Annotated in this window: 41 protein-coding genes and 1 tRNA gene (2 of these 42 cut by a window edge); 21 read left to right on the top strand and 21 right to left on the bottom strand. The window is 51.9% G+C overall.

Annotated elements, in window-relative coordinates; genetic code table 11:
* On the top strand, nucleotides 1–1,226 hold the 3' portion of the coding sequence (gene ggt / locus IMY23_RS08035; RefSeq protein WP_192821582.1) for a gamma-glutamyltransferase. 484 nt of this gene lie to the left of the window's left edge; the window shows 1,226 of its 1,710 coding nt (coding positions 485–1,710); its start codon lies beyond the left edge, outside the window; it ends in the stop codon at nucleotides 1,224–1,226.
* A gap of 130 nt (nucleotides 1,227–1,356) precedes the next feature.
* Entirely contained in the window at nucleotides 1,357–2,271 is a 915-nt protein-coding gene (locus IMY23_RS08030; protein WP_192821581.1) for a PorP/SprF family type IX secretion system membrane protein, read from the top strand.
* 426 nt (nucleotides 2,272–2,697) lie between these two features.
* On the opposite strand, the gene IMY23_RS08025 is transcribed toward IMY23_RS08030, so the two are convergent.
* Nucleotides 2,698–4,800, bottom strand: coding sequence for a carboxy terminal-processing peptidase (locus IMY23_RS08025; protein ID WP_192821580.1), 2,103 nt, complete (start codon nucleotides 4,798–4,800; stop codon nucleotides 2,698–2,700).
* A 339-nt stretch (nucleotides 4,801–5,139) separates the two neighbouring features.
* Between IMY23_RS08025 and IMY23_RS08020 the strand changes: the two genes are divergently transcribed.
* Nucleotides 5,140–5,985: an energy transducer TonB gene (locus IMY23_RS08020; RefSeq protein WP_192821579.1), complete on the top strand. Its 846-nt coding sequence runs from the start codon at nucleotides 5,140–5,142 to the stop codon at nucleotides 5,983–5,985.
* A gap of 154 nt (nucleotides 5,986–6,139) precedes the next feature.
* On the opposite strand, the gene IMY23_RS08015 is transcribed toward IMY23_RS08020, so the two are convergent.
* From IMY23_RS08015 to IMY23_RS08005, 3 genes are all read right to left on the bottom strand, one after another.
* Nucleotides 6,140–6,682 carry a hypothetical protein gene (locus IMY23_RS08015; RefSeq protein ID WP_192821578.1) on the bottom strand — a complete coding sequence of 181 codons (543 nt, stop codon included), beginning with the start codon at nucleotides 6,680–6,682 and terminating at the stop codon, nucleotides 6,140–6,142.
* A gap of 196 nt (nucleotides 6,683–6,878) precedes the next feature.
* Nucleotides 6,879–7,982: a serine protease gene (locus IMY23_RS08010; RefSeq protein ID WP_192821577.1), complete on the bottom strand. Its 1,104-nt coding sequence runs from the start codon at nucleotides 7,980–7,982 to the stop codon at nucleotides 6,879–6,881.
* A gap of 33 nt (nucleotides 7,983–8,015) precedes the next feature.
* Entirely contained in the window at nucleotides 8,016–8,594 is a 579-nt protein-coding gene (locus IMY23_RS08005) for an RNA polymerase sigma factor (RefSeq protein ID WP_192821576.1), read from the bottom strand.
* Nucleotides 8,595–8,769: 175 nt separating this feature from the next.
* Here IMY23_RS08005 and IMY23_RS08000 point away from each other — a divergent pair, with 175 nt between their 5' ends.
* Nucleotides 8,770–8,964, top strand: coding sequence for a hypothetical protein (locus IMY23_RS08000; protein WP_192821575.1), 195 nt, complete (start codon nucleotides 8,770–8,772; stop codon nucleotides 8,962–8,964).
* Between the two features lie 163 nt (nucleotides 8,965–9,127).
* On the opposite strand, the gene IMY23_RS07995 is transcribed toward IMY23_RS08000, so the two are convergent.
* The gene (locus tag IMY23_RS07995; protein WP_192821574.1) at nucleotides 9,128–10,309 is read right to left on the bottom strand and encodes a proline dehydrogenase family protein; all 1,182 of its coding nucleotides are present in this window, start codon (nucleotides 10,307–10,309) and stop codon (nucleotides 9,128–9,130) included.
* Nucleotides 10,310–10,431: 122 nt separating this feature from the next.
* Between IMY23_RS07995 and IMY23_RS07990 the strand changes: the two genes are divergently transcribed.
* Nucleotides 10,432–11,550 (top strand): bifunctional 3-deoxy-7-phosphoheptulonate synthase/chorismate mutase type II, encoded by a 1,119-nt coding sequence (locus tag IMY23_RS07990; RefSeq protein ID WP_192821573.1) that lies wholly within the window; start codon nucleotides 10,432–10,434, stop codon nucleotides 11,548–11,550.
* Nucleotides 11,551–11,684: 134 nt separating this feature from the next.
* On the opposite strand, the gene IMY23_RS07985 is transcribed toward IMY23_RS07990, so the two are convergent.
* Nucleotides 11,685–13,667, bottom strand: a complete 1,983-nt coding sequence (locus IMY23_RS07985) for a cellulase family glycosylhydrolase (protein WP_192821572.1) — start codon at nucleotides 13,665–13,667, stop codon at nucleotides 11,685–11,687.
* 417 nt (nucleotides 13,668–14,084) lie between these two features.
* On the opposite strand from IMY23_RS07985, the gene aroB reads away from it, so the two are divergent.
* The 3 genes from aroB (at nucleotide 14,085) to IMY23_RS07970 (ending at nucleotide 17,289) form a co-directional block, all read left to right on the top strand.
* Nucleotides 14,085–15,125, top strand: coding sequence for a 3-dehydroquinate synthase (gene aroB / locus IMY23_RS07980; RefSeq protein WP_192821571.1), 1,041 nt, complete (start codon nucleotides 14,085–14,087; stop codon nucleotides 15,123–15,125).
* A complete protein-coding gene (locus IMY23_RS07975; RefSeq protein ID WP_192821570.1) occupies nucleotides 15,122–16,354 on the top strand; it encodes a 3-phosphoshikimate 1-carboxyvinyltransferase in 1,233 nt (410 codons plus the stop codon). Before aroB ends, IMY23_RS07975 begins: the two co-directional genes overlap by 4 nt.
* A gap of 392 nt (nucleotides 16,355–16,746) precedes the next feature.
* Complete coding sequence (locus IMY23_RS07970) at nucleotides 16,747–17,289, top strand: DUF4142 domain-containing protein (protein ID WP_192821569.1); 543 nt, start codon at nucleotides 16,747–16,749, stop codon at nucleotides 17,287–17,289.
* Nucleotides 17,290–17,357: 68 nt separating this feature from the next.
* On the opposite strand, the gene IMY23_RS07965 is transcribed toward IMY23_RS07970, so the two are convergent.
* The 7 genes from IMY23_RS07965 to IMY23_RS07935 form a co-directional block, all read right to left on the bottom strand.
* Nucleotides 17,358–18,143 carry an ABC transporter substrate-binding protein gene (locus IMY23_RS07965; protein WP_370589837.1) on the bottom strand — a complete coding sequence of 262 codons (786 nt, stop codon included), beginning with the start codon at nucleotides 18,141–18,143 and terminating at the stop codon, nucleotides 17,358–17,360.
* Nucleotides 18,144–18,164: 21 nt separating this feature from the next.
* Nucleotides 18,165–18,557, bottom strand: coding sequence for a hypothetical protein (locus IMY23_RS07960; protein WP_192821568.1), 393 nt, complete (start codon nucleotides 18,555–18,557; stop codon nucleotides 18,165–18,167).
* 117 nt (nucleotides 18,558–18,674) lie between these two features.
* Complete coding sequence (locus IMY23_RS07955; protein ID WP_192821567.1) at nucleotides 18,675–19,229, bottom strand: GNAT family N-acetyltransferase; 555 nt, start codon at nucleotides 19,227–19,229, stop codon at nucleotides 18,675–18,677.
* Nucleotides 19,230–19,347: 118 nt separating this feature from the next.
* The gene (locus IMY23_RS07950) at nucleotides 19,348–20,418 is read right to left on the bottom strand and encodes a M42 family metallopeptidase (protein ID WP_192821566.1); all 1,071 of its coding nucleotides are present in this window, start codon (nucleotides 20,416–20,418) and stop codon (nucleotides 19,348–19,350) included.
* A gap of 108 nt (nucleotides 20,419–20,526) precedes the next feature.
* Nucleotides 20,527–22,089, bottom strand: coding sequence for an acyl-CoA carboxylase subunit beta (locus IMY23_RS07945; protein ID WP_192821565.1), 1,563 nt, complete (start codon nucleotides 22,087–22,089; stop codon nucleotides 20,527–20,529).
* Nucleotides 22,090–22,486: 397 nt separating this feature from the next.
* Nucleotides 22,487–25,099, bottom strand: a complete 2,613-nt coding sequence (locus IMY23_RS07940) for an ATP-dependent Clp protease ATP-binding subunit (RefSeq protein ID WP_192821564.1) — start codon at nucleotides 25,097–25,099, stop codon at nucleotides 22,487–22,489.
* Between the two features lie 95 nt (nucleotides 25,100–25,194).
* Complete coding sequence (locus IMY23_RS07935; protein ID WP_192821563.1) at nucleotides 25,195–25,812, bottom strand: WbqC family protein; 618 nt, start codon at nucleotides 25,810–25,812, stop codon at nucleotides 25,195–25,197.
* A 1,057-nt stretch (nucleotides 25,813–26,869) separates the two neighbouring features.
* Here IMY23_RS07935 and IMY23_RS07930 point away from each other — a divergent pair.
* Together IMY23_RS07930 and IMY23_RS07925 are read left to right on the top strand one after the other, a co-directional pair.
* Complete coding sequence (locus IMY23_RS07930; RefSeq protein ID WP_192821562.1) at nucleotides 26,870–27,931, top strand: LLM class flavin-dependent oxidoreductase; 1,062 nt, start codon at nucleotides 26,870–26,872, stop codon at nucleotides 27,929–27,931.
* Between the two features lie 36 nt (nucleotides 27,932–27,967).
* Entirely contained in the window at nucleotides 27,968–28,933 is a 966-nt protein-coding gene (locus IMY23_RS07925; protein ID WP_192821561.1) for a lysophospholipid acyltransferase family protein, read from the top strand.
* Nucleotides 28,934–28,998: 65 nt separating this feature from the next.
* On the opposite strand, the gene IMY23_RS07920 is transcribed toward IMY23_RS07925, so the two are convergent.
* On the bottom strand, nucleotides 28,999–29,628 hold the full coding sequence (locus IMY23_RS07920; RefSeq protein ID WP_192821560.1) for an L-threonylcarbamoyladenylate synthase: 630 nt from the start codon (nucleotides 29,626–29,628) through the stop codon (nucleotides 28,999–29,001).
* Nucleotides 29,629–29,954: 326 nt separating this feature from the next.
* Between IMY23_RS07920 and mltG the strand changes: the two genes are divergently transcribed.
* From mltG to IMY23_RS07895, 5 genes are all read left to right on the top strand, one after another.
* Nucleotides 29,955–31,043 carry an endolytic transglycosylase MltG gene (gene mltG / locus IMY23_RS07915; protein WP_225986451.1) on the top strand — a complete coding sequence of 363 codons (1,089 nt, stop codon included), beginning with the start codon at nucleotides 29,955–29,957 and terminating at the stop codon, nucleotides 31,041–31,043.
* Nucleotides 31,044–31,119: 76 nt separating this feature from the next.
* A complete protein-coding gene (locus tag IMY23_RS07910) occupies nucleotides 31,120–31,533 on the top strand; it encodes a thioesterase family protein (protein ID WP_192821559.1) in 414 nt (137 codons plus the stop codon).
* The gene (locus IMY23_RS07905) at nucleotides 31,530–32,459 is read left to right on the top strand and encodes a YihY/virulence factor BrkB family protein (protein ID WP_192821558.1); all 930 of its coding nucleotides are present in this window, start codon (nucleotides 31,530–31,532) and stop codon (nucleotides 32,457–32,459) included. The genes IMY23_RS07910 and IMY23_RS07905 overlap by 4 nt, the downstream gene beginning before the upstream one ends.
* 202 nt (nucleotides 32,460–32,661) lie before the next feature.
* Nucleotides 32,662–32,746, top strand: a tRNA-Ser gene (locus IMY23_RS07900).
* A gap of 296 nt (nucleotides 32,747–33,042) precedes the next feature.
* Nucleotides 33,043–34,908 (top strand): PAS domain-containing sensor histidine kinase, encoded by a 1,866-nt coding sequence (locus tag IMY23_RS07895; protein WP_192821557.1) that lies wholly within the window; start codon nucleotides 33,043–33,045, stop codon nucleotides 34,906–34,908.
* A gap of 301 nt (nucleotides 34,909–35,209) precedes the next feature.
* On the opposite strand, the gene IMY23_RS07890 is transcribed toward IMY23_RS07895, so the two are convergent.
* From IMY23_RS07890 to IMY23_RS07880, 3 genes are all read right to left on the bottom strand, one after another.
* On the bottom strand, nucleotides 35,210–37,669 hold the full coding sequence (locus IMY23_RS07890) for a TonB-dependent receptor domain-containing protein (protein ID WP_192821556.1): 2,460 nt from the start codon (nucleotides 37,667–37,669) through the stop codon (nucleotides 35,210–35,212).
* A 138-nt stretch (nucleotides 37,670–37,807) separates the two neighbouring features.
* Nucleotides 37,808–39,676, bottom strand: a complete 1,869-nt coding sequence (locus tag IMY23_RS07885) for a M56 family metallopeptidase (RefSeq protein WP_192821555.1) — start codon at nucleotides 39,674–39,676, stop codon at nucleotides 37,808–37,810.
* 16 nt (nucleotides 39,677–39,692) lie between these two features.
* Complete coding sequence (locus IMY23_RS07880; protein WP_225986450.1) at nucleotides 39,693–40,073, bottom strand: BlaI/MecI/CopY family transcriptional regulator; 381 nt, start codon at nucleotides 40,071–40,073, stop codon at nucleotides 39,693–39,695.
* A gap of 220 nt (nucleotides 40,074–40,293) precedes the next feature.
* Between IMY23_RS07880 and IMY23_RS07875 the strand changes: the two genes are divergently transcribed.
* Both IMY23_RS07875 and chrA read left to right on the top strand, forming a co-directional pair.
* Nucleotides 40,294–41,526 (top strand): hypothetical protein, encoded by a 1,233-nt coding sequence (locus IMY23_RS07875; RefSeq protein ID WP_192821553.1) that lies wholly within the window; start codon nucleotides 40,294–40,296, stop codon nucleotides 41,524–41,526.
* Between the two features lie 129 nt (nucleotides 41,527–41,655).
* Nucleotides 41,656–42,993, top strand: coding sequence for a chromate efflux transporter (gene chrA, locus IMY23_RS07870; RefSeq protein WP_192821552.1), 1,338 nt, complete (start codon nucleotides 41,656–41,658; stop codon nucleotides 42,991–42,993).
* An 87-nt stretch (nucleotides 42,994–43,080) separates the two neighbouring features.
* Here chrA and IMY23_RS07865 read toward each other — a convergent pair whose 3' ends face one another.
* The 3 genes from IMY23_RS07865 to IMY23_RS07855 all read right to left on the bottom strand — a co-directional run bounded on the left by IMY23_RS07865 (nucleotide 43,081) and on the right by IMY23_RS07855 (nucleotide 46,288).
* Nucleotides 43,081–43,479: a cytochrome c gene (locus IMY23_RS07865; protein ID WP_192821551.1), complete on the bottom strand. Its 399-nt coding sequence runs from the start codon at nucleotides 43,477–43,479 to the stop codon at nucleotides 43,081–43,083.
* Nucleotides 43,480–43,604: 125 nt separating this feature from the next.
* Nucleotides 43,605–45,821, bottom strand: coding sequence for a xanthine dehydrogenase family protein molybdopterin-binding subunit (locus IMY23_RS07860; protein ID WP_192821550.1), 2,217 nt, complete (start codon nucleotides 45,819–45,821; stop codon nucleotides 43,605–43,607).
* Entirely contained in the window at nucleotides 45,818–46,288 is a 471-nt protein-coding gene (locus IMY23_RS07855; protein ID WP_225986449.1) for a (2Fe-2S)-binding protein, read from the bottom strand. Before IMY23_RS07855 ends, IMY23_RS07860 begins: the two co-directional genes overlap by 4 nt.
* A gap of 151 nt (nucleotides 46,289–46,439) precedes the next feature.
* Between IMY23_RS07855 and IMY23_RS07850 the strand changes: the two genes are divergently transcribed.
* The 4 genes from IMY23_RS07850 (at nucleotide 46,440) to IMY23_RS07835 (ending at nucleotide 51,432) form a co-directional block, all read left to right on the top strand.
* Nucleotides 46,440–47,474, top strand: coding sequence for a sensor histidine kinase (locus IMY23_RS07850; RefSeq protein ID WP_192821549.1), 1,035 nt, complete (start codon nucleotides 46,440–46,442; stop codon nucleotides 47,472–47,474).
* Nucleotides 47,471–48,169: a LytTR family DNA-binding domain-containing protein gene (locus IMY23_RS07845; RefSeq protein ID WP_192821548.1), complete on the top strand. Its 699-nt coding sequence runs from the start codon at nucleotides 47,471–47,473 to the stop codon at nucleotides 48,167–48,169. Before IMY23_RS07850 ends, IMY23_RS07845 begins: the two co-directional genes overlap by 4 nt.
* Nucleotides 48,170–48,306: 137 nt before the next feature.
* Nucleotides 48,307–48,819, top strand: a complete 513-nt coding sequence (locus tag IMY23_RS07840; protein WP_192821547.1) for a thioesterase family protein — start codon at nucleotides 48,307–48,309, stop codon at nucleotides 48,817–48,819.
* A gap of 162 nt (nucleotides 48,820–48,981) precedes the next feature.
* Nucleotides 48,982–51,432 (top strand): DUF5686 and carboxypeptidase-like regulatory domain-containing protein, encoded by a 2,451-nt coding sequence (locus tag IMY23_RS07835; protein ID WP_192821546.1) that lies wholly within the window; start codon nucleotides 48,982–48,984, stop codon nucleotides 51,430–51,432.
* Nucleotides 51,433–51,743: 311 nt separating this feature from the next.
* Here the strand turns inward: IMY23_RS07835 and IMY23_RS07830 are convergent, their stop codons facing one another.
* Nucleotides 51,744–57,671 carry the 3' portion of an alpha-2-macroglobulin gene (locus IMY23_RS07830; protein ID WP_192821545.1) on the bottom strand. It continues 486 nt past the right edge of the window, so the window shows 5,928 of its 6,414 coding nt (coding positions 487–6,414); its start codon lies beyond the right edge, outside the window; the stop codon is at nucleotides 51,744–51,746.

The raw sequence follows: 57,671 nt of genomic DNA, 5'->3' as shown, positions 1-57,671 counted from the left end.
AACCCGCCATTGACCTGGCGCGCAACGGTGTAATCCTCACAGAACGCGAAGCCCGCGGACTCAACGGCACCAAAGCAGAACTACAGAAAGCAAACAAGCATAAAACGGTGCTGGAAAGAGACATTCCCTGGAAAAAAGGGGACACGCTGTTTCTGCCAGAATTGGCCAGGGTGCTGGAAAGAATCAGAGACAAAGGCCGCGCAGGTTTCTATGAAGGAGAGACTGCTGATTTATTAGTGAAAGAAATGAAGCGCGGCGGCGGCATCATTACGCACCAAGACCTGAAAGACTATCAAGCTGTGTGGCGCGCGCCCATAACCGGCACGTACCGCGGCTACAAAGTGATTTCCATGCCTCCGCCCTCCAGCGGCGGTATTGCCTTAATACAGTTACTTAAAATGGTGGAACCCTATGACCTCAAAACCTGGGGCTGGCAAACCACCAACACCGCGCACCTGATAGTAGAGGCAGAGCGAAGAGTGTACGCCGACCGTTCCACGTATTTGGGTGACCCAGATTTCTTCAAGGTGCCTGTGGGCAGCTTGCTGGACGCCAACTATCTCAAAAATCGCATGACCACGGTGTCCATGGAAAAAGCCACGCCATCTGCCCAGGTCTTGGCCGGAGGATTAGCCAGAAAAGAGAGCGACCAAACCACCCATTATTCCATAGTGGACCAGTGGGGAAATGCGGCTTCGGTGACTACTACTTTGAACGGTGATTATGGCTCCAATGTAGTGGTGGAGGGCGCGGGATTTCTCCTCAACAATGAGATGGATGATTTCAGTGCGAAGCCCGGCGTGCCCAACATGTTTGGCCTGATTGGCGGTGAGGCCAACGCTATTGCCCCCGGCAAGCGCATGCTCAGTTCCATGACGCCCACCATTCTGGAAAAGGACGGAAAGCTGTTCATGGTGGTAGGCACGCCCGGCGGCGCCACTATTATCACTTCGGTGTTTCAGGCGGTGATGAATGTGGTGGACCATGGCATGACCATGCAGGCGGCCGTGAGCGCCCCGCGGTTCCACCACCAGTGGTTGCCAGACTTAATTCAGCCAGAGGCGAAAGCCTTATCTGCGCAGGTGCGCGAGGCACTGCAGCAGAAAGGGCACCAACTCCGTAACCGAGGCTCAATTGGCAAGGTAGACGGCATTCTGCGCTTGCCAGACGGCCGGCTGGAAGGGGGCGCTGACCCACGCGGCGATGATACGGCCATGGGCTATTAACTTTGGTTTGGTGCTGTTTAACCTGTTTACCGCTGCTACGTTATAAGATAGCCAAAACTACTAGCGCAGCGGGCGTATCCACAGCACAAAAATGCCGTATATTCACCGAATTTATTTTTGATCAGGCACCATGAATTTCAAACAGATAGCCATTGCCGCTGCTCTTTTATTCGTAGCGGGGGTTTCCCAGGGGCAAAGTATCATTGAGCAACGGGGCGTGAGCATTCCCAGGTTGTACCACCAGAATTATTTCTTTTTGAACCCAGCCTTTGCCGGGGCAGAAGGGCGCCGTGAGTTTGGGATTAACGGCCACTTAAATGCCTTGCCGGGTGGTACCACCTCCACGGCGCCCTTGGCGTTTATTGCCTATTACCACGGCCACGTGGGTGACACCACCCGCAACGGAATTGGCGTGCACATGCTCTATGACCAATTTGACCAGTTCTGGCTGGGGCAGTTGGGCTTAACCTACACCAAACGGTTCAAGTTTGGCAACAGGAGCAGCCTGGCCATTGGCACGCGGCTGTCTGCCAAATACATGAACGTTGACTTAAGCGAAATGCCCCACCCGGAAGATGAACTGGGGTTGGTAGGCCATGACAGCGATTTAAGGCCTGATGTGGATGTAGGGCTTTGGCTGAACGTGCGGAATTTCTACGCTGGTGCCACCTTCGCCAGTTTGCTGGAACCAAACTTCAATCTGCTGGAGAATGCTGAGCGCGAAAATCCCCGGGAATTATTTTTAACGGCGGGCTATCGGTTTGAGATCACCAGCCAAGCCAGCATCACGCCTTCGGTTTTCTATGACAAACCTTTCAAAGACGGCAAAAGTAAACTCCAGTACGGGGCGCAGGCCAACTTCGGGTTTCTCACGGCCGGCGCTATTTACAGAGGGCAGTTTGATGATGTCTCTGTCTGGAACCTGAACGCGGGCGTAAACATTAGCAACAACTTCCAGCTGCTGGGCGCCTTTGACCTCAACAAGCAAGTGAACGGTGAAAGACCCGATTCTCAAATTGAAGCCAGCATGCGGGTAAGGTTCTAAAAACTACTACCGTTTCAACTAAAAAAGGCCTGCAAACTGCAGGCCTTTTTTAGTTGAATAGAATTCTTGCCATGAAAAAATCAAGCTAGGGAAGCCTTTGCGCCAATTCTGTTTTCGGGCTCATTTCCAGAAATGAGCCCGAAAACAGGAATCTGGTTTTATCAGAAATGTAGCATCGTTATAGTATAACTACGCTACCTAAGAGACAGTTAATGCAAAAGACCTCACTTGTTTTTGAACCCTTTGAGGTCTTCCCCGATTTCGGTTTTCGGGCTCGTTTCTGCAAATGAGCCCGAAAACAGATGTCAGCCAATCTTTCCTACCTAACAGGTTCTTATTCCAAGAAAAGGCCAACTACTATTCACCTAAAAAGAGAAGGGCCACTACATGGTAGCGGCCCTTCTCTTTTTTACAAATCAGCAAGGTTTATAAACCGTCTTTGATGATGGCAACGGCTTCTTGCAGGTACAGGTCTTTCTTGGCATTACGGGTGAAGGCCTGGAAGCGGGCAGAGGCAGCGGTGTCGGCGGATAGTTTGCTCACGTCAGATTTCAGCGTAGCCATATCCAGCAATGGCACCATCTTGCGGGCGTCTTCCAGTTTCTTAGACTGCGCCTGGGCTTTGCGTTCCTCCTCCTGGTACGTGCTTAACTTCAAAGACCGAAGCGTGTTGTCTGTTCTGGTCTTCAGGTTAAGGGCGGTTTGGTTGATCAAGGAGAACGTTGGGCTTTTCTGGATTCTGGTAGAAGCAGAGGCTTTCAGTTTCTCAATGGGCATGGTGTTCACCGCAGAGAATTTGGCGGCCTGAATCTCATCAAAAGGCAACGCGTAATCCTGCTCTTTCTCGCCGTATTTCAGGTACGTGTAAGTGTCTGGCAGAATAATGTCTGGCGTTACGCCGCGCAGCTGCACCGTTTTGCCGCTGATTCTATAGTACTTCTGAGTCGTCAATTTCAAATGGCCCAATGGTTTCACGGCGTCAAAGGTGGCAGGCAATACCTGGTCCAGGTCAAAGAACTGTTGCACGGTTCCTTTTCCGTAGGTAGACGAGCCCACAATCACGCCGCGCTTGTAGTCTTGAATAGCCGCAGCCATAATTTCAGACGCCGAGGCGCTGTTCTCGTTCACCAACACCACCAAAGGACCGGTAAACTGCACCTGCGGATCACGGTCTTCCAGCACAGCCGCCGGGCCGTTCGCTGATTTTACCTGCACCACCGGACCAGATTTAATGAACAAGCCCACCATTTCCACCACATCTTGCAGCGAACCACCACCGTTGTTGCGAAGGTCAAGAATGATGCCCTGAGCGTTTTCCTGTTTCAGTTTGGCCACTTCATCAGCTACGTCTTTGCCACTGTTGCGGCCACCGGCGTTTTTAAAGTCGGCGTAAAAAGCGGGCAGGTGAATGTAACCAATAGGTTTTGGTCCTTTGATCAGCAAAGATTTGGCATACCCTTCCTCGCGCACCACCACGTCTCTAATGATGGAGATAACTTTTTGCGTGCCGTCAATTTTCTTCACGTGCAGGCGTACTTCGGTGCCTTTTTTGCCTCTTACCAAGGTCACGGCTTTGTCCAGGCGCATGCCTTGAATGTCCACGGGTTCCTGGTCGCCTTGGGCCACTTTCAAGATAGCGTCGCCGGCTTTCAGTTCACCTTGCATGTACGAAGGGCTTCCCGGGGTGATTTCAGAAACTTTAATTACACCGTCTTTCTCAGTTAGCACAGCGCCAATTCCTTCTAAGCGGCCAGAGAACTCAAAATCAAAATCTTCTTTCTCTTTGGGCGCGAAGTATTCTGTGTGCGGGTCATAGATATTGGCGAAGGAGTTCAGGTACGTGGAGCGCCAGTCTTCTTTCTCCAGCTGGCCCATGCGCTTGAACAGCTCATCATAGCTTTCCTGAATTTTCTTGCGGGCATCGGCTTCCATCACCGACTGGGTTTTCTTCGGCTCTTTATTGCCGGCGGTGTCAGCTTTCTGCTGGGTGTCCAGGGCGTCTGCCACCCTTATCAAAGTCTGGTACTTGAGGTATTTGCGCCATTCCTCTTTCAAGGCGGCCTGCGACGTGGCGAATTTGAGTTTCTCAGACTTCACCTCAATGGTTTCGTCTTTGTCAAACTCAAACGGCTTGGCCAGCACTTCTTTGTAATAGCTTTCGGCCTCTTTCAGGCGTTTCTGGAACAAGGTCATAGACAAGTCAAAGAACTTGAAAGAACCGTTCTTGAACTCATCGTCCAGCTGGGTTTGGTAGGCCTTTAGTTGGTCCACGTCAGACTGCAGCAGGAATTTTTTATTGGAATCCAGGCGCTCCAGGTACAGCGCGAAGGCTTTCTTTGAAAAGTCATCATCCAACTTCTCCGGGGAGTAGTGCGCCGAGCTCAGGCCCTGCATGAGCACCTTGGTGAGCACTTCGTTTTTCTGGTCACGGGGCACGCCGTCCTTCTCCAGGAGCTTGTAAGACGCAACGCCAAATACCACAGATGCCGCGGTACCGTAAGCCACTAGTTTAGTTTTGAATGAGAACATATGGGAGTGAAGATAAAGTCAATGGGTAAAGATGCAAAAGTAATGCCTGATTTCTGCGGGGCTTATTGCTTCTAACGAAAACAAGCCAATCTAAGGTGTACCGCGTGCCAATTTATTTATAAAAGCCAGATAATGCGGCACGCAGCCCGGCGCTAGATAATTTTTCTTGCCAAACAAAGGTATAACAGCCGGTAAGTGTCTTTTGTTCTGATTTTTACCAGAAGCCCTGACTTTTCATAAGTAGCCCGGCGCCTAAAATTATTACAAAGGTTTATGGAAAAAATGTGGCGCGCGCATCATAGGGGAAAGCAACCTTCTCTACCTCTAACCAACACTGCCATGAAACCAACTACCGCTACCGCCATTGCTCTTCAGCCTACCTTAAATGACATTGTGTTTGAGCACCGCAACAAAGCCTACGGCGCCTACCAACTCAGACTGCTGTACAAAAAACACTTGGGGCAAGCCATCTTGTTGGCAGTGGGGTTCTTTGTGCTGCTGTTCAGTGTGCCCACCGCCATTGGCAAGATTTTCAAAGGCGATGCTAAAATCTCTACCGTGGCTTCAAAAGACACCACGCTCATGGTGACGGTGGTCATGGAAAAACTAAAGGAAGTGAAACCAGCCACTACCCAGCCGGAGGCCGCGCCCGAGCCTAAAGTGAGTACCATAAAAAATACAGTGCCCAAAGTGGTGGAGGAATCAAAAGTAGTCACAGATGAGATCCCCACCCAGGAACAACTGCAGACCGCCCACTCTGGGCACACCACTTTTACTGGAGAAGAGCCGGGCCAGGGCGGAAATCCCATGCCCAATGATGGCACCGGCTCAGGCACTGGAGGTGGGGAGGGAACCGCAGAACCTGCGCCTTCAATTTTCACTGTAGTAGAACAGATGCCAGAATATGAGGGTGGCTTACAGAAATTGATGAGTTACATCAGCAAAAACATTAAATACCCCAGAGCGGCCTTAAGCCAAGGCATTGAAGGAACGGTGGTACTGAGTTTTGTGGTAATGCCTTCCGGCGATATAGCCCAGATAGAAGTGTTGAAAGGCCTGGGCTTCGGTACTGAAGAGGAGGCTATACGCGTGGTGAGTAAAATGCCCCGCTGGAAGCCCGGCATCCAGAACGGCCGCGCCGTGCCCGTGAAGATGACCTTGCCCATTAGGCTGGAGTTGAATTAAGCCAGATTGATTTTCCGTTTTCGGGCTCATTTCTGGAAATGAGCCCGAAAACGGAAATCTAAATACTGACTCTAAAAATTTACAGAAAGCAGAACGCAAAAAAGCCCGGCCTCTAATGTAGAGACCGGGCTTTTCTATTTATTGGGAGTTTCTACTATCTGTAGATATGCTCACCACGGTTGGTGCGCCACTCGTTTTCAAAATAGGTAGCATCATCTTCAGAACGTGGGGTCACGCCCATTACAATGTTACCTTCTTTGATTCCAGACTCATATACCTGGGCACGCTCTTCAGGAATACCGGAACCTACCAGGGCTCCAAGCAAACCACCTGTCAAGCCACCTGCACCGGCACCAGCTAAACCAGCAGCCAACGGACCGGCAATGATCAAGCCTAAACCTGGCAAGGCAACAGAAGTACCAATAGCAGCAATGGCTCCTACAATAGCACCTAACGTACCACCAATGGCAGAACCAGCGCCAGCACCTTCAAGGGCTTTGCTTCCTAGTTCGGTGTCATTGTCTACGTTGTCTGCGAAGTGGCGCTTACGAGCATCATCGCTCATGATCACGTTCACATCATCTTTGCTGTAGCCACGGCTGTGGAGAGCGTTGTAAGCGCGTTCTGCACTTTCTCTGTCTCTGAACATACCTGTCATCATGCGTGAATTGCCGGTGTTACCAGTTTGATTTTCCATAGTTCGTTGTTTAATGTTGAGTAAGTGTAACATAATAGTAAATGCAAATACAGAACCTGACGATGCTCTGCCAGTTTTGAGATTAGATAAACGCAAACAATCTGTATTAGTTACAGCGCCCTCCAAAGTGAATCTAAAAGAAAAGCCCACGATGCAGATCGTGGGCTTTTCTTGATTAAGTTGGAAAAAGGGCCTATCAATTATACACTTTCACCATGTAAACAAAGTCCTGGAGTTTCTTTAATTGCTGGGGGCGGGTGGTGCCGGTTAAGGTATTCACCTTGGGCAATTCAATAGGCTGCGGCAGGCGGTGGTCAGGCAATTGGTCCAGCAGGTTCAGCAGATAGGCCGTCTTCACCGCGAAGGCCGCCCCGTCTACGCCCAGCAGTTTGCCGCTGATCACGCCAATCATGTTGCCTTTGTCATCTAGCAGCGGGCCGCCGCTGTTGCCCGGGTTCAACGGAATGGAAATCTGGTAAGAGGCGGTGTCACCGTACACCCCAGACTTGGAGCTCAAGGTACCTTCGCCAAACACCACGTCTTCTCTGGGGTAACCCAAGGTAAACACGCGTTCGCCTAAGTCTGTCTCTTTGGCTTTAAAGGAATAAGGCAGTTTACCGAAACCGGAGAACGAGGTGTCTGTCACGCGCAGCAAGGCCAGGTCTCTGATTTGGTCTGAGTAGATTTCCTCTACCTTGTACTTGGTGCCGTTCTTGTTTTCAATCATCAAAGAATCTGCGCCTTCAATCACGTGGTAGCTGGTCACAAAATAACCGTCTGCGGTGAGTACAAAGCCGGTGCCGCTGAACTGACCCGGATTCACCTGATTTTTAGGCGAGGTGTTGGGTGTCTGTAACAAGGCGTTCTGCTTGCGCTTTAGGGCGTCTACTTCGCGTCTGAGTTCCACGTAACGGGCTGTCTGCTGTTTGGTAGCCGAACGCCACATCTCCATGCCTAGCAAGCTGCTGAATACCGTGACAATGGCTACCGTGGCGGCCACGCCCATGGTGGCGGCGTACCGCTTCATGAACACCTGCACGGGGGTGCGGCGCCTTACTGGCGCGGGGGCCACTGCCGGGGCAGAGGCTTTCCATTCCTGGTGGAAGGCGTTGAGTTTCGCCCGCAGGGCTTTCTGCTTGCCAAAACCGTGCAGCGTGGACGTGAGCATCTGAAACTCCTGCACCCGCTGCGCGAACATAGGATCCTCGGCCATGCGGGCCTCCAGGGCTTGCCGCTCTGCAGACGTCACCTGGCGTTGGTGGTAGCGCTCTAGTAATTCAAATAATTCCCTGTCACTCATATAGGTTCACCCTCCCGGGTGTGGGTAATGGCTTTATGACAAGCCGTTGTAATCTGAGAAAAATAGTTTCTTCAGACGCATGAGGCATTTGTACTTCTGGTTTTTGGCCGAGTCTGCATTGGTGTAGCCAAACTTCTCGGTGATCTCGGGCATGCCCATGCTCCTTATATAGAAGTCCTCCAACAAAGTTTTGCAGGGCTCGCCCAGTTTCTCCAGGGCAGAGCCCATGGCGGAGAACTTGAGTTCGTTTTCCTCGGCCTGGTCGGTTTCCTCTTCCACGGGCGTCAGTTCAGCCTCTGTGTCTTCTACCAGGCCGCTGCTGAACCGGCTGCTGCGCGACAAACGCTTGAGCCAGAGCCTGCGGCAGATGGAGTAGAGGTACGTCTTGATCTGGCAGTTGAGTTCCAGCTGTCCCGCCTTGAGTTTTTCATAGAAGACAATCACGGCCTCCTGAAAAATGTCCTTGGCGTCGTCCTCGGTGCCGCTGTTGCTTTGCACAAAGAACAGCACCGTGGGGAAGTGGAGCTTGTACAACCTACCCAAGGCTGCCTCGTCGTCCCGCAAAATCCCTTCTATAATGTCGGCATCGGCCTCTTGCGCCTTCCTAATCATGCTTGTCAATTAATACAGTTTCAAGGGATTAGTAACCCAATTAAAAAAATAAAATTTTTTTCTGTTTTGGTGGGTTACCTCCCGGGGGGTAGTGGTATTAAGGGTGAAATTAACGCTAAAACCCTTAAAAAATCTTAAAATGAAAAAGGTATTTTCTCTTGCCCTAGTTGCTGGTATGTTCGTATTCGCTTCTTGCGAAACTAAAACTGCTGAAACTACTGAAACCACTACTGAAACTACAACTGAAGCAACTGACGCTACTGAAGCTGATGCTACTGTAACTGGTGATTCTACTGCCACCACTACTACTACTTCTGGTGACACTACTACCACTACCACTACTACCACTACTGGCACAACTGCTCAGTAATTAGCCGCGTGTGGCAGCACACGCAACTAGGTAAAAGAAAAAAAACGTCTCCTGCGGTTTGCGCGGGAGACGTTTTTTTTGTGCCCTGCCCAAACGATTTCCGTTTTAGGGCTCATTTCTGAAAATGAAGCCGAAAACGGAAAACGAGGGACAAATGTAGTGTTTATTTGTGTTTGCGGCGGTCCAGTTCTTTTTTTACCAACCCAAACTCGCGGCTGGTCTGGCCGGCAATGGCGGTGTTCTCGTCGGCGCGGCGCAGTAAATATGGCATTACGGCTTCTACGGGGCCATAGGGCACGTATTTGGCCACTTTGTACCCGGCGTGCGCCAGGTTGTAAGAAAGGTTGTCACTCATGCCCAGCAGCTGCGCGAAATAAATGCGTTCATCACTGGGGGCCAGGCCGCGCTGTGCCATCAGGTCCATGAGTAAATAACAGCTCTGTTCATTGTGTGTGCCGGCGCAGATGGCAATGCGGTCCACGTGGGCCACGCAGAATTTCAGGGCTTGGTTGTACAGGTCATCGGTGGCCTGTTTGCTGGGGTTGATGGGGTTGGGGTAGCCTTTCTGCTGGGCCACGCGCGCCTCTTTTTCCATGTAAGCGCCGCGCACCAGTTTTCCGCCTAAAAAATACCCGTGTTTCTGGGCCCGTTCAAAATCGCGCTTGATTACGTCCAGGCGGTCATGGCGGTAGAGTTGGTAGGTGTTGTAGACAATGGGGCGCTCCTGGTTGTAGAGTTCCATCATGTCATAGCAGAGTTGGTCAATGGTTTCCTGCAGCCAGCTTTCTTCGGCGTCAATGAACACGCGCACGCCTTTGTCATACGCCCGCTGGCAGATGGCTTTCACCCGCGCCCGCGCCCGGCTGTAGGCGGCTTTGTCTTGGGCGTCCATTTCCTGGTCCAGCTGCGCCTTGGCCAACACGTCTGAGTCTGCCAGGCCGGTCACTTTGAACACCGAGAACGGGATGTGGCCCGAGTTGGCGGCCATGTCAATGGTGGCTATGATCTCATGCATGGTGTGGTCAAAACTGGCTTCGTTGCTTTCGCCCTCTACGGAGTAGTCTAAGATGGTGCCAATGCCCGAGGCCGCCAGTTTGTGGATGGTGGGCGTGCACTCCTGTATGGTTTCGCCGCCGCAGAACTGCTCAAAGATGCTTTTCTTGATCAGGAACTTGACCGGCAAATTCCAGCTCAGGGCTTTTTTCATCATGCCGCCGCCCATCTTCACCAGGGAGTTGTTGTTCATGGCCGCAAACAAAAGATACGTCTTATACAGCTCAGCGTCAGATTTGTCTGCGAACGCAATGGCGGTGTCTTCAAAAGAAACGGTTGGGGCAGGATTCATATACAAGTATTTGCTATTTTTAAGAGCGCTACAAAGATAACGTAAAAACGGTTGTTAGTTGTTTTTGGCTTCGTTTACGGAAATGAGCCCGAAAACGGATTGTACCCTTTACTTTTTTAGGCATGGAACGAAGAAAAGAAGACAACTACTTTTACCAACTGGGCAAACTACGCCGCCGGCCGCTGGTGATTGCCGGGCCCTGCAGCGCCGAATCACGGGACCAGGTCCTGGACACCGCCCGGCAACTAAAGGCGCTGAACGTGGATTTGTTTAGGGCCGGCGTCTGGAAACCGCGTTCCAAGCCCGGAAGTTTTGAAGGCGTTGGCACCGAAGGCATGAAATGGCTGCAGGAAGTGCGGCAGGAACTGGGCATGCCCGTGGCCACCGAAGTCGCCCGCCCGCACCACATTGACATCGCGCTCAAGCATAATATTGATGTGCTTTGGATTGGTGCGCGCACTACCGTAAACCCTTTTGCGGTGCAGGAATTGGCAGATGCGCTGCGCGGCACCAACATTCCGGTCATGGTCAAGAACCCCGTGAATCCAGATTTGGCTTTGTGGGCCGGGGCCATTGAACGGCTGTGGGCGGCGGGTTTGCCAGATGTGGCGGCCATTCACCGGGGTTTCTCCAGTTATGAAGTGAGCGAGTACCGTAACGTGCCGCTGTGGCAGATTCCCATTCAGCTTAAGGGCCAATATCCGTTTTTGCCCATAATAGTGGACCCCAGCCACATTGGCGGGAAGCCCGATTTGATTTTCCCCATCGCGCAGAAAGCCCTGGACCTGGACTTTGAAGGCCTCATGATTGAGACGCACCCCAACCCCGCAGAGGCGCTCTCAGATGCAGACCAACAAATCACCCCGGCCCGCCTGGGCGAAATCCTGGACAAACTACAAGTGCGTAGCGTGCCAGACCTGGCGTTCATTACCAGAACCGAAGACCTTCGCCAGAAGATAGACCGCGCCGACCGCGAGATTGTGGAAGCCCTGGCCCGTCGCATGCGCATAGTGGAACAGATTGGGGAAGACAAACGCCAGAACAACATAGCCGTGCTGCAGCCCGAGCGCTGGAAAAGCATCTTTGAAACCCGCAAACAATGGGCGAAGCAGATGAACGTAAACCCAGACTTCGCGGCGCAACTCTATGAATTGATTCACCTAGAATCCATTAGGGTGCAGACCGAAATTGTGCAGCAGCAAGTGACAGATGCCAAACCGCAACTCAAGCTTCCGTTTTAAGTGGCGTTATAACTCAGAATAAGCGTAGAAGGAGTAGAAAATCCACCCAGGAATTTCCGTTTTAGGGCTCATTTTCAGAAACGAGCCCTAAAACGGAAATTAGCTGCGGGCAGGTAGAAGTAAGGTTTCCTACTTCAATGCTGCACAAGAATTTTATGCGTACTTGATCTCCCAGTAGGGCTGGTGACTTTCAAGAAATAAACGCCATTGGGCAAAATGGCGGTATTGATTTGTGCTTTCCCCTGGAATTGTCTTTGGGCCCAGGTCTTGCCTAAGGTATCCATTAACTCCAAAGTAAGTGGTTCTGGTTTGGTTGCTTCAATTTTTAAAATAGTGGAGGCCGGGTTAGGATAGAGGATTAGGTCTGGGGAAGCATTTTGTTCCTGCAAGCTGGAAAGCGGGCCTGTATACACCGAAGTGTCATAGATTTTGGCCGTGTCTTGGTTAGAGATGTACACATTGTCAAACCAGAACTGGGTGGTGCCCAGGGGGCCGTGCTCAGCGGTTATTTCCATCTTGTCAATATTGGTCCAGTCAAAGGCGCCGCGCGGGGTATGCCAGGCATTGTTATCCCAGGAGCCCTGTTCCTGAAAGCTGGTCAACGGAATCCGGATGTGGTGCCACCGGCCGTCAAAAGGCGCAAGCTGCTCTGTTAAGGTAAAGACAGACCGCCACGGATGGTCATTTGGGTCAGCGGTTTTGGTGTCCAGAAAACGCAGGTCCAGGCGGGTGGCCGGTCCGGTGGCCCTGAAGAGGAAATCAAGCGCATAGTTATTCTGCCGTAAAACAGAAAGATCCACCTCTGGCCTGAAATCAAACCCGATGCTGCTGTATTGGTCAGCGTTCGCCCAGCTTAAACTGAAATGGCCGTTGTTGGGTTTTTGATCAGCGTAAAAATTCAGTTGCCCGCCGTAACTGGCGTTTAAAATGTCTTTTCCCAAATAATCTGAGTACAGCCCAAAGCCTACTTGTTTAGGCGATTTCTGATAAGGCGTTTGGGGTGGCACTGTAAAACCCAACGCCTGCAGCAACGGCACATTCAAATCATGGTCAAATAAATCTGAGCCGCCTTGCGTAAACAGCCCGAATTCATGGTGATAGTCCCAGGTGGTCCAAGCAATTCCTTTTTCCTCCAGGTAACGGCGTACGGTCTCGTGCCAAAAGACGCGGTCCTGCGGCCGGCTGTTTTTCATGTAAACGCCAAACTCTCCGCAGAAAACCGGCACCTGGCGGGTTTGCTTAAAATTGGCGGCAATGTCAATCAACTGCTTTACCCGGGCCACGGTGCCTTCGTTTCCATAGTTATTGTAGGCGCCTTCCAGCCAGGTGCCTCTTAAACTGCTGGGCAACGCGGGCATGTCCTGCGCCCGGTACGGAAACGGCATGTTGGCCAAGGGCACCAACGAAGGCTCTACCCAACTGGCGCCCTGGTGCGTGAAAAGGAAAGGATCATAAAAGTGGAAAGTATAGATTAACTTGTTGTCTGGGTACACGGGCATCTGCGCCAGGTTCTGGTAACTGTTGAAGTTGCTGGCGCCCACAATAATGGTATGCTTGGTGTCTTCGGCCCTGATGACCTGAATGATGCGGCCCTGTATGCCGTTCCAAAGTTCATCTGCAATGCCGTGGGGCTCGTTCAAAATTTCGTAATACAATTTGTCTGACCTGTTTTTGTAGCGGCGCGCCAGCTGCGGCCAGACGTTGGCTAAAATAATTTCTACTTCGGGCTGTGTATTGGCAATGGGGTTAAAAGAATGGTTGTCCAAGATAAGGTGTAGGTTCAGCTCCTCGGCCCAGGTAATGGCTTGGTCCAGAAAAGTAAAAAGCAGCGGGTCTATGGTATAGTTGGGTGCGCCCTGAGTCATGGCGTGCAGATTGATTGGCAACCGAATCACGTCTGCGCCCAGGCTTTTGATCTGAACAAAATCTTGCCGGGTGTACTTGGTGAACTGCACTTCGCGCGCACTGTTGGCCTGAAACCAATTGGTTACGTTAACGCCTTTTTTAAACGGCGCTTCCTGCGCCTGTAGCAGCGGAGTGACCGTGAGAAATAGCAGCAAGCCCATGATCAGAATTCGGAAGGCTAATAGGGCAGAAGTATTTTTATGGCTGACCATGGAGTTAGGCTGAAGATAAAAACTATTTCCAAGTACTTGGTTAACAGTGTTCTTTAAAGGTAAGAAACGGTTTGGAGTTTTAAATCAACTGCCCGTGGAATTAAATTTTATATCGATTTTAGAATTTGTACCCGGGACCATGATGTGATTACTTTCCAGCAACGCCAACGCCGCATGTGTGCAAGTTTTCAGGTATGAATTGTAGAATGCCTAAGGGTGGAAGTCAAATTGGTAAGGGATTGTTGAGATACCTTCATGCCGCTTTGAAGCCTCGTGTATTACATCTTTCACCGTGCTAGCCAATGATTTTCTAAGGTTTTTCTTTTGAACTCCCTTATACATTCCCTTCTTTGCAAGCAAAACCTGTTTTCGGGCTCATTTCTGAAAGCGGAGCCAAAAACGAAACCCCAGAATAGTTTGACCGAAGAAATTTTCATAGGCAAAGATTCCGAAGCGCAGTTGAAAGCGCTGCTGGACAACCGTGCCTTCAAAAAAGTGGTAGTACTGGTAGATGAAAACACGCAGCGGCATTGCTACCCATTGGTAAAAGCCATCTTGCCAGTTGGGCACCACGTCATCCAAATCCAGAGCGGCGAAGAAAACAAAACCCTGGCCACCTGTGAACACGTTTGGCGCCAACTCACCGAACTGGGTCTGGACCGCTGGGCTTTGGTGGTGAATCTGGGCGGCGGCGTGCTCACTGATTTAGGCGGTTTCTGCGCCAGTCTGTACAAGCGCGGCATTCGGTTCCTCAACGTGCCCACCACTTTGCTGGCGCAAGTAGATGCCAGCGTGGGTGGCAAAACGGGCGTGGATTTTATGGGCTTCAAGAACCACCTCGGGGTTTTTCAGGAACCAGTGGCGGTTTGGGTGAACCCCCAATTTCTGCAGACGGTAGACCAGCGGCAAATAAAATCAGGCTACGCCGAAATGATAAAGCATTGGCTGATTATGGACGCCGCCATGTTCCGGGAGCAGCGCTACGTGGGGCTCTTCACCGAGGACTGGACTGCGTTGATTGAACATTCCATAAATATTAAGTCAAAAGTGGTCACGGCAGATCCGCTGGAAAATGGGCTGCGCAAAATCCTCAACTTCGGGCATACGTTGGGCCACGCCGTGGAAAGTTATTTTCTGGAGAAACCCGGCCAAATGCTGTTGCACGGCGAAGCCATTGCCGTGGGCATGGTCTGCGAAGCCTGGTTATCTGTGCAGCGCGGCATGTTGCCTATAGAGGAGTTGGAGCAGCTGGAGTCCTTTATTTTCTCTATCTATGAAAAAGTGAGCTTGCCAGAAACAGACATCACTCAGATAAGTGAACGCTGCCTGCACGATAAAAAGAACAGCGGCGCCACCATTAACTGCACGCTGCTTCAGAAAATCGGCGAAGCCGTATATGACCAACCCATCACCCTGAGCGAGGCCCAAAGTGCCTTGCGTTATTACCAAACCTTATGATATCTGCTGCTGCCGTGCGCGTGTCACACCCCACCGGTGTGTTGCGCGGAACGTTTCAATTGCCCGCCTCTAAAAGTGAAGCCAACCGCGCGTTGATCATCAGGGCTTTGTCTGGCCACAATTTCCCCATTCACAACCTCTCAGACGCTAATGATACTCAACTGTTGAACCGCTTGCTTTCCAGCCCTGCCGGGCCAGAGGTAAGCGCCGAAGATGCCGGCACCGTCATGCGTTTTTTGACTGCCTATTACGCCGCCACCAGCCAGAAACTCAAACTCACCGGCACGCCCCGTATGTGCCAACGGCCCATTGGTGTGCTGGTAGATGCCCTCCGGACCTTGGGTGCCGACATTGATTATCTGGGCCAGGAAGGCTACCCGCCGCTGCAAATGAACGGGTTCACCGGAACGGGCACCAACCAACTTTCCATCAGGTCAGATATCAGCAGCCAGTATATTTCGGCGTTGCTTATGATTGGGCCGCTGTTGCCGCAAGGGCTGCAATTGACGCTGGAGGGAAAAATTAGTTCAGAGCCTTACATTAGAATGACGCTCGCGCAAATGGCGCATTTTGGCGTGCAGGCCACGTTTGAAGGCAACCTCATCTCAGTGCCACCGCAGCAATACCAACCGCGGGAATTTACTGTGGAGTCAGATTGGTCGGCGGCCAGTTACTGGTACAGCATGGTGGCCCTGGCCCAGGAAGCCGATGTTTTCCTGCCCGGCCTTCGGTCCACCTCTTTACAAGGCGACAGCGTATTGCCCACGCTCATGGCCCCGTTTGGCGTGAAGACCGAATTTTCTGACACCGGCGTGCGCCTGACCAAACAACCGCTGCAAGACAAGATAGACAGAATAGATTTTTCGGCTTGCCCAGACCTGGCCCAGACTGTGGTGGCCTTGGGTGCCAGCCTGCGCGTGCCCTTTGAAATGACCGGGCTGGAAAGCCTCAGAATCAAAGAAACCGACCGCATTGCCGCCCTGCAGGCTGAGGTGCAAAAATTCGGTTCCGAACTGGTAGAAACTGAGCCAGACGTTTTTGCCCTCATTCTGAAAACAGAGCCCAAAAACGAACCCCAAGTACACACCTATGAAGACCACCGCATGGCCATGGCCTTCGCACCGTTGGGGTTAAAGCAGCCGGTACTCATAGAAGAACCCCGCGTCGTCCGGAAGTCGTACCCACGGTATTGGGTTGAACTGGAGAAAGCTGGTTTTACAATAATGTAAATCTAACATAGTACCTCCGTTTTCGGGCTCATTTTCAGAAACGAGCCCGAAAACGGAATTTGGTAGAAGGCACTGGCCGCAGAGAAATCATGTCTCTGGCCAGTGCCTTTTTTTATGTTGGGAGCTAGTTAAATTGAAAATGCTGGTATAATTAAGTAGCCGTAGAGACAGGGAGTGAGTATCGGGAATGTTCTAACAGAGTTGATTTGTAACTGCTTGATTTTGTATAGTTTGTGAGTGTATTTTATTTCGCCTTAGATTAATGCTTGTTTGTCTTTTGGTAAGAGAAGTGAGGCGAAATGCATGGTTATTATGAACTTTTCCAACAAAAGGCGAGTTATAGCGTTAAATGATTTCTTAGGAAATATTTTAACGAGCCAAAACCTACAACTATGAAAAAGTCCAAAATATGGATTGTCGCCAGTGCCCTTTTCCTGAGCAGCGCTTCCTTGGTTTCTTGTAATAACAAAGCGTCTGAAGAGACGGCCTCTGAGAAGGTGAAAGTAGAGAAATTCCTGCAGAAGGCTGCCTCCAATGATATGTTCGGGATGATGACCGGAATGTTAGCCGGTGACCAGGGCAAAGAGCAGAAAGTTGCCGCTTATGGGCAGCAGTTATACCACGTGCATTCCAGAACCAGCCCCGCCATTGAGAACATAGCCAAACGCAAAAACGTGAAGCTTCCCAATGTCATGGAATCAGAGAAGAAAGTATTAGTAGACAGCCTGGAAGTGAAAAAAGGCGATGAGTTTGACAAGTCTTTCGCTGATGTACAGGTGGCAGCCCATGAAGAAGCCGTTGCCCTGTATGAACAAGCCGACAAAGAATTGACGGATCCTGAAATCCAGGCCTTTATTGACCAGATCTTGCCCGTGTTGAAAGAGCATTTGCAGGAAGCCCAACAATTGAAAACTGCGGTAGCCAAGTTGAAATAAGGCACCAGATTTTATAGCATAAAAAGCCGCTTGCCATTTAGGTGAGCGGCTTTTTTTTGTTCCTGTTTTTACACCTTGACAGATGCTATCACTTGTTGTAAATAAGGCGCTGAATGCAACAACCTGCTGCCGTACCAACTGAACAACTCCCCATCCACCACCAGCACCTGGGCTTGGGGGCAAAGTGCCTGAAACTCCGCTACATGTTTTTCCTGGAACGGGTAGGGTTCAGATGAAAGCAAAATCACTTCTGGTTCTGCTGAAGCAAGTTGCTGTGGCGTAATTTCTGGGTATCTGGGCATTGACTGGAAAACGTTCTCAAAACCACAGAGGCCCAGCAGGTAGTCAATGAAATTGGTATTCCCCACGGCAATGTAGGGGTTTTTCCAGATGAAATAGGCCGCTTTTTTGGTTGGAAAAAGGGGCTGCAACGCGCCAAACTTTGCTTGAATATCTTTGGCCAAGGCGATGGCCGCTTTTTCTGTAGAAAGTACCTGACCCAGGCTAGTGATCATGTTTAAGGCATCTGGCAGCGTGTAAATGTCACTCATCCAGACGGGGTATTTTTGGGCCAGGGCTTCAATGCCTTCCTGGTAATTCTCTTCTTTGTTGCCTATGATTAAATCAGGTTTCAGCTGGTCAATGACCTCCAGATGAAACGTTTTGGTGCCGCCTATTTTAGTGACCTGCTTGGTTTGCGCCTTGGGATGAATGCAGAATTTGGTGACGCCCACCACCCGGTCGCCAAGGCCCAGGGAGAAGAGGAGTTCGGTTTGGGACGGCACCAGGGAAATGATGCGCTGGGGTGGGTGGGGCAGCAACACTTGCCGCTGCATTTGGTCGGTGAAAAGCACGTATGGAAGGTTAGAAATAGGCTAAGATTCCAGCCAGCGCAAGGCCACCTCTTTGCTGGTGAACGACTGGAAATTAAGGGTAAGCTGGCCGCTCTCATCATGCTCCCTGATTCTGGCTTCGCGCACCGAGCTGTTGGTCACCACCCGGGCCACTTTCTTGATGCGGGTCTGGCCCAAATCATCCAGAAACTTAATGGCGGCATCTATGAATTCCAGTTCTTTGATGGCATCTACGGTGGTGCGGGCGTCTATGAGCATAAAACCGATGTCATAGAATTTAATCACGTCCAGAATTTTCTCCAGCAGGTGATTGAATTCAGCCAATGCCAGGTTGTTATAATCTGGCCAATCTACATAAAGCAGGTCTTTGGCCGGGTTATAATCTAACTTGACGAAGGTGTTTTCTAAAATCATAATGGCTCTGAATTCGTCTCTGAAAACTCCTCAACCCGGGCCCTGCAGAAAAGGTTTATCAAGATACAAATTTTTGGCAAATCAGAAAAGCCTTACTGTTTGGCCTCACCCAGAAGTTCACTCGGAATTTTCACCTGAAAGCACGGGCCACTCGCGGGACAGCAGGGCGTATACCAGTGAGTCACACCATTCGCCTTTGATGAAGATGTTCTCTCTGAAGTGCGCCTCATGCCGCATGCCCAACTTCTCCATCACTTTGTAAGAACCCACGTTGCGCGGGTCACAGTCGGCCCAGATGCGGTGCAGGTGCAGGTGCTCAAACCCGAAGCCCATGAGCGCGCGGGCGGCCTCGGTGGCGTAACCCTTGCCCCAGTAGGTTTGGTTGAGCACGTACCACAGCGCGGCTTCCTCGCCGTCCTCGTCCAGTTTCATGCCCACCCGGCCAATGACCATTTGCGTTGTTTTGAGCACCACGGCCAGGTCATAGACGGTGCGCGGCTCTTCCTGGGCTTCGCGCATGCATTGGAGCACGTACTGCCGGCTGCCTTCGGCATCGCGCACGGGTTGGGTCTGGTAGCGCATCACTGCCTCATTGGCCTCAAACAGGTTGGTGAAATGCCAGTCTTCCTCTATGAATTCTCTGAGCAACAGGCGCGGGGTTTCTAATTGCATTGGGTAATTAATCTTTTGTGCGGATGCGTGGTAACGAAAAGACCTGTAAACAGGCGTCTACAGGTCTTTTCTATTTTTCTGTTTTCGGGCTCATTTCTTGAAATGAGCCCGAAAACGGCTATTTCAAGTATCTGAAATCATGCCCGCTCTGCAGTTGCAGCAGGAATTGGTAGTAGAGCTGGATGATATTCTCCACGTCGTCTTTGTGCACCGTTTCTACCGTAGTGTGCATGTATTTGAGCGGCAAGGAAATCAACGCCGAGGCCACACCTTCAGAAGAATATGCGAACGCATCTGTGTCTGTGCCGGTGGCGCGGGTGGCGGCGGCGCGCTGGAACGGGATCTCGTGTTTCTGGGCTACTTCAATGAGCATGTCCAGCACGTTGTTCTGCACCGCCGGGCCGTAGGTTAACACCGGGCCTTTGCCGCAATGCAGGTCGCCGTTGGTCTTTTTCTCATACATGGGTGCCTGGGTGTCATGTGTCACGTCAGTGATGATGGCCAGGTCGGGCTTAATGCGGTGGGCAATCATTTCGGCGCCGCGCAGGCCAATCTCTTCCTGCACCGCGTTCACAATGTACAGCCCGAAGGGAAGTTTCTTGTTGTTTTCCTTCAGCAGGCGCGCTACTTCGGCAATCATAAAACCACCTATGCGGTTGTCCAGCGCGCGGCCCACATAATATTTCTCGTTCATCACCCAGAGCTCATCGTCAAAAGTGACCACGCAGCCCACGTGAATGCCCATGTCTTCTACCTCTTGGCGGTTGGTGGCGCCACAGTCCAGGAAGATGGTCTCTACGGTTGGCGCTTTGTCTTGTTCTATTTTGCGCACGTGAATGGCCGGCCAGCCAAACACCGCTTTTACCATGCCTTTTCTGGTATGAATGTTCACGCGTTTGGAAGGGGCAATCAACGCATCTGAGCCACCGTTGCGGCGCACGTAAATGTAGCCTTCTGGCGTAATGTAGTTCACAAACCAGGCAATTTCATCGGCGTGCGCCTCAATCACCACTTTGTACTCGGCCTCTGGGTTGATCACGCCCACCACGGTGCCGTAAGTGTCTACGAAATATTCGTCAATGTAAGGTTTTATGTACTCCAGCCACAGTTTCTGGCCCGGACTTTCAAACCCGGTAGGTGCGGCATTGTTAAGATATGTCTGTAAGAATTCAAAGCTTTCTTCTCTCATAGCTTTCTTTTTAGATGGAGCAAAGCAGTCTCCATGTTTTGTTTGTCAGTGAAAATTGGCAGGCTGCTTTAAGTTGGCCCACCAAGGAATATGGAATAAGATATTTTTTTACAGAGGAATGTTGCCATGCTTTTTGCGAGGCAGTTTGTCTACTTTGTTTTCCAGCATTTTGAACGCCTTGATCAGTTTGGTGCGGGTCTCACTAGGGTAAATCACCTCGTCCACAAAACCACGGTGGGCGGCTCTGTACGGCGTCGCGAATTTCTCCTGGTACTCGGCTACTTTCTCGGCTAGTTTGGCTTCTGGGTCTTCAGCGGCGGCAATTTCGCGTTTAAAGATGATTTCAGCGGCACCTTTGGCACCCATTACGGCAATCTCAGCGGTAGGCCAAGCATAGTTCAAATCCGCGCCAATGTGCTTGGAGTTCATGACGTCATACGCGCCGCCGTAGGCTTTACGCGTAATTACGGTCACGCGCGGCACGGTGGCCTCACTGAATGCGTAAAGCAATTTGGCGCCGTTGGTGATGATGCCGCGCCATTCCTGGTCGGTGCCGGGCAAGAAACCAGGTACGTCTTCCAGTACCAGCAACGGAATGTTGAAGCAATCACAGAACCGCACAAAACGAGCGGCTTTGGTGGAGGCGTTAATGTCTAAAACACCGGCCAAAACGGCAGGTTGGTTGCCCACAATGCCAATGCTTCTTCCGGCTAGCCTTGCAAAGCCCACCACAATGTTCTCCCCGAAGTTCTTGTGAACCTCCAGGAAAGAGCCTGCGTCAATGATGCCTTCAATCACCTCGCGCATGTCATACGGTTGGTTGGGGTTTTCTGGGATAAGCGTGTTTAGAACCTCACGAGTTTCATCTCCGGAAGATTCATAGGGCAGGAAAGGAGCCAGTTCCTCGCAGTTCTGCGGCATGTAGCTCAACAGCTGCTTGATGTTCTGGATGCAGACCACCTCATTGGCGCAGGAGAAATGGGTCACGCCGCTTTTGGTGCTGTGCGTGCTGGCGCCGCCCAGTTCCTCAGAAGTCACGGTTTCATGCGTCACGGTTTTCACCACGTTGGGGCCGGTCACGAACATATATGACGTGTCTTCCACCATTAAGATGAAGTCTGTGATAGCCGGCGAATACACCGCGCCACCCGCACATGGCCCCATAATACCCGACAGTTGCGGAATCACGCCCGAAGCCAGGGTGTTTTTGTAGAAAATATCGGCGTAGCCGCCCAAAGAAACCACGCCTTCCTGAATTCGCGCCCCGCCAGAGTCATTTAAGCCAATGACAGGAGCACCATTTTTCATGGCGAGGTCCATGATTTTTACAATTTTCTCGGCGTGCGTTTCAGAAAGCGAGCCGCCAAACACCGTGAAATCCTGGGAGAAAACATAGACCAGACGGCCATTGACGGTGCCATAACCGGTGACTACGCCATCACCCAGATAATATTCTTTGTCCAGCCCGAAGTCTTTGGAGCGGTGCATCACAAACTTGCCAATCTCCTCAAAAGAGCCTTCGTCTACCAGTAAGTCTATGCGTTCACGGGCGGTGAGTTTGCCTTTTTTATGCTGGGCATCAATGCGCGCTTGGCCACCTCCTAAAAGGGCTTCGTCATTTTTGCGGTCTAATATTTCAAATTTGCCACTCAAGGGATTCTGTTCAGACATTGAAGCAGGTTGCGGTTGGTATAAGAAACCAAATTTAGGAAAGATTAAGGCAGTGTGAAATTTTTGCGAAAGTTTTATTATGTCAACCCGCGCCAAGCCTTCAACGCCCTTCCTCCCTGACAGTTGCCACTTACGAAATGCGGGTTGTTCCTGGATGTTCGGTTGTCCGTTTTCGGGCTCGTTTCTGGAAATGGAGCCTAAAACGGGAATTGCACTGACACTTGCTGGCCTTTTAGAAACTAACACGTCTTTTGAGCTTGTGTGGTATTTTGCGATGAATCGTTTTATAAGATAATGACCCTGCATTCTGTTTTGGGGCTCATTTTCAGAAACGAGGCCAAAAACAGAAAAGGCTGACAGTTTGTCTGTCAGCCTTTTCAAAATTGATACGTAACGCTTAGTCTTTCTTCTTGCCGTCTGAAGGCGTGGTCTCTTCTTCTTCAGTAGAATCAGAGGCCTCGGGCAAATCATCTGAAGTGTCAGCCGGTACGTCTACGCCCTTGCGGTTGTGGAATTTCAGCTCCTCTTTGCCTTCTTCATAGTCAATCACAATGGTGTCTCCCTGGGCAAGTTCAGCTTTCAGGATTTCCTCTGCAATGGGGTCTTCCATGTATTTGGTGATGGCGCGGTTCAACGGGCGGGCACCGTACTTGGAATCATACCCTTTCTCAGCCACAAAATCTTTGGCCTGATCAGTGATTTCAATGGTGTAGCCCAGGGTTTTCACGCGGTTCAACAATTTGGCAAGCGAGATATCAATGATTTTATGGATATCTTCTTTAGCCAGCGAGTTGAACACAATCACATCATCCAAACGGTTCAGGAACTCAGGCGAGAACGTCTTCTTCAAGGCGGCCGCTATGGTGCCTTTCATGATGTCGTCCAGGTTCTCGGTGCGGGTTTTGGTAGCGAAACCAACGCCAGCCCCGAAGTCCTGCAAGTCACGCGCCCCAATGTTGGAAGTCATGATGATGATGGTGTTCCGGAAGTCAACTTTGCGGCCTAAACCGTCTGTCAACACACCGTCATCCAACACTTGCAACAACAGGTTATACACGTCTGGGTGCGCTTTCTCAATCTCATCCAGGAGTACTACTGAATAAGGCTTGCGGCGGATTTTCTCCGTCAGCTGACCGCCTTCTTCATAACCCACGTAGCCCGGAGGCGCTCCTACCAAGCGAGACACGCTGAATTTCTCCATGTACTCACTCATATCAATGCGCACCAAAGAATCTTCTTTGTCGAACAAGTAGGTAGCCAATACTTTGGCGAGTTCTGTTTTACCAACCCCCGTAGGGCCCAGGAACACGAACGAACCGATAGGACGCTTAGGATCTTTCAAACCAACGCGGGTCCGCTGAATGGCTTTCACCAATTGCTTGATAGCTTTGTCCTGACCAATCACTTTGCCGCCCAGTTCCTCGCCCATGTTGAGCAATTTCAAGCTTTCTTTCTGCGCAATACGCTTCACCGGAATGCCGGTCATCATGGCGATTACCTCGGCCACGTTTTCCTCTTTCACGGCGTAGCGCTTCTTCTTGGTTTCCTCTTCCCAATTTTTCTTGGCAGCTTCCAGTTGGTCTAAGAGTTTTTTCTCTTTGTCACGCAGTTGGGCCGCCTCTTCATATTTCTGGCTTTTCACCACACGGTTTTTCTCATCTTTGATGTTCTCAATCTGCTCTTCCAGCTTAAGAATATCATCTGGCACCACAATGTTGTTGATGTGCACGCGGGCACCGGCCTCGTCCAGAATGTCAATGGCTTTGTCTGGCAAGAAACGGTCAGACATATAGCGGTCGCTGAGCTTCACGCAGGCCTCAATGGCTTTGTCTGTGTAGGTTACATGGTGGTGGTCTTGGTACTTGTCTTTGATGTTGTGCAGAATCTCAATAGTTTCCTCCGGCGTGGTAGGGTCTACCATCACAATCTGGAATCTACGCGCCAAGGCACCATCTTTCTCAATATACTGACGATACTCATCTAGCGTAGTGGCACCAATACATTGGATTTCGCCGCGGGCGAGGGCTGGTTTGAACATGTTGGAGGCATCCAGAGAACCAGAGGCGCCACCGGCACCTACAATGGTGTGGAGCTCATCAATGAACAAAATCACGTCCGGCGATTTCTCCAGCTCGTTCATCACGGCTTTCATGCGCTCCTCAAACTGACCGCGGTACTTGGTTCCAGCCACCAAAGAAGCTAAATCCAGGGTCACCACGCGCTTGCCGAACAGCACTCTAGATACTTTCTTCTGAATGATGCGCAGGGCCAGACCTTCGGCGATAGCCGTTTTACCTACTCCTGGTTCACCAATCAGAATTGGGTTATTTTTCTTACGGCGGCTCAAGACCTGCGCCACACGCTCAATCTCTTTCTCACGACCAACAATTGGGTCTAGTTTTCCTTCTTCGGCTAACTTGGTCAGGTCACGTCCGAAGTTGTCCAGCACCGGAGTGCGCGATTTCTCGGCGCCTTTCTTGGCGGCGGAACCGGCGCTGCCTTTAGAGGCAGAGGAACCGAAGAGTTTGTCGTTGTCGTCGTTGTCGTCGGTATCTGAGGAGGCGAGTGGGTTGTTAGCGTGGTAGTCTAACGAATCCCGGATGGCTTCATAGTTCACGTTGAATTTGGCTAAGGTTTGCGATGAAATATTATCCTCATCCCGCAAAATAGACAGCAACAGGTGTTCTGTGCCTATGATGTCTGACTTGAAGATTTTGGCCTCCAGGTACGTTATTTTCAGGACCTTCTCCGTCTGTTTGGTCAGCGGTATGCTGCCGGTAATGTTGGTGTTGGGGCTGGCGGTGTTTTTGGTGGCCTGCTCAAGCGCGTACTTGAGTTCCTCCATGGGCACCCCCAGTTTTTTAAGCAGAGCGATTGCGGTGCCTTCGCCCTCTCTGATCATGCCCAGAAGCAAGTGCTCAGTGCCAATGTAGTCATGGCCCAGGCGTATGGCTTCCTCACGACTGAGAGAGATGACCTCTTTCACTCTATTTGAGAATTTGGCTTCCATGTAGTCTAGTCTAGTAAATGGTTGTTGTGCGTCTGCTGCAACTTCTTGTTGCCGTGGCGAACACTGTATTAAAACAAGCTGAGTGGGGCAAATGTTCAACAGAAAGCCGCCGGATTCTGTACGTAAAAAGATGCCTCTGGGCCAAGGTTGAACAACAAGTCCAGTATACTCAGATTTGATGCAAATTGTTTGCCAAACACCTGGCGGTAGGGTGGGAGGCGCAAAATGTCAGGCTCCTTCTTGGGGTGAAGTTTCCCGCGCCAATCCAGAACCGGTTCCTCGTATGCGTGTACATACGTTTGTGTGAGGGTTAGGGGTTTGTTTAGCTTCAGGAATTTACTGAAAAGTTTAAACAACGCAAGGTTCAGCTCAAAAAGGTGCGCAGGTTTTTTATCATACTCGGCCTTTAGGTAGTCTGCGTAAAACTCAAAAAACGGGGCGTTGCCGTAGGCGCTCTGGAGCGTGCGCCAATGGTTTCCCACCCAGCCTTGGCTGTAGTCAATCTGCAGGTCGGTGACCAGTACTTTGCTGTTGCCTTTGAGCACCGGCACGGTCAACGGCTGCACGCCCTGCGAGGTGAGAATGTGGTAGCGGTTGCGGTAACTCTGTTTCTGGTAATGTTCGTGGGCCTCCACCACCAGTGCGTCTGCGGTAAACGCCTGCTGAAAATAGGCAATGGGTGGATTATGGTAGAGTTCTGTGAGTAAGTGCATGCGGTGGTGCGGGTGTTGCGCTGCAAGTAAGGGAAAGATTTGGGTTGTTGAATAGGGTGGCGGGTTTTTAATGATTTTTATGGTCATATGGTGCAATCCTAAAGAGAGCCTACTGTCATCCTGAGCCTGTCCAAGGATCTAAAGAAGATTCTTGCTTAACTACTTCTTTGTTGCTTTTGTGAATGCAGTTTGCTTTCGTTTCAAATGCCTGCTTACTCCTGAGTTTTACAAGACAGCCTTTTCCATAGCTGGGCTCCGAGCGCTCACGGCCGCGAGGCCCCGCCTTCCCCTCTCGCGCTGTACCAGCTTCCTGGCGCCTTCGGCACCCGCCTGCCGGCGACGGAACCTGCTTAGGCGCTCGATGGAAAGGCTGGAAAAGGTGCGGGTTCAAGCGCAGTCTGCGTTTAGGGACCCGGACTTTTGCGTTTTCGGGCTCTAAACTGGAAATGGAGGCGAAACTGAAAAATAACCTTTCCTAGGAAACATCTCTACCGCAAGTTTAGCGACAGCGTAACTTGTGGTTAAACACGTTGTAAGTTTACAAACTTACGTGAGTTGATAAACTCACCATGTTGGGGGCCACAAGTTACGGCTGCGCCTAAACTTGCGGCAGAGGTTTTTGTAGAGACCAGGCAATGCCTTGTCTCTACGGTGGAGGTCCCGACAAACGCCTGATCAAAAGACCTCGTAGTGTGCGAAGCTCCTACGAGTGTCTCTGCCAATCCCGTTTCTAGGCTCTATTTTGCAAATAAAGCCGAAAATAGGTTTCTAACTGTAGAGACCAGGTAAAGCCCTGTTTACCATGTATGGCTCTCTTCTGCCACACAATCCCAAAACTCCCCTCTCCATTGGGGAGGGGCTGGGGGTGGGGCTATTTCTGTTTTAGGAGGGGCTGGGGGTGGTCTCGGTTTTGCCTTCATTTGCAGATCAGAGCCCAAAAACGGCAACCCGGTATCATGAAGGAAACGGGGAAAACCAGCCGGACCCGAACTTAATGGGCGTACTTTGCCTTTTCAAGGATTGCTCGTACAAGAGAAAATCAAAGAGAGATAAAACCATGACAACCAAAAAACTTTCTGATATACCTGTTTCGGTGCTGGACCTGGTGCCCATCCTAGACGGGAAAACCGCCGCCGACTCTTTTGCCAATACCGTGGACCTGGCCCGCCACGTGGAACGCCTGGGCTACGCCCGCTACTGGATGGCCGAGCACCACAACATGGCCGGCATCGCCAGCTCGGCCACAGTGGTGTTGATTGGGCACGTGGCCGGCGCCACCAAAAGTATCAAAGTTGGCTCCGGCGGTATCATGTTACCCAACCACGCGCCGCTGGTGGTGGCAGAGCAGTTCGGGACGTTGGCTACTTTGTACCCCAACCGGATTGAGCTGGGCCTGGGCCGCGCCCCGGGCACCGACCAAGTAACCGCCCACGCGCTGCGCCGCGATTTAAGAGGCTCCGTGGAAGATTTTCCGCAGAATGTGATGGAGGTGAAGACGTTTTTAGGTCCACCGGAAAAAGGAGCGCGCGTGCGGGCCGTGCCTGGGGAAGGTACTAATGTGCCGATGTACATTTTGGGCTCCAGCACGTTTGGCGCGCAATTGGCCGGTATCCTGGGCTTGCCGTACGCGTTCGCCAGCCATTTCGCGCCTTCGCATTTAAAGGCGGCCTTGCACATGTACCGCGAGAGTTTTCAGGCCATAGGTGACTTGAAAAAGCCGTATGCCATTGCCTGCGTGAACGCGGTGGCGGCAGATACCACCCAGGAAGCCCTGTTCCTGTCCACCACCATGTACCAGTCGTTTATAAACGTGGTGCGCGGCACAGGCAAGACCATGCAGCCGCCGGTGAAATCCATGGACGGGCTCTGGGATGATCAGGAACGCTACGCCGTTCAGCAGATGCTCCGGTACTCTTTTGTAGGCGATGCCAAGACGGTGCAGGAGGAAATGCAAGCCTTTGTGGAGGAAACCGGCGTGGATGAACTCATGGTGGCCTCGCATATCTATGACCAGGAGGCGCGCAAAAGATCCTATGAAATTCTGGCCGGTTTTTTCAAGGCTTCGGAAAACAAGGATTCGGCACCTAATAATGATGCGTTAGAAACCATAAATCCGTAGTTTTGGGAATTGGTTCTGGTGCGTTCGCCAAGACCTTTGTCACCACTGCCATTAAGAACTATTTCTATCAAGAACCCACCTGCCTATACTAAGAAAACGCCTGCACTACAGCCCGGGCATTACCCGCTTTGGTGGCTGCTGAAGGGCGTGTCATTGCTGCCGTTCTGGCTGATTTATGCGCTGTCCTCGGTGCTGTACGGGGTGGTGTATTACGTGGTGGGGTACCGGAAGAAAGTGGTGCGGCAGAACCTGGCCAACTCCTTTCCACAGTACTCCGCGCAGCAGCGCCTGGCCATTGAGAAACAGTTTTTCAGAAACCTCTCAGACATTTTGCTGGAGACGTTAAAGCTGGTTTCCATCTCGGCCAAAGAATTGGAGAAAAGGGTGGAGATACGGGGCCTTGCCGAATTCAATGCTTACCTGGAGAACGGGCAGTCTGTGATGTTGCTGGGCGCGCACCTGGGCAATTGGGAATACATGTCGGCGGCGGGGAATGCGGTGGTGCCGGTGCCGGTTGACGGCGTGTACAAGCCGCTGGCCAGCTCGTTTTTTGAGGTATTCATGTTCCATCTGCGCAGCCGCTTCGGGATCACGTTGGTGCCCATGAAAGACACCTTGCGCCACTTGCTCCGGCACCGCGGACAGACGCGGGTGTTGTCTTTGCTGTCTGACCAGGTGCCGCCGCACGGCCATATTCAGTTCTGGACCCATTTTCTGCACCAGGACACCCCGTTTTACGTGGGCGCCGATAAACTCAGGACCTCGTTTGGATACCCCACGTTTTTTGTGGGCATGCGCCATGAAGGCCGGGGCAAGTACGTGGTGGAATTCCAGGAACTGATGGAGCCGCCCACTTCCAAATCCGATGTGGAAGGTTTTCCGCTTACGGAGCTTTTTGCCGCCCGCCTGGAACGCTGGATTACCCAATACCCCGCCGAATACCTGTGGTCCCACAAACGCTGGAAGCATAAGCGGCCTGCCGCCGCTAGTCCTGAGTCTTGAGGCTTGCGTTTTCGGGCTCATTTTTAGAAACGAAGCCAAAAACGCATTTCAGACTCAGAAATCAACTACAGATATTCTTCCAAGTCGCCGGCGCCTTGGCGCAGCACCTCAAACTCGTCATTTTCACAGTTCACCACCGTAGAGGCAATGTTGTTGCCGTAGCCGCCATCAATGACCAGGTCCACCAGGTTTCGGTACTTCTCATAGATCAGTTCCGGGTCTGTGGTGTATTCCACTACTTCGTCTTCGTCATGAATAGAGGTGGAGATGATGGGGTTGCCCAGTTCTTCCACCAGGTTTAAGGCAATTCTATTGTCGGGCACGCGTATGCCCACGGTGTCTTTGCGTTTGCCGCCAATCTTGGGCACCTTGCCGCTGGCTTCCAGCACAAACGTGAACGGCCCCGGCAGCGCCTTCTTCATGATTTTGTAGGTCTGCGTGGAGATTTTGGCGTAGTCTGAGATGTGCGTGAGGTCATGGCAGATAAACGACAGGTGCGCCTTGGCCGGGTTGATGCCTCTGATCTGGCAGAGCCGCTCCACGGCGCGCGCGTTGTGCAGATCGCAGCCCAGGCCGTAAATGGTGTCTGTGGGGTAAATCACCAAACCGCCTTTCTTGAGCACCTCTACCGCCTGCATGATGGCTTTCTGCTGAGGATTGTCTGGGTGAATGCGGAGAAACGTTGCCTGTGCCATGGGGATTAGGGGTGAGTTTTTGAATGAGCGAATGAGTGAAGGTGCTTATGTTTTAACTTAAGTTGTAAGTTGGCGTCAAAGAACGAACAAAAAGCACTCGCTTTTGCTTACGCGCAAATCAAATTTTCCGTTTTCGGCCTCGTTTCTGTAATTGAGCCGGAAAACGATATGGATGAGGTACGGAAATGCCAAGGGGCAATCACTGAAAGGAAAGAGCAGCCAACTTCAAACCTTCACGCATCTGGTCATTCCTTCCGGCGCATTTTCAGCATTCACGCCTTCATGCGTTCACTCATTCAGTCATTAAATTAGTACCTTTGCCTTCTATGTCAGAAATGAATACACCCGTTACGCCCGGCCCCAGACGGTCGCGCACGCCCAAGAAAACCAGCAAATGGACCTATGCGCTGGTGCTGTTAATGTTCCTGTTTGTGTGTTTCTCTTACTACGTGTACCAGATTGTGTACACGCCCAACGTAGAAAATAAAGGCGAACCCGTGTATGTGCTCATTCCGCGCGGCGCCACCTATGAGCAGGCCATGGATTCCATTGAAGCCAAAAAGGTGATCATTGACAAACTGTCCTTCCGGTTTATGGCCAAGTGGATGAAGTACCCGCAATTGGTAAAACCGGGGCGCTATGAATTGGAGAACGGCCTCACCAATTACCACCTCATCGCCAAGTTGCGCAGCGGCGACCAGGACCCCGTGAAACTGACTTACACCAACGTAAGATTGAAAAAAGACCTGGCGCAGAAACTGAGCACGTTCATTGACGCTTCACCCAAAGAGATTGACTCCTTGCTCAACAGCCCGTCGTTCACCCGCAAACTGGGCTTTGACACCACCACCATTCTCACCATGTTCATCCCTAACACCTATGAGATGTACTGGACCACGTCTGCCGAAGAGATGATGGAGCGCATGAAAAAGGAGTACGACAAATACTGGACGCCCGCGCGCGTGGCTAAGGCCGAAAAGCAGGGCCTCACCAAAAAGGAAGTCTCCATTCTGGCCTCCATTGTGCAAGCTGAGCAAGGCATGCACCCAGACGAGCGCCCGCGCATTGCCGGGGTCTATCTGAATCGTCTTAAAAAAGGAATGCTGCTGCAGGCAGACCCTACGGTGGTTTTTGCGACGGGTGATTTCACCATTAGAAGAGTGCTGAACGTGCATTTGCGCACAGACTCGCCGTACAACACCTATAGAAACAAAGGCTTGCCGCCGGGGCCCATCAATTTGCCGTCCATCACGTCGTTGGAGTCTGTCTTGAACCCGGAGCAGCACAATTACATCTATTTCTGCGCGAAGGAAGATTTCTCAGGTTACCACGCCTTCGCCACCAATGAAGCCGACCACCGCCGCAACGCCGCCCGTTTCCACGCGGCCATGAACGCGCGCAACATCATGAAGTAAATCAAATTCCTGTTTTCGGGCTCATTTCTGGAAATGAAGCCGAAAACAGGAATTTTTCTCAACTTAATTGGCAGAAGTGTTTACATCAGAAGTACAGATACGGGTGCGCTACGCCGAGACAGACCAGATGGGCTACGTCTATTACGGCAATTACGGCGCGTATTATGAAGTGGCCCGCACCGAAGCGTTTCGGAAATTAGGCATCCATTACAAAGAGATGGAGCAGGACGGCGTCATGATGCCCGTGCTGGAGATGCGCTGCAAGTACATAAGGCCAGCCCGTTATGATGATTTGCTCACCGTGAAACTGCTCCTGAAGGAAAAACCCAGCGGCGCGCGCATCAAATTTGAGTACGAAGTCTATAATGAAGCGCAGGAATTGCTCAACGTGGGCGAGACCACCATGGTGTTTGTGGACATGCAGACCGCACGGCCCACGCCCATACCCGTCGGCATTTTAACCAAGTTGGACCCTTATTACCACGCATGACAGTTTCTGAGCGCCTGACCCAGTCCCGGCAGTACCGGAAGTTCATTGTCTTTCTCAAGCGCCTGCGCTTTGTGGAGGGCAAGGTGTCTGTGTACTACGTACTCAAGGTCATGCTAGAGGAACTGCAGCGCGACTCGCTCACCAAGCGGGCATCTTACATGGCCTTCAACTTCACGCTGGCCATTTTCCCCACCATCATCTTTCTGTTCACGCTCATTCCGTACGTGCCGGTGGGCCACCTGGACCAGGACATTCTCATGCTGCTCTCAGACGTGATGCCGCCCGAGATTTACATTGCCGCCGCCGACACCATTGAAGACATTGTGAACAAGCCGCGGGGCGGGTTGCTGTCCTTCGGTTTTCTGTTTGCGCTGGTGCTCTCCACCAACGGCATCATGAGCCTCATGGACGCCTTTGACAAGAAATACGCCACCTTCAGAAAACGCACGTACGTACGAAAGCGCCTCATTGCCACCGCACTCACCTTTGCCCTGGCCGTGATTTTGTTTCTGGCCATTGGCGCCATCTTCTTCGGGACGTACATTCTGGATGCGCTGGTGTTCTATGAGATTGTGACCGAGTCTTTCACCTACGGCCTCATTGTGTCTGTGAAATATGTGGCGGTGGTGTTGCTGTTCTTTCTGGCCACGTCCATGATCTATTACTACGTGCCGGCGGTGCATGACAAATGGCCGTTTGTGAGCGCGGGCAGCGTGGTGGCTACCTTGCTGATTTTTCTGGTGAGTTGGCTGTTCTCGCTCTACATTGGCAAGTTTGACTCCTATAACAAATTCTACGGCTCCATTGGCGCACTCATAGGGTTAATGGTCTGGCTTGATTTTGTGTGCATGGGCTTGATTGTGGGCTTTGAGGTGAACATCAGCATTGACTCCCTCACCAAACGCTTGGTGAAAGGCAAAGCCTAGGCTTCCTGTTTTCGGGCTCATTTCCAGAAACGGAGCTGAAAACGGAAATACTTTAAGCTAGGCGCGAGCAAATAAACTGGTGGGCTAGAGCGGGTTAGCGTTAAACGGGGCGCAGCCCATGAAAAAATTTGACGAAAAGTGAAAAAATGCGGCCCTGCCTCTTGACAGGTTCAGTTCCTTGCCTTACTTTTGTAGCACATTTAGAGAGATGGCAGAGTGGTCGAATGCGGCGGTCTTGAAAACCGTTGACCTTTACGGGTCCGGGGGTTCGAATCCCTCTCTCTCTGCTTCCAAACCCTCAGTGACCACACTGAGGGTTTTTTTTCGGCCGAAAACGTCCCCCACAACATTCGGCTTGTTCCAGCAACGTGCATCCTTTGGCGGCTTCTTCCTTTTATCCTTCGTCAAAAAAAGAAGAAAAAGAGGCAGATAACAATGTAGGCCGCAACCGGTTATGTTTCTATGCAGAGTCACCTGACCCCCGGGTGCCCATTTTATAGTAGGTAAGACTGGCATTCCCAACAATAGAAAACCACCTGAAAGTTGCCAGAAGAAAGGAACCCGGGCCGCAAGCAGAAAAGCAATGGAAAAACTGACAAGTACGAACAAAGCGCGCACAGACCTTTTCTATCTGTCTTTAATTGGCAATTCCCTTGACATTGTCTCTGTGCTGGACCTGAACGGCCTGTACACCTACGTGGGCGGCAACATGTTCTTGTCTTTGGGCTATACGGCAGAAGAACTGTTGGGCACCTCGCCCTATGCCCTCATGCACCCAGAAGACCTGGAAATAGCCCGCGAAAAGTTAGGGGACATTCTCCACCATAAAACCCTGGAGTCGCCTAACTTCCGGTTCAAGGCCAAAGACGGCTCCTGGCGATGGATGGAAAGCCGCCTGACCAACATGCTGGACAATGAATATGTGCGCGGCATTGTGATCAACGCCCGTGACATCACCGCCCAGGTGGAGGCGCAGACCAAGGAGAAAGAAACCAAGGCCTACTTCCATTCTTTGTTCACGCACCACCCAGACGCCATTTTCACGCTAGACAAGCAGGGCTTGATTGTAGAAGCCAACCAACGCGCCTCTACCTTGCTCCGTGACTCTGCGCTGGACATTGTGGGCACCCATTTTCTGCAGTTAGTGCCCGCAGACCAGAAAGCCAAAGCCTTGAACGCCTTTAACGGAGTGCTTGCCGGGCAGGTGGAATTGTTTGAGTTAATACTGCGCACTGGTACAAAAGACCAGCTTATCTTGTCCATTACGGGCGGGCCGGTGTTCAAGAACGAAAAGGTCACCGGGGTACAGTTCATATCACATGACATCACAGAGAAAGAACGAATAAAAGAACAGGTGGAGCTGCAGTCTTTGCTGGCCACCGTGACCGTAAACGGCGTGCTCATCACCAACAAAGAACGGCGCGTGCAGTGGGTGAATGACAGTTTCTGCCGACTCACGGGCTATACCCTGGAAGAAGCGGTGGGCCAAAAAGTGTCTGAGCTGCTGCACGGGCCGGCCACAGATGCACGCACAGTAAACGCCATAAGGCAGAAAATGGAACGCGGCGAAGCCATCACCACCGAGATCCTCAACCTGAAGAAGAACGGTGAGGAAATCTGGTTTTCCATGGAAATCATTCCTATCAGAGACAAAGCCGGTGAGGTCACGGGCTACGTCTCTACCCAAACCGACATCACCGACAAGAAACGAACCGAATCTGAGCTGCTGCAACTCACCAAAGAACTGTACCGCCATAACCGCAACCTGCAGCAGTTCACTTACATTGTGTCGCATAACCTGCGCGCGCCGGTGGCCAATGCGGTGGGTCTTTCCAACTTGTTGCTGGAGCAGGACCACAGCACCGGTGTGTTCCAGAAAACGCTCAGTCATTTGAATATCACGGTCAAGCAGTTGGATTCCATTTTGCAGGACTTGAACATGATTCTTTCCGTCCAGGACCAGCATCACACTGTGGAGAAGGAGCCGGTCTTATTGGCCGAGGTCTGCCAGCAAGCCATTTCCATTTTGCAGGACGCCCTGCAGGAGTGTGCCGGACAGGTGCATTTGCAGGTGCAGGAAGACTTGGTCATTCATACCAAACGCGCCTATCTGTACAGCATTCTATACAACCTGTTGTCTAACGCCATCAAATACCGTTCCCCCAACCGGCCGCTGGAAGTGACCCTCAAAGCCTTTGGGGGAGAGTTGCAGGGTGCGGTTATCTATTTCTCTGACAACGGCCTGGGCATGGATCTGGACCGCGTGGGCAGCCAGGTGTTCAAACTCTACAAACGCTTCCACCGCAACATTGAAGGCAAAGGCATGGGGCTCTTTCTGGTGAAATCACACGTGGAAGTGCTGGGCGGCGATATTAAAGTGAGCAGCAAGGTAGACAAAGGCACCAGCTTCACCATCTTTCTCAAACCAGATCATCCTCAAGGAGAGTAGCACTGCATTTCTGGTTCCAGGCACCGGCCAGCAAATTTCCGTTTTCGGGCTCATTTTCAGAAATGAGCCCGAAAACGGAAATTTCTAGTTGCAGCGGTTGGCCAGGAAAATCGGATTGCATCAATAATTGACTTTAGAAGCAGCCGAAGTTTCTTCTGATTTATCATCGGCACATCTTGTCATTCCATTAGATGCGTATTCTGGTTATGCCATAAAGCCGTCTTCCCGTTTTGGGGCTCATTTTCAGAAATGAGCCCCAAAACGGGAAGACGGCTTCGTTGTAAAAGAGGTGTTTTAGCGGTTATTCCCGCACGCGGTTTCGTTCACTCTCAGAACCGCTGGTGTCCTGGCGGCGCTGGCTTGTGGTCTTCCCGAAACGGTAGCTGTAGGAAACGGTCACCACGCGGGTGTCTCCCAGGTTGGTCCACCAGGCGTCTGTGTTGGTGAGGTTGTTGATCACGCCCTTGTTCACGCGGCTGTAGAATATATCAGACACGTTCACGCGCAGGGTGCCTTTGTCCTGGAACAGGCGTTTCTGCACGCCCGCGCCCACCTGCCAGTAACTGCCCAGCTCAAACTGCGCGTAAAAGAGTTTGCTGCGGTACAGACCGTTCACTTCGGCGCTCCAGCCTTTCTTGAACGTGAGTTGGTTGTTGAGCGAGGCATACAGGAAGTTTCCGCCGGCATCTAGCTGTTTGTCATAGAGTTGGCTCTTGAACTGGTTGTGGCTGAACTCGGTGTACAAGGTGCTTCGTAACCATTTCTGCGGGTTCACGGTGGCGTTCAGAGAGATAACCTTTGATTCGCTTTCCCCAATGTTGCCCGGACGGCTATAGTAACGTTTGCCTACTTCGGCGTCATCTTTTATCTCAATGGTCTCGTTGATCAGGTCATATGATTTGCTGTAGCGCACCGAAGCCGTGATCAGGTTATGCGTGTAGGACATCTCCAGGTTGTGCGAAAACGTGGGCTGCAAAAACGGGTTGCCGGCGTAATACGTCACTTTGTCCAGCGGCGACAAAAACGGGTTCAGATCCTGGAAAAAAGGCCGGTCAATGCGCTTGCCATAAGACAGCGTGATGGATTTCATTCCCGCCGAATCTAGTTTGTGCTGCACATACACCGTGGGGAACACGTTGGTGTAGCTGCGCGAAAACGATGAATCTTTCTTCTGGATGTTGCCCAGTTGGTGGCCTTTGATGACGGTGTTTTCCAGACGTGCCCCGGCCTGCACAGACCAGCGGCCAAATTCCTTGTTCATGTTGGCATACAGCGCATTGATATTTTCGCGGTACTTGAAATGGTTGCTCAAATCATAATCTGGTGCGGTCACACCGTTCTCAGTGGTGAGGTAGCGGGCCACGTTGTTGGTTTTGATGTAGCTGGTTTTGCCCCCGGCCTCTACGTTCAAGCCGTTTTTGAGCGGATGGCTGTAATCTACCTTGGCAGTGTAGATGTTGATGTCACTGGGCAGGGCACCGGCAATCTGGTCTTGGCTCCGGAGGTCACCGTCTGGGTAATACACAAAGTTTTTGTACAGCTGCTCGGCGTCTGTGCGGTAGGCTACATAATCAGCATCGGCGCCCAGCGTGCGGCCCGTCTTCCCGAAGGAGTGTCTCAAATTTAGGTTCACGCTACCGTTTTTAAACGAATTGCTGTTCCTGTTGTCGGCTACAATGGTGGAGTCCAGCTGGCCGTTGGCTTTGCGGAGTTCACTGATGTTGTCGGTCTGCACGTCAGTGGGGCGAGTGAGGCCGTTGAAGACCACGCCCAGGGTGGTAGATTGGGTGAGGTAATAGTCCAGCCCTAATTTCACGGCCCAAGATTCTGAGGTTCTCACAATGTCTGAGTTCTGGCTGAAACTGGCGTTCAAGGTCTGGTCATTGTTTTTGTAGCGGCGCTCAATGTTAAGGTCAGAAAATCCTCTATTGGCGGTCTGGGAAAACGTACTGAAGAGGTTGATTTTGTTGTTTCTATAGTTGAGGTTCAGGCTGTTGCTGGCTTTGCCGTAGCGCCCGCGCCCATAGCTCAGGTTCACGTTTCCGTTAAACGATTTGGTGTTGTTTTTCTTGGTTTTGATGTTGATGACGCCCGCATTGCCGGCCGCCTCATATTTGGCCGGTGGGTTGGTCATGATCTCAATGGTTTCCAGGGTCTCAGACGGCAAGGAGCGCAGGTAGCTTTCCAGGTCAGCGCCGGCCAAATAGGTGGGTTTATCATCAATGAAGACCACCACGCCAGATTTCCCCTTTAAACTGATGGCTCCGTTCTCGCCTACCAACACGCCCGGCGATTTCTCCAGCACTTCCAGGGCGCTGGTGCCGGCGTTGGAGAGCAAGGCGCCCACGTTCACCACGGTTCGGTCAATTTTCTGTTCCACAAACAGTTTCTGGCTGGCAATAGTCACTTCCTGCAACACCTGGGCGCCGTCTTGGCTTAAAATTACGGTTGGCAATGCAAGGTTGTTGCTGACCTCTATCACCAACGGTGCGCTATAGAAAAGTTTGTAGCCCAGGTAGTTCACCAGCACCAGGTAGGTATTGGGTTTCAGGTTTTCCAGCTCAAAGGCCCCGGCGGCGTCTGTCAGGCTGATTTTCACCAGGGAACTGTCCTGGGCTTTCAACAAAGAAACGGTGGCGGCCTCAATGGGCTTTTTGTCTGGGTCTTGCACCGCGCCGGTTATTTTGCCGGCGCCTTGGGCCCGCACTAAATTCGGCGCAGCCACCAGCAAGAAAAGGATTAGATAAGAAAGGGTTTTCATAGGGTTAGATTGCTTAAACGTCTTTGAAATAGAATGATTTTTGTATCTGAATTCAGGAAAAAATAGGCACAGCAAGGGCTGGAACACCTGTTGAAGGTGACAGCGAAGGGCAAAAAAGAAGGTTTTCGGGGCTTGGGGTTACATCACAGATGCGTCAGTGAGCGGTTTGTCTGGCAGAGGCAGCGCGCCCGTTCCATGCAAATGGTTTCTGCCTAAATAAGTGTATTGGAAGTCCTCGAAAACGGGCAGGGTAGGGGTAGAATGTTCCAGCAACGGGCTTTCCAGCCTGAATTTATCCACGGCCTGGGCGGTCAGTTCAGCGTACACGCGGTCAGTTTCAGCTTCTTTGACCAATTCCAGAATCAAGGCTTTATTTCTCTGGATATCAGCAGACCGAATTGTTTTATTGTTGACCGAGAATTGCATCACTTTGTGGTCCTTCACTTTGATTTCAAACACGTTGCCGTCATGGTCTGTGGTGATGGTGCCGTTTTGCAGGAACTTGATGAACAGCGGATTTTCAGGCTCAGAGGTCACGTGGGGCACCTGTCCGTTCACCACTATGGAAATTTCGCCTTGGTCATACTGGTGCATCAATTCCTGGAGCAGGACTTTGTACAACTGCACTTTCTCTGGGCTGGCGTGTTGCCCGTTTATCTTGAGCGCCAGTACCGCCACGGAGTCTTTTTCCACTTCATAGAGAACGCCGCCTTTTTTAAACATGTAGCGGGTGAGAATGCCGTCACAAGATTTGGTGGCGCCGCCCTCGGGCAAGGTTTCCTGGTTATACAAGGGCTTGTTAAGCAGCGGAGCAAGTGCCAGTTTCTTTTCTTTTCTCTGAGGGTTTTTAGTGACGGCAGTTTTAGAAGCAGTTACTTTTGCTGAAGGTATAGTTTGTGGTTTTGCCGGAAGATAGATGTTCAACGTCTGCACCACCTGCTTGGCTTTTTCAGAGAAGGCGGCGGGTTTGGTGAACGCCAACACGCCCACCGAAACCACTGCAAAACAAACCACCACAAAGAATTTCTCAGAACGCTGCAAGGGGGCGTTGTGCTGATAAATAATGCGTTTCACGCGGTCAGTGAGCGAAGAAGAGGTTTCAGCAAAGCTGGGTGCCAGGCCAAACCTGTGGAAATTGTATTCCTGGAACGTGACCAGCGCCTGCAAGAAATTGCTTTTGCTCTGCAGCGTCTGGATGGCCAGATCATCACAGCAATTCTCGCGCTCCTGCCGTATGCGGGCCGACAGCCACAACACCGCTGGGTTGAAAAAGAACAGCACTTCGGCAAAGGTCTGCAACAGGTTCACCAGGTAATCTCTTCTTCTAATGTGGGCCAGTTCATGCAACAAAATGGCCTCCACCTGATCCATGGGCACTTGCGCCAACATGCCCACCGGCACCAGCACCAGCGGTTTCAAAAACCCAATCACCAGCGGCACCTGCACCAGGCCAGACTCCAGCAAGGTTACCGGCACGTTTAGCCTAAGCAAGGCCGCCAATTGCTCTAATTTCTGCTGCCAGGCCACCGCCGGAACAGACACGTTCTCTTTCCGGAGCCGGACCAGGTAATGCAAGCCGCCCACCAACTGCAGGCACTTCACCGCGAACACCACAAACCAACCCAGCACTATGTACAAGGCATGTCTGGTGCAGAAACTTTTAAACGCCGCCACCCAATCAGTCACCACTACTTCGGGTGCCAAGGACGTGGCCTGGTAAACGCTGTAAGAACTCAGTTGCTGGCCAAATACTTCATGAGACGTAGCTCCCTGTAAATGGGTCTGCTGCATTTGTTGCCAGAAAGTCACCGCGCTGGCCGCCAGGAACAGCACAAAAAGCCCGGCCAGCAGGTTGTAGCGCACCGCCGGGGCGGCGCGTTTGGTGAGTTGCACCACCAGGCCCGCCGCCACGGCCAGCACCAGCCCTTGCCAAACGGAGTGCAGGAGGGTCCAGCAGAGCGCTTGTACCACCCCAGACGTATTCATGAGTACAGCCAGAACTGTCATTGATGTGATTGGTTAATTATTCCTTCGGCATTTTTTTGATCATCTCCTTAATGGCCTCCAACTCAGCGCCGGACGTTTTCTGGTTTCCCAACAGCTGCATCATGAGCTTGCCCGCCGAGCCGTTGTACATGGTGTCAATAAACCGGTTGAGCAGATGGTCCTTGGTTTTTTCTTCGGCCTCTGCGGCGCGGTAAATGTGTTTCATGCTGCTTTCATCGCGCAGCAGCAAGCCTTTCTCCACCATAATCTGCATGAGTTTTAAGGTAGAGGTGTAGTTGATGGGGCGCTGTTGGTTAAGGGCGTCATTGACCGCGCGCACGGTAGAAGGCCCCATTTGCCACAACACCTGTAATATCTCCAACTCGGCCTTGGTAGGCTCCGGCAACTTGTCTGTCATAGGTTCTTTCCCGTTCATGCTCCAAAGGTAGGAAAAGTTTCGTACGAACAAACAGTTACCTAAAAATTTTAATAACTTTTTTTAGTCGGATTAAAATATAACTAACCGCCGGTCAGGCAGATAGGAGCGGAAGTTTCCTGTTTTCGGGCTCATTTCCGGAAATGAGCCCGAAAACGGCTTTTAGAAAACCCTATCATTTGATTTAAACCAACGCACGTATTTGCCGCTTGAAAAGTATGCTGCTAGCCATGAAGGGCGTATCTTTGCAGCAACTTTGGCCGCTTGCCGCGGCCCAGGCATTTCAGAGACTTACCCACCCGTGACGGCCAACATTCAGAAGGATTTCTTTAAGCAACCCCGCCACCTTTCTGCTGCCAAGGCCGAACTGCTGCAGGCGTTTCTGCTGCATTGGGTAGCCGCCGTCACTAGTTCTGCGCCGGTGCCCAGTACAGTTGATTTGCTTCTGATTGATTTCCTGGCCAACCCCGGGCCAGACGAACTTTCTGAAGTGCCCGCGCTGGTGCTCAAATCTATTTTCCTGGAATCTGGCCCGCGCCGGGGCGTGGAGCGGCGTCTCTCGGCCTTTTTTTATGACGCCTCCAAAGTGGCCTTGCAGCGCACCAAACTGTTTATAGAAGCCGTGCCTCTGCTGGAAGAACTGCCGCGGCCACCCCTATTTCTTCAGACGCCTCAGGAACACGCCCTGCTGCAAGAATCTTTGGCTGCGCCGAATTCGGCCTTGATTATTTTAGATCCTTTTGCGGGCAAAGTCAGCCAGGAACTCTGGATTAACACCCTCAACCGGCCCGACACGCATTTTCTGGTGCTGCTGGAACCGTCCAAACTCAAGGCGGCGGTAAAGTCGGCAGTAGCGGGCAGCCCGGCGCAACAGTTTTTCGGGGAAACCTTGCCCGCGCTTCAGGGGAAAATGACGAACCCTGGTACGCCTTCGGCCAAAAAAGAACGGCTGTTGGTAGATGCTTTCCTGGGGAGGCTGGCCTTTTTTGATCTGGCGGGCACCAAGTTCCGGGTGAACCTGCCGGGCAAAGACGCCACGCACTTTTATGCGGTGTTTGTGTCTGCGCAGGAAGGGTTGCACGGCCAGTTCAAGGAAACACTGCTGCCTTACTCAGACGTGCAGGAAGACGGCGTGCCGCTCATGGGCGTTAACCTCAAACCGCTTAAACTGCTGGTGCCCGAGTACCACCAATACCTGGAGTTTTCACAGCATAAACTGGTAGAGGACTTACGCACCAGAGCAACAGATTTCCACAACCAACCGCTGGAAAAAATTTACCTGAGGCACCACCTGGGCACGCCCTACAGCAAACCCAATTACAAACTGGCCTATGAAACCCTCAAGGCCGAGGGCGCGGTCACGTTCCAGAACCCCAAGACCGCCCAGCTCATCCATAAACTCACCTTTGACTGCCGCATCAAATACGTGAAGTAAAAAGCCGTTTTCGGGCTCATTTCCAGAAATGAGCCCCAAAACGGAAATTTCTTCCCCCTGTTTTTCTAAGCCCATTCATTCTCTACCTTGCGGAGGCATCTATTTCTGTGTATTTGACCGCAACCGCCCATGCAACCGACAACCACTATAACTTCAGCGCCCGAGAAACCATCTTTCAAAGAGGCTTTTTTGTTTTGGCTCAAGCTGGGGTTCATCAGTTTTGGCGGACCGGCAGGACAAATTGGCATCATGCACACCTTTCTTGTGGAGCAGAAGCGCTGGGTGTCAGACAGTAGATTTCTGCACGCGCTCAATTACTGCATGCTGCTGCCTGGGCCCGAGGCCCAGCAATTGGCCACCTATCTGGGCTGGCTCATGCACGGTGTGCGGGGCGGGCTGGTGGCCGGTATTTTGTTTGTGTTGCCTTCGGTGTTCATTTTGTTGGGTTTAAGTGCGGTGTATGTGTCCTATGGGGCAATACCGTGGGTGGCGGCGCTTTTTTATGGGCTGAAACCGGCGGTGGTGGCCATTGTGGCGCTGGCTTTGGTCAAAATTGCGGGTAAATCGCTGAAGACCTGGCTGCATTATGCCACGGCGGTGCTCAGCTTTATTTTGATGTATTTCCTAAAGGTGCCGTTTCCGTTGATTATTCTGGGCGCGGTGGCTGTAGCGGTGGTGTTGCGCAAAATCTGGCCCTCGTTTTTTCAGGAGAAGCAGGAAACCACCCAACAGACCCAGAACGAGCAGAGTTATTACCTCAACGCCAACAGCCCGGTGGTGGGAGAAGGCGTTTCCTGGGGCCGAAGCCTTGTGCGTTTTCTGATCACGTTGGCGCTGTGGGCGGTACCGCTGGCCCTTTTCTATTTCTTCACCCGAAATTTTGCCTTCTGGCAGGAGCTCATTTCGTTTTTCACCAAGGCGGCGCTGGTCACGTTTGGCGGCGCCTATGCCGTGTTGCCCTACGCGGCCCAGGTGACCGTGGAAGAATTCCAGTGGCTTTCCAAAACCGAGATGATTGACGGCCTGGCCTTGGGCGAAACCACGCCTGGGCCCTTGATCATGGTGCTGGCTTTTGTGGGCTTCATGGCAGGCCACAACCAATACGGCGGCAACCTGGCCATGGGCGCGGTGGGTTTGTTCACTACCACGTTCTATACGTTTTTACCTTGTTTCTTTTTCATTCTGGCCGGCGCGCCGTTCATTGAGCGCACGCGCGGGAACCTGGCTTTAAAATCAATTTTAGGCCTGATAACGGCGGCGGTGGTAGGCGTTATTTTAAACCTCACGGTCTATTTTGGGGCGGCCGTGTTGTTCCCCGCTTCGGTTTCTGTGGATGGCCTTGACTATTTTGCCCTGGCCTGGATGGTGATATCGTTTGTGGCCATGTACCGCTTTAAAGTAGGCATGATCCCCTGGATTGGCATTAGCGCTATGGCCGGCTTAGGTCATTACTTACTACTCAACTAACCATTTCTTACCGGCTGAATTCTTCTGAAGAGGAAGGCGTTTTCCGTTTTCGGGCTCATTTCTGGAAATGAGCCCGAAAACGGAAATTTACTTTCTGGCGGCTTTTACTTGGCCGGGCGTGACCAGCGGCGCTTTGTTTCCCCAACTGTTCTGCACATAATTCATTACATCGGCAATTTCCTGGTCGGTGAGGAAGGCTTGGGCGGGCATCTCCAGGTCATACTTTTTGCCGTTTACTTTGATGGGGCCTCTGAGGCCGTGCACCACCACGTTGATGGCCCGCGTTTGGTCTTTCAAGAGGAAATCTGAGGGGGCCAGCGGTGGGAATGTGCCGGGCACACCTTCGCCTTTGGGCAGGTGGCAACTCTGGCAATTGGCCTGGTACACCCGTTCGCCGCGCTGCCGGCTGGCGGCCAGATCATTAGTTTGCAGGTCTAGCCAGGCCACGCCGGCCGTCATTAAAAATGCAGTGAAAAGTAGTTTCATCTTGTGGAAATGGTTTTTCGGATTTGGGGCTCATTTCTGAAAATGAGCCCCAAAACGGCAATTTAAATTTTTGGCCGCAGCCCGAAATGGAAGAAGTTATCACCGGTTTTCAATTCACGGATTTCCTACACCAGGCTGTCTTTGGCCAAAGGTAATTTTCTGATGCGTTTGCCGGTGGCGTTGTAAATGGCGTTCACAATGGCCGGCACCGCGCTGGGCGGCGAGAGTTCCCCAATCCCAAACGGACCATCTTCAGAAGACACAAAATGCACCTCAACCTCAGGGCATTCAGCATTGGTGAGCAGTTTGTTGTCATGAAAATTGCTGCGCAACGCCCGGCCCTTCTCCAATTCCATGCCGCCGTAGAGCAGAGCCGTGAGCGCCCAGACAATGCCGCCTTCTATCTGCGCCTTGACCAGATCTGGGTTCACCACGCGCCCGCAATCCACGGCCACCACCATTTTGTCAACGGAAAGCTGGCCGTTGGTCACGGTCACTTCAGCCACCTGGGCGCAGTAACTGTTGCCGTGCAGGTAGGGGTACACCGCCAACCCAACGCCTTTGCCTTTTTCACGTTTCTGGTGCCAGGTAGATTTACTCACCGCCAATTCCATCACTTGCCTAAGCCGTTTGGAACTGAGCGGAAACTGGTGCCCGACTTTTTCTTCGCGGTTTTCCTGCAGCAGTTCTTGTCTGAGCACGTAGGGGTCTTTGCCCACAAACGCGGCTATTTCATCCAGAAAACATTCCTGCCCAAAGCCCCAGGCATTGGCAATCACCGAGCGCCACGCACAGGACTGCACCGGGCTGTCGTCCTGAATGGTCTCAAAGTCAAACCGTTTGTTGGGGATGGCATACCCGTTCCACGAAATCTCGGGCCTGAACGGGAAGGCCGCGCCCCAGGTATAGCTCCGGAGTTCCTTGAAATACCACGCGTTCAATTTTTTATCGGCGGTGAGGCCTGCCTGGTAGCGGCTAAAGGAATAGCAGTGCCAGAAATTGTGCTGGAAATCATCTGCGCGGGTCCAGAGCATTTTGATGGGGATGTTCCCCGCCATTTTGGAGATATGTACCGCCTCCAGCGCCGGGTCTGGGTAATACCTTCGGCCAAACCCACCACCCGAGGGAAGCGTGTGGATTTTCACCTGGTCCTGGGGTAGTTTGAAATAAGCGGCCACTTCGCGGATCATCATGGGCGGCGCCTGGGTGCCCACCCAAATCTCGCAGCTGTCGCCCTGGTGGTGGGCAGTACAGTTGAGGGTTTCCAGCGATGCGTGCAACTGGTGCGGGTACACATATTCGGCGCTCAGGATACGATCATTCTGCTGCAAATCTGCGAAGGCGTGCGCATTGCCCACAAAGCCCGTGGGCTGGCTCTGGCGCGTGCTTTTCTCCTGCACCGTTTTCTCAAAGTCCTGCAAAGAGCGATTGCCGTGTGGGCCCAAATCCCAATCAAGAATCAGGGCGTCCCGGCCTTTTTTGGCGGCCCAGAAAGAATCGGCTACCACGGCCACACCCTCGCGCACGCTGAAGAAACCGTTGGGTTTGGCCCCGGCAATGGCGGTGGTGGTGACTACGTGGCGCACGCCTTTGATTTTGAGCGCTTTGCTGGCGTCATATTTTTCAAGTTTGCCCAGATGCACCGGACAGCGGGCCACTAAGGCGTACAGCATACCGGGCACTTCCACATCAATGCCATATTTGTAGGTGCCCGTTGCCACCTGCGCCGTGATTTTGTTGGGCAACGGTTGGCCTACCAACTGGAAATCAGTTTCTTTTTTAAGCGGCACCGTGGCGGGCAGGGGCAGCAGCGCGGCTTTGTCGGCTAGTTGGCCGTAGGTGAGTTGGGCACCGGTTAGTGTGTTGGTGAGGATGCCGTTCTGCGTTTTGATTTTCTCTGGCGCAATGCTCCATTCCTGCACGGCGGCCCGCACCAGCAGTTGCCGGGCGGTGGCTCCCATGCGGCGCAAAATCAGCCACATGTCCATGATGGTGGTGCTGCCGCCCGCGCTCATGCCGCCCATGTCATTGTTCTGGAAAACTTTGAGGTCGGCGTCAATGAATTCTACCTGCACCTTTTCCCAGTCGGCGTCCAGTTCCTCGGCCAGAATCATGGCCATGCCGGTGGCAATGCCCTGGCCCATTTCGTGCTTGCTGACCTGGAACAACACCTGGTTCTGCGACGTGATTTTCAGGAAGGCATTCAAGGCAAAAACATGGTTCACTTCGCGGTCCATCTTTTTAGCGGCCGCCGGAGAAAGCAAACTGGCCCAGGTGTTGGCGTGCAACAGCATGCCGCCGCCCGCCAGCGTGGAGGCCCTGATAAAATCTCGTCTTTTCATGGTTTGGTAGCGTTGAGTTCCTCTGAGGCCATTTTCACGGCTTTCCTGATCCGCAGGTAGGTGCCACAGCGGCAGAGATTTCGGCTCATGGCTTGTTTGATCTCATCTTCCGTGGGCGAGGGGTTTTCCTGCAGAAAGGCGCAGGCCGTCATGATCTGGCCCGCCTGGCAGTAGCCACATTGGGGCACGCTGCAGGTTTCCCAGCTTTTCTGCAGTGGGTGGTCTCCGGTGGGCCTAAGGCCTTCAATGGTGGTGATGGCCCGGTTGCCCACACCCGCCACGGGCATGGAGCAGGAGCGCACCGCCTGCCCGTCCAGCAGTACCGTGCAGGCGCCGCAGAGACCTTTGCCGCAACCGTACTTGGTGCCTTTCAGGTGCGCGAAATCACGCAGTGCCCAGAGCAGCGGCATGTCGGCCTCCACATCCAGCCGATAGGTTTTTTGATTGATCTGAACTACATACACCATAGCCCAAACATATTTGAATTATCGCCGGGGCGCTGGTAATTTATCCCAAACGTGGCAAGGGCCGGACACAAAACGCTTTTTCTGGTATGAACCCGGCCAAACCACGGAGCAAGCGCTCTTTGTAAGCCGCTAAAGTCATTTATATTTGCCCATGCACTTCACCAGAACTGAGATTTTGTGGCACGCCGCCGGATGGCTATTGTACTTGGCTGTGCGGGTGGCGTTTTTCCAGCTGTATCCCGGTGATCTGTGGTTCAGGGTGCAGATGGAATTGCTGGAACTGCCTTTGAAAATGGTGGCCTTTTACGTGGCGGTGTTCGTGCTAATCAAGCAGTTGTTGGCCCGCCGGAACTACGCGGCTTTGGCGGTGGCGGTGCCGGTGTATGTGCTGGCGGTGACGTTTCTGAACCGATTGGAGGATTTTTACTTATTGCCGGTACAACCCATCACCGCGCACCCCAGTGCCTTGGCCGCGCATACCTTTTGGGATGTGAAGGCCGCTTTCCTGAATTTGATTTACGTGTACCCCGTGGTGGGTTTGGGTATTTCTCTTTATCTGGTCAAAGATTGGCTGGCCACGCAGGTGAAAACCGAACGGTTGGCCCGGGAGAAAGCCGAGGCCGAATTGCAGAACCTCAAAAAACAGCTGCAGCCCCATTTTCTGTTCAACACGCTTAACAATCTGTACGCGCTCACGCTGAGCCAATCGGAGCAGGCGCCGGAGACGGTGTTGCGCCTCTCTGAAGTGTTGAGTTACATGACCTATGACTGCGAGCAGGACCTGGTGCCCTTGCAGAAAGAGTGGGAAATGGTGCAACACTACGTGGCCCTGGAAAAGTTGCGCCTGGGCGAGAAAGTGACAATTTCAATCTACGGAGTAGGAATGGAGCCGCAGCAGAAAGTGGCTCCATTGCTGCTGTTGCCGCTGGTGGAAAATGCGTTTAAACACGGAAACCGGTTGGGCAAGGCTTGGGTACGGTTGAATGCCCAGGTACAGCAGAACAGATTGACCTTCACCGTGGAAAACGACTTGCCTGCTTATACTATTGAAGAGAAAATATTTGCCTCCGGCGTGGGACTCACCAATCTGCGCAAGCGGTTAGAACTGCTTTATCCCAGATCCTTCGTCCTGAAAACCCAGAAAACAGACACCTATTTGGCCACCCTTCAACTCCCATTGGCATGAAACTTTTGACCTGTGTATTGGTAGATGACGAGCCCCTAGCCCTGGAGGTGCTCAAAACGCATTTGGGAAAGTTACCGCACGTGCACATGTTGGCTTCGTTTGATGATCCTTTTCAGGCCCTGCACTTCCTGCAGACCCAACCCGCGCCCGATGTGCTTTTTCTTGACATCACCATGCCCGGGCTCACCGGTTTTGAGTTGGCGCCGTTCCTGAAATCCTCTACCAACCTGATTTTCACCACCGCGCACCGAGAATTCGCGCTGCAGGGGTTTGAGCATGACGCCGTGGATTATCTGGTAAAACCGGTGTCGTTTGAGCGGCTGGCCAAGGCGGTGGCTAAAGTTGTGGGAAAATCTAGCAAACCATCGGCGGAGCCAGAAACTTTTCTTTACCTTAAGATTGACAAGGCCATGGTGAAAGTGAACGTGGCTGATATTGAGTACCTGGAAAGCCTTCGCAACTACGTCAAAATCAAAACCACCAGCCGTGAACTGGTGGGTTATTACAGCCTGACGTATCTGGAGGAGAAACTGCCCGCCCACCAATTTCTGCGGGTGCAGAAGTCCTTTATCATCAACCTGGCGCACGTGCAGAGTTTTACCGCCGAGCAGGTGACCGTGGGCCAGAAAGAGATTCCGTTGGGCCGGCAATACAAAGAGGACGTGCTGCGGTGGCTCCACCAGAAAAGCATTTGAAGGAACCTGGGTGTTCCGTTTTCGGGCTCATTTCTGGAAATGAGCCCGAAAACGGGTTTGCCCAGGCAAGACGCGCGGTTTGCTAGGCTAGGTCCGGTTTTTTGCCCAATTTTAGGCTCCATGCAATCGACATAACTATGACAGACCAGACCAATACTCCCAAGCCAGCCGTGCTGGAAAGCCAGACCCGCATCAGGTTTGACCATTGCGACCCCTTCGGGCATTTGAACAACAGCGCGTTTCTCAATTATTTCCAGAATGAGCGCGAAGACCAGGTGGAGGAAGCCTACGGGCTGGACATTCATGCGTTCTTTCGGAAGACCGGCCGCGCCTGGGTGGTGGGCCAGAACCAGATTGTGTACCTGCAGCCCGCCCGCGTGCGGGAACTAGTGACCATCAGGACCAGCATCAGGCAGGTGAGCGACACCAGCATGTTGGTGGAACACATTATGTTAGACGAGCACAGGCAGAAACTCAAAGCCATTCTCTGGACCAAGTTTGTATACATAGACGTGCGCAAAAGTGAGCGCGCCCAGCACGAGCCTGAACTCATGCAACTCTTTGACGAAGTGGTGGTGAAGGAAGAAACGCCCGCCTTGTTTGAAGACCGCGTAAAGCAGCTGCGCGACGAGATGAAACTCGCCAAGTAAGCGTTTAAATTTGACCTAAGGTGCGTGCGTTTTCGGGCTCATTTTCAGAAATGAGCCCGAAAACGCATTTTTTGTCCGCAGCGGTTCCTGCCGCTTTCTGCGTACCTTCACCTCGGTTAATTTCTATTCCAAAGTTTTCATCAGAAGTCTCCAATAGCCGGTATGCAGTCACGCGTTTTAGTAGCCTTCCTGTTTGTTTTGATGCCGATGTTGGCGCAGGCGCAGGGGCTTTTCCTCAAGGGGCAGGTGATCCATAGTCAGACCAAGGCGCCGCTGGCGTTCGCGAGCATCGCGGTGAAAGGCAGCCAGGTGGGCACTACCTCAGACATCAACGGGAATTTCAGTTTGCGCTTGGCCGGTACTAGTTGCGCCTTGGAAGTGAGTTCGGTGGGGTTTGAGAAGGCGGAAGTGGCGTGCGGCAGCTTTACGCCCGGGGAAGTGCGTGTCATTCTGCTGCAGGAAAAAGCTACCGGTTTGCAGGAAGTGGTGGTCAGGCCCGGCCAGAACCCGGCGCACAGGATTATCCGGCAGGCGGTGCAGCACAAGGCGCGGCATGACCCGGAACAATTGCCCGCCTTTCAATACAATTCCTACAACAAAACAGTGGCCACGCTCAAGGGCTTCAACCCCGATGCTCTGGACCTGGATTCATCTTCCTCTTCGGAAGGCAGCCTGTTTAAAAAGAGCCATTTGTTCGTGAGTGAGTCCTACACGTTGCGCAGTTTTCTGGCGCCCAACCACACCAAGGAAATAGTGCTGGCCAACAAAATGACCGGCTACAAAGACCCCATTCTGGCCATGGTGGGCACCGATTTTCAGCCGTTTTCTTTTTACCAGGACCAGGTCACCTTCTTTGACCAGCATTTTTTGAACCCCCTGAGCGCGGGCAGCCTGAAGAAATATGACTTCTATTTGGAAGAGACGTTGGTGCGCGGGCAAGACACCACCTTTTTGATTTCATACGCGCCGCTGCCGGGCAAGAACATAGCCGGCCTCCAAGGCGTGCTGGCTATTTCATCAGATGGGTTCGCCATTGAGAACGTGACCGCAGAGCCCGCCGCCCAAGACTTGCTGGTGAAATTCAGGATTCAGCAGAAATACCGGCGCGTGCAAGGCCGTTGGTTTCCAGACCAGTTGCATTTGGTGGCGGGCTTCACGCAGTACAAACTAGGTGGCGGCAACCTGGTGCTCACCACCAAAAGTTACCTGAGCAATGTGCAATTGTCGCCCGCGCTGCAGAAAAAAGATTTCAACCACGTCAAAACCCAGATGGCGCCGCTGGCCAACCGTCAGCCCGAAGCGGTCTGGCAACAGTACCGAGCAGATTCACTGAATGTGCTGGAGCAGAACACATACCGGCTCTATGATTCTCTGGGGACTGGCACCCTCAATCTGCTCAATACCTACATGCACGTGATAGAGGGGCTGGTGCTCAACCGTTACAAACTGGGCAAGGTAGACCTTATTCCCAGCCGCTTGTTTTCCTTTAATACTTACGAGCAATACCGCCTGGGCCTGGGCCTGCAAACGAACGAGGACTTCTCAAAAATCCTGCAACTGGGCGGATACGTGGCCTATGGTACCGGTGACCATGCCCTAAAGTACGGCGGAAATCTGGGGTTAAACCTGCACCGTCAGGCTGAGGCGGTGCTGGAACTGCGCTACCAGCAAGACGTATCAGAGCCCGGTTCTGTGGCTTTTTTTCAGGAACACCAATTGCCCTTGAGCCAGGAAAGTCTGGGCGATTTTATTATCTCAAGAATGGACCGCGTGGAGCAATTACAGGCAACACTAAAATTCAGAGTGTTCAAGTATTTGCAGGTGCGCACCTCACTCACCCAGGAAGCCCGAAACCCCGGGTACGCCTACCGGTTTGCCAATCCGGCGGGAGATGACGGCCAACCGAACCCAGATTTCCAGACGGTAGAAGCGGGCATTGGGTTAAGGCTGGCGGTGCAGGAACGGTACACCCAGATTGGCCGAGGCGCGGTGGTGCTTAAACCCAGTTTTCCGGTGTTTACGTTTTACTACGGCCGCGGGCTTGACGGTTTTGCTGACCGCGGCGAATTTGCCTACCACCGGCTGGCGCTTAAAGTGGACCACGCATTTTACCTCCGGAACATGGGCAGCACCGAGGTGCAATTGGCGGCCGGTATGATCACGGGCACCCTGCCCTACCCATATCTGAACAACGGCCACGGCAGCCGCACCGGCTCTTTCCTGGGCGATTTGTTTATTCCTAACCGGTTCCAGACCATGGCCTTGTATGAATTTGCCGCTAACCGCTACGCCTACTTTTTCCTGACCCATAACTTCGGGAAACTGCTGTACAAAGGACAGAACAAATACTTTCAGCCGGAGCTGGTGTTCACGCAGAATGTGGGTTTCGGGCAGTTGAAAAACATGGGACAACATGAAGGTATTTCGTTCAAAACCATGGAAAAAGGCTTTTTTGAGTCGGGCCTCAGCGTGGATAACCTGGTGCGGTTCCCGTACCTGAACGTGTATTACCTGGGCCTGGGCGCGGGCGTGTTCTATAGATATGGTGAATATGCGGTAGCTAGGCAACTTGATAACTTCGCCCTCAAAGCCACGTTCTCGTTTTCGTTTTAAGATGTGAAAGTGTGGGTTGCCGTTTTAGGCTTCGTTTTCAGAAATGAGCCCGAAAACGGGAATTTGTTCTTTAAAAGTCAGGCATTCCTAATCCGTACGGACAGGGCTTTACCTGTCTTATGCATTTCAAAGTCACGCTTTCCCGGTGGGGGGGGCTTTTTTGCATCATGGCCGACAGATTGCTTCGGCCACCGTTCAGGACAGGTCAAGCCCTGTCCGTACATTTTTACGGGAATGTTTATTTCCTGAAAGTGAAATTCCTGTTTTGGGGCTCATTTCCATAAACCAACCTATCAAGCCAAGATTAACTGTTATTGCTTCTTGAAGATGATTCTCCCGCCCGACGTGTGGGCGTTGAATTCGGGCGCGTACATGCTCTGGATGGTGGTGATGCCCGTGGCGAAGTCACCGGCGTGGGCCACGCGCAACTTGTATTCAAACACATAGTTACCGGTGCCCAAGCGGCTGATGAAAAAGTTGGTGGACGCATCTCTGGTAGACTGGTAATAAGACAAACCGTCCTGGAACCTTCGGCCTGAGAGGGCGTCTACGGGTTCTGTGCCGGCGGGACGAAGGTCTTTCAGGTGAATGTATTCAAACTCCCGGTCGGCCTGCAGGTACACCACAACTTTGATCAGGTCGCCTACCTTGGGTGGGTTTTCCTTGTTGATGGGTTTGAGAATGTCGCGGCCGTTGGTGGTTTCCTGTACAAAATATTGGCGCGTGAGTTTCAGTTGGCCTTCAGCGGAAGTGACTTTGTCAGATTGCTCCAGGTACTGCCAGTACAAAGCGCCCCAGCTAGGCGTGGTTCCTTGGTTGGTGATGGCCACGTTGCCTAATTTGGGCGTGATTTCCTGCTTGGCCCAGCTGGTTTTGAGGTAGCCAGAGCCTGAGGAACGTTTAAGGTCTGGGGCCAGAGATTCCAGGGATTTTCCGCCTAAAGTAATGGCACTGGTGTTGTTTTCGGCGGAAACCCAATCTTCGCCGCGCAAAAGTAGGGCGTAGCAGGCGGCGGCGGTGGCTTTGGTGGTCTGCCAGTGGTTGGTTTGTTTATTTCTCAGGAGCCAAAGTTTCATCTCAGCTAAGTGTTTGGGGTCTGCCTGGGCCTCGGTGAACAGTTCAATCAAGAGCACCTGCGTTTCAACGGGGGCCTGGTTCCAAAAATAACCGCGTTGGTTCTGTGGCCAATACAGGCCCAATTCCTCAGAAGCTTGACTTCTTTCCAGCAATGATTTGATGATTTTCTGGGTAAGCTCCGGTTTCCCGAACCGCTGCATGGTAAGCGCCAGCAATCCTTGTTCATAAATGCTCTGTGAAAGCCAATCTTGCTGGGCCACCACTTGAAACGCCTGCCACGCTTTTTGCAATTCCTGGGAAAGCGGCGTTGCCGTAAAGTAACTGCGCGTGTACCAGGCATGAATTTGGGTGGCGCTCAGTTCTTGTTTGGCAATTGGGAGGTTCACTTGGTTCTGGTAATCGTCTAGTAATTTTATGTCAAGGAATGAAAGGCCTCGAGTTTTGATTTTAGAGAGACTTCTTTCTGTTGAATTCACCACCCCTAGCTTCTCCAGTTGCCCAATGCCCGCCAGAATATGATGACTAATGTAGCGGTCTGGGTACAGGCCGGCAAACCACGGGAAACTGCCGTCGGCGAACTGCATCTCTTCCAGTTTGGCCAGGTTGGCGGTCAGTTCGTTTTCCATTTTGTTGAAGTCGAAGAGCAGGGCAATGCGTTTCTGCTGCTCGCCTTGCGTTCTGGCATCACGGAGCCAGGGCGTTTCGGCCAGCAGGGTTTGCTTCAGTTCTGGGTTTTTCTCCAGGTTAGAAAGCAGTTCCTGGCTGTTGGCGGCTTTCCATTGGTCAAATACCTTTTTGATGATGGGCGATTTCTTAACAATATGGGCCGCCACGCTGTTGGCATACACCCGGCTGAAGGTTTGCTCGGCGCATTCATAGGGGTACTCCATTAAATATGGCAAGGCCTGCACCGCCGACCACACCGGGTTCTGAGTGTATTCAAAGGTGAGGGTTTGGCTTTTGAGCGTGGTGCTTTTCTGGTTGGCCAGTTTCTGCAAGGTGAAAATTTTGGTTTGTCCGGGTCTTACCAGCAAGGGCAAGGTTTCGGTGACCAGAATGGAATTGGAGAGCACTGGCACCGTGTTTTCTTCACCGTCAGAAAAATCTTTGGCTTGCGCGGTGATGCGGTAGGTGAGGGCTTCCAGATTGCTGGGCACCACCAGTTGAAAGTAAGCCGGCGTGGTAGAAGCGGCCGCCACCGTGAATTTCTGCTCTCCGGTAGTTTGGTTTTGGAAAAGGTTGACGGGTTGATTAGTGAAGGCATTAAAAAATTGGAGGCTTACGTTGCCCGTGAGATTTTCGCTGGAAAGGTTCACAATTCTAGCCGAAACGGTGATGGTGTCGCCTTCACGCAGGAAGCGGGGCAGGTACGGGCTCACCATCAAGAGTTTCTGGGTCATGACCTGACCTTCCAGCAAGCCCCATTCCAGTTTTTTGGTGTGCGCCAGGCCTTTGAATTGCCACAAAGTCAAGGCCTCCGGCACCGTGAATTCCAGACTGATGTTTCCTTTTCTGTCAGTTTGCAGGTGCGGGTAAAAGAAGGCTGTTTCCTGAAAATTCTTTCTCAGGGTGATGGGTTGTCCCTGTAGTTTTTCAGTGGTGGCAGACGTTTTAGAGGGAGTGATTTTTACGCCTTCCGCAATAGCTTGCAACAAATTGTCTTCTGACATTGACCGAGAACCATAGATTGCGGAGGAAACAGTAGAAACAGAACCAGTGACTTCTCTTCTTTCCTGTACGCCATAACCTGTCACTACCACTTCGCTTAATGCATTTGTGTCTGCCTGAAGGTGTATATTATAACTTCCAGCCTTCGTGATTTTGAAATCTTCTGAATTATATCCAATAAAAGCAAACTCCAAGACTCCGTTTACGGGCACTTTTATCCTGAAGAAGCCTTTTGAATTAGAGAAGGTGGTGATGTTGGTGCCTTTCAAGGTGACCGTTACACCGGGCATGGTCTCTTTGGTCTGTTTGTCTAGGATATAGCCAGTGACCTCCACACCGTTTTTGATTTGGGCGGCGTTTTCTTTGTAGGTTTCCTCCAGGCTTCTGTCAGAATTCTCGGTTTCTATCTTTCGTTTTACCCTATTCAAATACTCATGGTAAGCCTGGTTGTAGCCGCCAAAATAGCTGTAGCCAAAATAATGGAGTTGTTCGTAGTTTCTAGTGACAATAGGCGTGAATATTCTAATTTCTTGCAGACTTTGTGAGACAGACGGTTTTACAAATTGCCCTCTAGCCCAGGTAAAGTATTGGGTTCTTTCATGGGCAGTTCCGTCAGTGAATTTTCTGTACCAGTCCATCCCGAACCTGTCTTCAGTTCCCAGAATTTTGTCTAGAGAAGCGTCATACAAGGTGGCCACCATTTCAGCGGCGGCGGTTTTGTCTTTGACATCTGAAATGCGAAGTTTCCAGGTTTCTTTCTGGCCGGGCAACAGCTTGTTCCTAAATGTGCTGAAGGTCAAGGCCAGGCTGGGGTCTGCCTTGTTTGGGTTGAGTTTATGCAGGGCAGTGTACACGCGGTTGTCTTGCACCATTAAAAACTGCACCTGCACGTTGGTACCGTAAGTTTTCTGAATGGGCACTTCCACCAGTTTTTGTTTGCCGCCCGTTTGGAGCCATTCAGAAGATTCTAGCGTGGGACCGTTATACACTTCCATCAGCACATGGCTGGGGCCGGCACCCACTAAAAACTCGGCCTTGTCCCCGGTCTCAGCGGTAACTTTCACGGGAATTACCCAATCTTTCAATTCGGCTACCTGGTGGTTTTTGGGCGAAACCAAGGTAATGTAATCCTTCATTGAAACGGTGTCGCCAGTGAGCGAAGTGCCCTGCACGTGAACCAGGTACACGCCTGCTTCTGTTTTTGAGGGCAAGGCTGCTTTAAACACCGCTGGGTACGTGGCCGTGCCTATGAGCGTCTGGGAAAGTAGTTTTTGTTTGATGGGCCAGGAATAGTATTCATTTTCCTGCGGGGCGTACGTAGGGAAGCTCTTCTCAAACTCACCCTTTTGCCAAGCCTGTGTGGTGGGAAAATTCCAGAGCCGGTTCTTGTAAAGTTTCTCCGGGCTTTTCAGTTGGTAAACGTCTACGGTAATTGTTCCGGCTTGCAGTTCCTGGTTGAGATTGGTCATCCGCACGAAGGTGGTAAGAGAGTCCGGCAGCAAAATCCGGTCGGGGAGGTACATAGAAAGGTTTAAAGCTTTCTGGCCAATTAGCACGGCGGTATATTGGCTCTGAGTTTCACCAGAGGCGTCAGTGGCAGTAGCGCTGATTGAATAAACATATTGTTGTTCCGGTGGGTCTGCAACCAATTCAGCATACGCTTTAAAATTAACCTTGAACTCACCCTGGGTATCGGCAGTCACATGACCAGATTGAAGTAGTAGAGTTTCGGATTGATAGCTCCTTTTGTTGCGGGGGTTATTATAATAAGCTGGATTATAGACAGATTCCCGCACCACTTTGTACTGCACCTTGGCGCCAGTGAGCCCATAGCCCGCATAAGCCGCCACTTTGCCCGTTACCTGCACAGAATCATTGAAACGGTGAATGGTTTTAACGGGGTCAAAGCTGATTTGGAACGAAGGTCGCTTGTATTCCTCCACTCGCACTTCCAACGATTCATTGTCAACTTCCAAGGTTAGGACGCCAGTTAACACCGAAACAGGAATCTGGAAAGAACCGCTGAACGACCCGTATTCATTAGTTTTGAGTTCAAGCGTGCCAAGGGTTTCATCGTTATCATCCAGCAGCTCCACTTCCATCTCCCCATTGGTCACTAACTCAGTCTTGCCGTTGACTTTCCTGACCTGAATGCCTTTGAAGTAGAGGGTTTGGCCAGGACGATAAATCTGGCGGTCGGTGAAAAGGATGGTGTTTTCAATTATTTTGGAATCGTTGTCTCTTGCGTTGTCATTCCAGTAATAATATTCATTCAGGGCAAGATAGTGGTCCTTGCCCGCCGTTAACCAGAAAGATAAGTTGTTGTGTTTTCTGTCTTTGTTGAATAAGATTTTACCCTGGGTGTCAGTGAATCCTTCGCCCAATAAGATTCTTTGCCGGGTTCCGTTATTCCATTCCTGGGCTTCGGCTACCACTTTTACCTGGGCCAGGGGTTTGCCGGTTTGGCGGTGCATGACGCGTACTTCCTGCTGGCCGTCTGGGTTGGTTCTGCTGGAGAAGGCCAGGTCAGTCACAGTAAACAAATTGATTTCCTGCAAACTTGGCTCAGGCTGAGTACCGCCCTGCAGTAGCACCGCATACATTCCTAAGGGCAAGGCCTCTATTTTAAATTCTGAAATCTGAGGTTTGTGGTTGCCGGGGTTAGGTAGGGCAATCTGTTGTTGCTGATTGGGTTTCAGTGGGGCAAGAAGCGCGTGTAATTCTGCGCGGGCGCTTTGGCCGTTATCCCCGGAACCGTACCTGGTGAGCCTTCGGCGTATTTCCTGTATTTGGGTAAATTGCGCTTCTGTAAGTGGGTAAACGGTAAACCGGGCGGAGTTTAGGTTCTGGTAAGTAGCCTGGGCCAAAATAGGACCCTGCGCAGGCACCACATCTTCCACTTTGAATTCAATGGATTTCTTCAGGATTTCCTGTTGGCTGGCAGCGGCGTTCTGTCCGCCCACGCTGGCCGGGAATTTGGCAATAGCCGTGTTGAAATACGTTAACGCAGTGACCAGGCTGTCTTTGGTTTGGTAATATTTTCCCAACAGATACGCGGCATCGGCGGTTAAGGGGCTGCGGGAGAAAGTGCTGGAAATTTCTTTCAGGCGCGTGGTGTATAGGTGGCCTTGGCCCAGAAAGGAGTTTTGCTTCAGTAACATTTCCAGGCGTTTCAACTCCAGGTCTGCCAGGGCTTCCTGGTTGTTTTGGGTGAGATGGAATTGGGTGGCTTGCTGCAACAACCGCAGGCCCAGGTACAGATTGGCGGTGGTGTCTTGGGTTGGCAATTTCAGGCGGGCAAAGGTTGCACTGCTGCCAAAATAAGCCGGGTCATTGAGTTTGAAATCATTAGCCGCCTTGGGTAAATCAGACTCGGGGTTCAGGTAAAAGTCCAGGGCGCGGTGGGCCAGCAAATCATACAAGGTGGGGCGATGGGGGCGGGTGGTGCGGTCACCTTCCAGCGCAACGCCCAGCACGGTGATGGGCGTCTGCTG

The organism is Rufibacter sp. LB8 (genome assembly GCF_014876185.1).
Lineage (GTDB): Bacteria > Bacteroidota > Bacteroidia > Cytophagales > Hymenobacteraceae > Nibribacter.
The sequence above is the reverse complement of the archived record's forward strand: the minus strand, read 5'-3'. Positions and strand labels throughout refer to the sequence as shown.

Excerpts from the sequence above, each read along its gene's own strand:
- IMY23_RS07975 (WP_192821570.1), top strand. The coding sequence starts at position 15,122 with ATGATATCTGCTGCTGCCGTGCGCGTGTCACACCCCACCGGTGTGTTG.
- IMY23_RS07930 (WP_192821562.1), top strand. The coding sequence starts at position 26,870 with ATGACAACCAAAAAACTTTCTGATATACCTGTTTCGGTGCTGGACCTG.
- IMY23_RS07885 (WP_192821555.1), bottom strand. The coding sequence starts at position 39,676 with ATGACAGTTCTGGCTGTACTCATGAATACGTCTGGGGTGGTACAAGCG.
- IMY23_RS07920 (WP_192821560.1), bottom strand. The coding sequence starts at position 29,628 with ATGGCACAGGCAACGTTTCTCCGCATTCACCCAGACAATCCTCAGCAG.
- IMY23_RS07880 (WP_225986450.1), bottom strand. The coding sequence starts at position 40,073 with ATGACAGACAAGTTGCCGGAGCCTACCAAGGCCGAGTTGGAGATATTA.
- IMY23_RS07955 (WP_192821567.1), bottom strand. The coding sequence starts at position 19,229 with ATGCAATTAGAAACCCCGCGCCTGTTGCTCAGAGAATTCATAGAGGAA.
- chrA (WP_192821552.1), top strand. The coding sequence starts at position 41,656 with ATGCAACCGACAACCACTATAACTTCAGCGCCCGAGAAACCATCTTTC.
- IMY23_RS07960 (WP_192821568.1), bottom strand. The coding sequence starts at position 18,557 with ATGATTTTAGAAAACACCTTCGTCAAGTTAGATTATAACCCGGCCAAA.
- IMY23_RS07890 (WP_192821556.1), bottom strand. The coding sequence starts at position 37,669 with ATGAAAACCCTTTCTTATCTAATCCTTTTCTTGCTGGTGGCTGCGCCG.
- IMY23_RS07950 (WP_192821566.1), bottom strand. The coding sequence starts at position 20,418 with ATGAGAGAAGAAAGCTTTGAATTCTTACAGACATATCTTAACAATGCC.
- IMY23_RS07970 (WP_192821569.1), top strand. The coding sequence starts at position 16,747 with ATGAAAAAGTCCAAAATATGGATTGTCGCCAGTGCCCTTTTCCTGAGC.
- IMY23_RS08015 (WP_192821578.1), bottom strand. The coding sequence starts at position 6,682 with ATGGAAAATCAAACTGGTAACACCGGCAATTCACGCATGATGACAGGT.
- IMY23_RS07865 (WP_192821551.1), bottom strand. The coding sequence starts at position 43,479 with ATGAAACTACTTTTCACTGCATTTTTAATGACGGCCGGCGTGGCCTGG.
- IMY23_RS08020 (WP_192821579.1), top strand. The coding sequence starts at position 5,140 with ATGAAACCAACTACCGCTACCGCCATTGCTCTTCAGCCTACCTTAAAT.
- mltG (WP_225986451.1), top strand. The coding sequence starts at position 29,955 with ATGTCAGAAATGAATACACCCGTTACGCCCGGCCCCAGACGGTCGCGC.
- IMY23_RS07995 (WP_192821574.1), bottom strand. The coding sequence starts at position 10,309 with ATGAATCCTGCCCCAACCGTTTCTTTTGAAGACACCGCCATTGCGTTC.
- IMY23_RS08005 (WP_192821576.1), bottom strand. The coding sequence starts at position 8,594 with ATGATTAGGAAGGCGCAAGAGGCCGATGCCGACATTATAGAAGGGATT.
- IMY23_RS08000 (WP_192821575.1), top strand. The coding sequence starts at position 8,770 with ATGTTCGTATTCGCTTCTTGCGAAACTAAAACTGCTGAAACTACTGAA.
- IMY23_RS08030 (WP_192821581.1), top strand. The coding sequence starts at position 1,357 with ATGAATTTCAAACAGATAGCCATTGCCGCTGCTCTTTTATTCGTAGCG.
- IMY23_RS07940 (WP_192821564.1), bottom strand. The coding sequence starts at position 25,099 with ATGGAAGCCAAATTCTCAAATAGAGTGAAAGAGGTCATCTCTCTCAGT.
- IMY23_RS08025 (WP_192821580.1), bottom strand. The coding sequence starts at position 4,800 with ATGTTCTCATTCAAAACTAAACTAGTGGCTTACGGTACCGCGGCATCT.
- IMY23_RS07835 (WP_192821546.1), top strand. The coding sequence starts at position 48,982 with ATGCAGTCACGCGTTTTAGTAGCCTTCCTGTTTGTTTTGATGCCGATG.
- IMY23_RS07990 (WP_192821573.1), top strand. The coding sequence starts at position 10,432 with ATGGAACGAAGAAAAGAAGACAACTACTTTTACCAACTGGGCAAACTA.
- IMY23_RS07905 (WP_192821558.1), top strand. The coding sequence starts at position 31,530 with ATGACAGTTTCTGAGCGCCTGACCCAGTCCCGGCAGTACCGGAAGTTC.
- IMY23_RS07855 (WP_225986449.1), bottom strand. The coding sequence starts at position 46,288 with ATGGTGTATGTAGTTCAGATCAATCAAAAAACCTATCGGCTGGATGTG.
- IMY23_RS07895 (WP_192821557.1), top strand. The coding sequence starts at position 33,043 with ATGGAAAAACTGACAAGTACGAACAAAGCGCGCACAGACCTTTTCTAT.
- IMY23_RS08010 (WP_192821577.1), bottom strand. The coding sequence starts at position 7,982 with ATGAGTGACAGGGAATTATTTGAATTACTAGAGCGCTACCACCAACGC.
- IMY23_RS07840 (WP_192821547.1), top strand. The coding sequence starts at position 48,307 with ATGACAGACCAGACCAATACTCCCAAGCCAGCCGTGCTGGAAAGCCAG.
- IMY23_RS07935 (WP_192821563.1), bottom strand. The coding sequence starts at position 25,812 with ATGCACTTACTCACAGAACTCTACCATAATCCACCCATTGCCTATTTT.
- IMY23_RS07985 (WP_192821572.1), bottom strand. The coding sequence starts at position 13,667 with ATGGTCAGCCATAAAAATACTTCTGCCCTATTAGCCTTCCGAATTCTG.
- IMY23_RS07945 (WP_192821565.1), bottom strand. The coding sequence starts at position 22,089 with ATGTCTGAACAGAATCCCTTGAGTGGCAAATTTGAAATATTAGACCGC.
- IMY23_RS07860 (WP_192821550.1), bottom strand. The coding sequence starts at position 45,821 with ATGAAAAGACGAGATTTTATCAGGGCCTCCACGCTGGCGGGCGGCGGC.
- IMY23_RS07850 (WP_192821549.1), top strand. The coding sequence starts at position 46,440 with ATGCACTTCACCAGAACTGAGATTTTGTGGCACGCCGCCGGATGGCTA.
- IMY23_RS07845 (WP_192821548.1), top strand. The coding sequence starts at position 47,471 with ATGAAACTTTTGACCTGTGTATTGGTAGATGACGAGCCCCTAGCCCTG.